The sequence below is a fragment of the Streptomyces sp. NPDC028368 genome, from assembly GCF_055565615.1.
Map to the genome: position 1 here is coordinate 457,917 of NZ_JBVHTY010000004.1, position 56,592 is coordinate 514,508.

The 56,592-nt window shown below is 68.7% G+C and carries 46 protein-coding genes and 7 pseudogenes; 29 read left to right on the forward strand and 24 right to left on the reverse strand.

The genetic code is table 11. From position 1 onward, the window contains the following. Nucleotides 1-662: 662 nt before the first annotated feature. From ACZ4S3_RS12100 to ACZ4S3_RS12115, 4 genes and pseudogenes are all read right to left on the reverse strand, one after another. Complete coding sequence (locus ACZ4S3_RS12100; RefSeq protein WP_467931026.1) at nucleotides 663-2,912, reverse strand: protein kinase domain-containing protein; 2,250 nt, start codon at nucleotides 2,910-2,912, stop codon at nucleotides 663-665. Nucleotides 2,913-2,948: 36 nt separating this feature from the next. Further along, complete coding sequence (locus ACZ4S3_RS12105; protein WP_467931632.1) at nucleotides 2,949-3,197, reverse strand: hypothetical protein; 249 nt, start codon at nucleotides 3,195-3,197, stop codon at nucleotides 2,949-2,951. Between the two features lie 139 nt (nucleotides 3,198-3,336). Continuing rightward, a pseudogene (locus ACZ4S3_RS12110) lies at nucleotides 3,337-3,606 on the reverse strand (IS481 family transposase); the annotation flags it as partial. Nucleotides 3,607-3,780: 174 nt separating this feature from the next. Further along, complete coding sequence (locus ACZ4S3_RS12115; protein WP_467931028.1) at nucleotides 3,781-4,140, reverse strand: DUF1003 domain-containing protein; 360 nt, start codon at nucleotides 4,138-4,140, stop codon at nucleotides 3,781-3,783. A gap of 1,043 nt (nucleotides 4,141-5,183) precedes the next feature. On the opposite strand from ACZ4S3_RS12115, the gene ACZ4S3_RS12120 reads away from it, so the two are divergent. Together ACZ4S3_RS12120 and ACZ4S3_RS12125 are read left to right on the forward strand one after the other, a co-directional pair. After that, nucleotides 5,184-6,218 carry a chitinase gene (locus ACZ4S3_RS12120; RefSeq protein ID WP_467931033.1) on the forward strand — a complete coding sequence of 345 codons (1,035 nt, stop codon included), beginning with the start codon at nucleotides 5,184-5,186 and terminating at the stop codon, nucleotides 6,216-6,218. 23 nt (nucleotides 6,219-6,241) lie between these two features. After that, nucleotides 6,242-8,056, forward strand: a complete 1,815-nt coding sequence (locus tag ACZ4S3_RS12125) for a coagulation factor 5/8 type domain-containing protein (protein WP_467931574.1) — start codon at nucleotides 6,242-6,244, stop codon at nucleotides 8,054-8,056. Between the two features lie 403 nt (nucleotides 8,057-8,459). Here ACZ4S3_RS12125 and ACZ4S3_RS12130 read toward each other — a convergent pair whose 3' ends face one another. Then, complete coding sequence (locus ACZ4S3_RS12130; RefSeq protein ID WP_467931037.1) at nucleotides 8,460-9,293, reverse strand: PIG-L family deacetylase; 834 nt, start codon at nucleotides 9,291-9,293, stop codon at nucleotides 8,460-8,462. 537 nt (nucleotides 9,294-9,830) lie between these two features. Between ACZ4S3_RS12130 and ACZ4S3_RS12135 the strand changes: the two are divergent. Then, a pseudogene (locus ACZ4S3_RS12135) lies at nucleotides 9,831-10,700 on the forward strand (SulP family inorganic anion transporter); the annotation flags it as partial. Here ACZ4S3_RS12135 and ACZ4S3_RS12140 read toward each other — a convergent pair. The 4 genes and pseudogenes from ACZ4S3_RS12140 to putP form a co-directional block, all read right to left on the reverse strand. Then, nucleotides 10,657-11,112 carry a recombinase family protein gene (locus tag ACZ4S3_RS12140; protein ID WP_467931579.1) on the reverse strand — a complete coding sequence of 152 codons (456 nt, stop codon included), beginning with the start codon at nucleotides 11,110-11,112 and terminating at the stop codon, nucleotides 10,657-10,659. The pseudogene ACZ4S3_RS12135 and the gene ACZ4S3_RS12140 sit on opposite strands and share 44 nt — an antisense overlap. Before the next feature lie 141 nt (nucleotides 11,113-11,253). After that, a complete protein-coding gene (locus ACZ4S3_RS12145) occupies nucleotides 11,254-11,727 on the reverse strand; it encodes a flavodoxin family protein (protein ID WP_467931041.1) in 474 nt (157 codons plus the stop codon). A 313-nt stretch (nucleotides 11,728-12,040) separates the two neighbouring features. Next, a pseudogene (locus ACZ4S3_RS12150) lies at nucleotides 12,041-12,442 on the reverse strand (helix-turn-helix domain-containing protein); the annotation flags it as partial. Nucleotides 12,443-12,465: 23 nt separating this feature from the next. Continuing rightward, the gene (gene putP, locus ACZ4S3_RS12155) at nucleotides 12,466-16,035 is read right to left on the reverse strand and encodes a sodium/proline symporter PutP (protein ID WP_467931045.1); all 3,570 of its coding nucleotides are present in this window, start codon (nucleotides 16,033-16,035) and stop codon (nucleotides 12,466-12,468) included. Between the two features lie 589 nt (nucleotides 16,036-16,624). Between putP and ACZ4S3_RS12160 the strand changes: the two are divergent. Beyond that, nucleotides 16,625-16,816, forward strand: a pseudogene (locus ACZ4S3_RS12160) (transposase); the annotation flags it as partial. 40 nt (nucleotides 16,817-16,856) lie between these two features. Here ACZ4S3_RS12160 and ACZ4S3_RS12165 read toward each other — a convergent pair. Next, the gene (locus ACZ4S3_RS12165) at nucleotides 16,857-17,525 is read right to left on the reverse strand and encodes a DUF5655 domain-containing protein (RefSeq protein ID WP_467931049.1); all 669 of its coding nucleotides are present in this window, start codon (nucleotides 17,523-17,525) and stop codon (nucleotides 16,857-16,859) included. 88 nt (nucleotides 17,526-17,613) lie between these two features. On the opposite strand from ACZ4S3_RS12165, the pseudogene ACZ4S3_RS12170 reads away from it, so the two are divergent. Further along, nucleotides 17,614-18,216 (forward strand): annotated as a pseudogene (locus ACZ4S3_RS12170) (IS701 family transposase); the annotation flags it as partial. Nucleotides 18,217-18,371: 155 nt separating this feature from the next. Here the strand turns inward: ACZ4S3_RS12170 and ACZ4S3_RS12175 are convergent. After that, nucleotides 18,372-18,992 carry a TetR/AcrR family transcriptional regulator gene (locus ACZ4S3_RS12175; protein ID WP_467931054.1) on the reverse strand — a complete coding sequence of 207 codons (621 nt, stop codon included), beginning with the start codon at nucleotides 18,990-18,992 and terminating at the stop codon, nucleotides 18,372-18,374. Nucleotides 18,993-19,059: 67 nt separating this feature from the next. On the opposite strand from ACZ4S3_RS12175, the gene ACZ4S3_RS12180 reads away from it, so the two are divergent. The 3 genes from ACZ4S3_RS12180 to ACZ4S3_RS12190 all read left to right on the forward strand — a co-directional run bounded on the left by ACZ4S3_RS12180 (nucleotide 19,060) and on the right by ACZ4S3_RS12190 (nucleotide 21,363). Further along, nucleotides 19,060-20,280, forward strand: coding sequence for a metal-dependent hydrolase family protein (locus ACZ4S3_RS12180; protein WP_467931059.1), 1,221 nt, complete (start codon nucleotides 19,060-19,062; stop codon nucleotides 20,278-20,280). 447 nt (nucleotides 20,281-20,727) lie between these two features. Next, nucleotides 20,728-20,856, forward strand: coding sequence for a hypothetical protein (locus ACZ4S3_RS12185; protein ID WP_467931063.1), 129 nt, complete (start codon nucleotides 20,728-20,730; stop codon nucleotides 20,854-20,856). Between the two features lie 3 nt (nucleotides 20,857-20,859). Then, a complete protein-coding gene (locus ACZ4S3_RS12190) occupies nucleotides 20,860-21,363 on the forward strand; it encodes a transposase (protein WP_467931067.1) in 504 nt (167 codons plus the stop codon). On the opposite strand, the gene ACZ4S3_RS12195 is transcribed toward ACZ4S3_RS12190, so the two are convergent. From ACZ4S3_RS12195 to ACZ4S3_RS12205, 3 genes are read right to left on the reverse strand one after another with little or no spacing between them, the layout of a single operon-like run. After that, nucleotides 21,335-21,898: a hypothetical protein gene (locus ACZ4S3_RS12195; RefSeq protein ID WP_467931583.1), complete on the reverse strand. Its 564-nt coding sequence runs from the start codon at nucleotides 21,896-21,898 to the stop codon at nucleotides 21,335-21,337. The genes ACZ4S3_RS12190 and ACZ4S3_RS12195 overlap by 29 nt on opposite strands. Before the next feature lie 34 nt (nucleotides 21,899-21,932). Further along, nucleotides 21,933-22,373: an FMN-binding protein gene (locus ACZ4S3_RS12200; protein ID WP_467931071.1), complete on the reverse strand. Its 441-nt coding sequence runs from the start codon at nucleotides 22,371-22,373 to the stop codon at nucleotides 21,933-21,935. Nucleotides 22,374-22,383: 10 nt separating this feature from the next. Continuing rightward, nucleotides 22,384-23,745: a ferredoxin reductase family protein gene (locus ACZ4S3_RS12205; RefSeq protein WP_467931075.1), complete on the reverse strand. Its 1,362-nt coding sequence runs from the start codon at nucleotides 23,743-23,745 to the stop codon at nucleotides 22,384-22,386. A 145-nt stretch (nucleotides 23,746-23,890) separates the two neighbouring features. Here ACZ4S3_RS12205 and ACZ4S3_RS12210 point away from each other — a divergent pair, with 145 nt between their 5' ends. Beyond that, the gene (locus ACZ4S3_RS12210; protein ID WP_467931080.1) at nucleotides 23,891-24,625 is read left to right on the forward strand and encodes a response regulator transcription factor; all 735 of its coding nucleotides are present in this window, start codon (nucleotides 23,891-23,893) and stop codon (nucleotides 24,623-24,625) included. Further along, a complete protein-coding gene (locus ACZ4S3_RS12215) occupies nucleotides 24,622-26,070 on the forward strand; it encodes a sensor histidine kinase (protein WP_467931082.1) in 1,449 nt (482 codons plus the stop codon). The genes ACZ4S3_RS12210 and ACZ4S3_RS12215 overlap by 4 nt, the downstream gene beginning before the upstream one ends. Nucleotides 26,071-26,159: 89 nt before the next feature. Here the strand turns inward: ACZ4S3_RS12215 and ACZ4S3_RS12220 are convergent, their stop codons facing one another. Next, the gene (locus ACZ4S3_RS12220; RefSeq protein WP_467931085.1) at nucleotides 26,160-26,633 is read right to left on the reverse strand and encodes an ArsI/CadI family heavy metal resistance metalloenzyme; all 474 of its coding nucleotides are present in this window, start codon (nucleotides 26,631-26,633) and stop codon (nucleotides 26,160-26,162) included. A gap of 78 nt (nucleotides 26,634-26,711) precedes the next feature. On the opposite strand from ACZ4S3_RS12220, the gene ACZ4S3_RS12225 reads away from it, so the two are divergent. The 11 genes and pseudogenes from ACZ4S3_RS12225 to ACZ4S3_RS12275 form a co-directional block, all read left to right on the forward strand. Further along, nucleotides 26,712-27,119 (forward strand): ArsR/SmtB family transcription factor, encoded by a 408-nt coding sequence (locus tag ACZ4S3_RS12225; RefSeq protein ID WP_467931089.1) that lies wholly within the window; start codon nucleotides 26,712-26,714, stop codon nucleotides 27,117-27,119. Next, nucleotides 27,116-28,207, forward strand: a complete 1,092-nt coding sequence (gene arsB / locus ACZ4S3_RS12230; protein WP_467931093.1) for an ACR3 family arsenite efflux transporter — start codon at nucleotides 27,116-27,118, stop codon at nucleotides 28,205-28,207. The genes ACZ4S3_RS12225 and arsB overlap by 4 nt, the downstream gene beginning before the upstream one ends. Then, on the forward strand, nucleotides 28,200-28,619 hold the full coding sequence (locus ACZ4S3_RS12235; RefSeq protein WP_467931097.1) for an arsenate reductase ArsC: 420 nt from the start codon (nucleotides 28,200-28,202) through the stop codon (nucleotides 28,617-28,619). Before arsB ends, ACZ4S3_RS12235 begins: the two co-directional genes overlap by 8 nt. Before the next feature lie 524 nt (nucleotides 28,620-29,143). Then, nucleotides 29,144-29,740: a hypothetical protein gene (locus ACZ4S3_RS12240; RefSeq protein WP_467931102.1), complete on the forward strand. Its 597-nt coding sequence runs from the start codon at nucleotides 29,144-29,146 to the stop codon at nucleotides 29,738-29,740. Then, entirely contained in the window at nucleotides 29,725-30,822 is a 1,098-nt protein-coding gene (locus ACZ4S3_RS12245; RefSeq protein WP_467931106.1) for an AIPR family protein, read from the forward strand. Before ACZ4S3_RS12240 ends, ACZ4S3_RS12245 begins: the two co-directional genes overlap by 16 nt. A gap of 11 nt (nucleotides 30,823-30,833) precedes the next feature. Then, on the forward strand, nucleotides 30,834-30,989 hold the full coding sequence (locus ACZ4S3_RS12250) for a hypothetical protein (RefSeq protein ID WP_467931110.1): 156 nt from the start codon (nucleotides 30,834-30,836) through the stop codon (nucleotides 30,987-30,989). A 431-nt stretch (nucleotides 30,990-31,420) separates the two neighbouring features. Continuing rightward, on the forward strand, nucleotides 31,421-31,792 hold the full coding sequence (locus ACZ4S3_RS12255) for a hypothetical protein (protein WP_467931114.1): 372 nt from the start codon (nucleotides 31,421-31,423) through the stop codon (nucleotides 31,790-31,792). Beyond that, entirely contained in the window at nucleotides 31,789-32,772 is a 984-nt protein-coding gene (locus ACZ4S3_RS12260) for a 1-phosphofructokinase family hexose kinase (protein ID WP_467931118.1), read from the forward strand. Before ACZ4S3_RS12255 ends, ACZ4S3_RS12260 begins: the two co-directional genes overlap by 4 nt. 906 nt (nucleotides 32,773-33,678) lie before the next feature. After that, entirely contained in the window at nucleotides 33,679-34,746 is a 1,068-nt protein-coding gene (locus ACZ4S3_RS12265) for a lysylphosphatidylglycerol synthase transmembrane domain-containing protein (protein ID WP_467931121.1), read from the forward strand. A 251-nt stretch (nucleotides 34,747-34,997) separates the two neighbouring features. Further along, on the forward strand, nucleotides 34,998-35,705 hold the full coding sequence (locus ACZ4S3_RS12270; protein ID WP_467931587.1) for a SpoIIAA family protein: 708 nt from the start codon (nucleotides 34,998-35,000) through the stop codon (nucleotides 35,703-35,705). A 96-nt stretch (nucleotides 35,706-35,801) separates the two neighbouring features. Further along, nucleotides 35,802-35,931, forward strand: a pseudogene (locus tag ACZ4S3_RS12275) (IS256 family transposase); the annotation flags it as partial. Here the strand turns inward: ACZ4S3_RS12275 and ACZ4S3_RS12280 are convergent. The 3 genes and pseudogenes from ACZ4S3_RS12280 to ACZ4S3_RS12290 form a co-directional block, all read right to left on the reverse strand. Then, nucleotides 35,919-36,722 carry a hypothetical protein gene (locus tag ACZ4S3_RS12280; RefSeq protein WP_467931126.1) on the reverse strand — a complete coding sequence of 268 codons (804 nt, stop codon included), beginning with the start codon at nucleotides 36,720-36,722 and terminating at the stop codon, nucleotides 35,919-35,921. The pseudogene ACZ4S3_RS12275 and the gene ACZ4S3_RS12280 overlap by 13 nt on opposite strands. Nucleotides 36,723-36,825: 103 nt before the next feature. Next, a pseudogene (locus ACZ4S3_RS12285) lies at nucleotides 36,826-37,073 on the reverse strand (thiolase C-terminal domain-containing protein); the annotation flags it as partial. A 100-nt stretch (nucleotides 37,074-37,173) separates the two neighbouring features. Beyond that, nucleotides 37,174-37,593 carry a CBS domain-containing protein gene (locus tag ACZ4S3_RS12290; RefSeq protein WP_467931131.1) on the reverse strand — a complete coding sequence of 140 codons (420 nt, stop codon included), beginning with the start codon at nucleotides 37,591-37,593 and terminating at the stop codon, nucleotides 37,174-37,176. 508 nt (nucleotides 37,594-38,101) lie between these two features. Here ACZ4S3_RS12290 and ACZ4S3_RS12295 point away from each other — a divergent pair. Beyond that, the gene (locus ACZ4S3_RS12295; protein WP_467931136.1) at nucleotides 38,102-38,575 is read left to right on the forward strand and encodes an Hsp20/alpha crystallin family protein; all 474 of its coding nucleotides are present in this window, start codon (nucleotides 38,102-38,104) and stop codon (nucleotides 38,573-38,575) included. A gap of 164 nt (nucleotides 38,576-38,739) precedes the next feature. On the opposite strand, the gene ACZ4S3_RS12300 is transcribed toward ACZ4S3_RS12295, so the two are convergent. Beyond that, complete coding sequence (locus ACZ4S3_RS12300) at nucleotides 38,740-39,177, reverse strand: CBS domain-containing protein (RefSeq protein ID WP_467931140.1); 438 nt, start codon at nucleotides 39,175-39,177, stop codon at nucleotides 38,740-38,742. A 343-nt stretch (nucleotides 39,178-39,520) separates the two neighbouring features. Here ACZ4S3_RS12300 and ftsH point away from each other — a divergent pair, with 343 nt between their 5' ends. The 3 genes from ftsH (at nucleotide 39,521) to ACZ4S3_RS12315 (ending at nucleotide 43,458) form a co-directional block, all read left to right on the forward strand. Beyond that, entirely contained in the window at nucleotides 39,521-41,497 is a 1,977-nt protein-coding gene (gene ftsH / locus ACZ4S3_RS12305) for an ATP-dependent zinc metalloprotease FtsH (protein WP_467931144.1), read from the forward strand. Between the two features lie 325 nt (nucleotides 41,498-41,822). Continuing rightward, a complete protein-coding gene (locus ACZ4S3_RS12310; RefSeq protein ID WP_467931148.1) occupies nucleotides 41,823-42,509 on the forward strand; it encodes a CBS domain-containing protein in 687 nt (228 codons plus the stop codon). Nucleotides 42,510-42,582: 73 nt separating this feature from the next. After that, a complete protein-coding gene (locus ACZ4S3_RS12315; RefSeq protein WP_467931591.1) occupies nucleotides 42,583-43,458 on the forward strand; it encodes a universal stress protein in 876 nt (291 codons plus the stop codon). Nucleotides 43,459-43,470: 12 nt separating this feature from the next. On the opposite strand, the gene ppk2 is transcribed toward ACZ4S3_RS12315, so the two are convergent. From ppk2 to ACZ4S3_RS12330, 3 genes are all read right to left on the reverse strand, one after another. Further along, nucleotides 43,471-44,289, reverse strand: coding sequence for a polyphosphate kinase 2 (gene ppk2, locus ACZ4S3_RS12320; protein WP_467931152.1), 819 nt, complete (start codon nucleotides 44,287-44,289; stop codon nucleotides 43,471-43,473). Between the two features lie 120 nt (nucleotides 44,290-44,409). Further along, nucleotides 44,410-47,046 (reverse strand): pyruvate, phosphate dikinase, encoded by a 2,637-nt coding sequence (gene ppdK, locus ACZ4S3_RS12325; protein ID WP_467931154.1) that lies wholly within the window; start codon nucleotides 47,044-47,046, stop codon nucleotides 44,410-44,412. A gap of 43 nt (nucleotides 47,047-47,089) precedes the next feature. Further along, entirely contained in the window at nucleotides 47,090-47,983 is an 894-nt protein-coding gene (locus ACZ4S3_RS12330) for a universal stress protein (RefSeq protein ID WP_467931158.1), read from the reverse strand. Nucleotides 47,984-48,261: 278 nt separating this feature from the next. On the opposite strand from ACZ4S3_RS12330, the gene ACZ4S3_RS12335 reads away from it, so the two are divergent. The 3 genes from ACZ4S3_RS12335 to ACZ4S3_RS12345 all read left to right on the forward strand — a co-directional run bounded on the left by ACZ4S3_RS12335 (nucleotide 48,262) and on the right by ACZ4S3_RS12345 (nucleotide 52,534). After that, nucleotides 48,262-48,948: a CBS domain-containing protein gene (locus ACZ4S3_RS12335; RefSeq protein WP_467931163.1), complete on the forward strand. Its 687-nt coding sequence runs from the start codon at nucleotides 48,262-48,264 to the stop codon at nucleotides 48,946-48,948. 237 nt (nucleotides 48,949-49,185) lie between these two features. Continuing rightward, complete coding sequence (locus tag ACZ4S3_RS12340) at nucleotides 49,186-51,885, forward strand: bifunctional acetate--CoA ligase family protein/GNAT family N-acetyltransferase (protein WP_467931594.1); 2,700 nt, start codon at nucleotides 49,186-49,188, stop codon at nucleotides 51,883-51,885. A 58-nt stretch (nucleotides 51,886-51,943) separates the two neighbouring features. After that, entirely contained in the window at nucleotides 51,944-52,534 is a 591-nt protein-coding gene (locus ACZ4S3_RS12345; protein WP_467931167.1) for a CBS domain-containing protein, read from the forward strand. Between the two features lie 13 nt (nucleotides 52,535-52,547). On the opposite strand, the gene ACZ4S3_RS12350 is transcribed toward ACZ4S3_RS12345, so the two are convergent. After that, nucleotides 52,548-53,123, reverse strand: coding sequence for an Rv1733c family protein (locus ACZ4S3_RS12350; RefSeq protein ID WP_467931172.1), 576 nt, complete (start codon nucleotides 53,121-53,123; stop codon nucleotides 52,548-52,550). A 196-nt stretch (nucleotides 53,124-53,319) separates the two neighbouring features. Between ACZ4S3_RS12350 and ACZ4S3_RS12355 the strand changes: the two genes are divergently transcribed. Beyond that, complete coding sequence (locus ACZ4S3_RS12355; protein ID WP_467931176.1) at nucleotides 53,320-54,027, forward strand: response regulator; 708 nt, start codon at nucleotides 53,320-53,322, stop codon at nucleotides 54,025-54,027. A gap of 21 nt (nucleotides 54,028-54,048) precedes the next feature. Here the strand turns inward: ACZ4S3_RS12355 and ACZ4S3_RS12360 are convergent, their stop codons facing one another. Further along, on the reverse strand, nucleotides 54,049-55,725 hold the full coding sequence (locus tag ACZ4S3_RS12360) for a sensor histidine kinase (RefSeq protein WP_467931181.1): 1,677 nt from the start codon (nucleotides 55,723-55,725) through the stop codon (nucleotides 54,049-54,051). Nucleotides 55,726-56,592 lie beyond the last annotated feature (867 nt).

The following is a 56,592-nucleotide window of genomic DNA, read 5'->3' on the forward strand; positions in this document are numbered from 1 at the left end:
TACATATGACGGCCCTTTGGGCTCGAGCCTGCGGTTCCTTGCCTCCGTACCGTTGCGACGGGGCGAGCCGCTGCTGCCAGAACACCCGATCCGGTGCCCACCCGGCACGTGGAGCGTCCCCGGGTGACCAGCCTGCTTTGCGCCCGGGGACGTTCGACGCTGAGCCTGTGCGGTTCGGCTGCGTGCGCGGCCCAGGGCAGCAGGCGGATGGATGGCACCGGCACCGGTGATGATGCCGCAGCCGAGCGGCGCGAGGGTGGTCAGGGGACGGTCGTCGTCGACCTTGACCAGGCCGCGCGGGGTGGGCCGGGCCGAGGCTGGCGAAGGACGACTGGCCGAAGGAGTGGTCGTGGACGGGGCGGCCCCTGGTCATCCGTCATACCGCCTGCCCGCTGGGCTGTGGAGTTCAGCGGAACGTGCTGGTCGCAGTAGGCGGGCTGGCCTGACCGGGCAGATCGTGCAGACCGCAGGGAAGCTCCTCGGCAAGGACCTCGTACCCGACCGATCGGAGTAATTCCCCAAAACCTGCAGCAACGGGTGGAAATGCCCGATGCGAAGCCGAGTTGGTCCGCACCTGGCCCGGATCTTGGTCTGTGGTGCCGGCGGCGGAGCTTCCCGCGGTACTCCATGACAATGTTGCAGCCGCCGTCCGGCCACCCGGGTCAGCCCGACTTCGGCGGCTTCTGCGCGTCGAAAGCGAAGAGAGTGTTCGTGGCCGCGGCCACGATCACCGCACGCCCCGCAAGAGTCACCCGCGGGCTTGCGCCCCGCTCGCCCGTCAACCCATCGGCCTGCGGATCTGTTGTCCACAGGGGTCTGCCATCGTACGGCGACAGCGCGACCACCCGGCCGGTGGCCGAGCTGAAATACAGTGCGTCGGCTCCCGCAACAGGACCCGACGCGCCCTCCACGCCAGTCTGCCGCGACCACTTCTTCCGGCCGGTCGCGGGGTCGAGTGCTGTGACGAGACCGGTCTGCCCGCTCACGTAGATGGTGCTGTCCGCCATGCCGGGCGTCCCCACGTATGTCTTGGCCAGTCGGGAGTACGTGACCTTCCGCGAGGCCGGGTCGACCCGTGCCACCCCGTTGTAACGGTCCAGCTCCGTTCCCCCCATGTGGATTTGCAGGAGTACGAGCCTGCCGTTGGCGACGCCCATCGGCACGGCGGGGCCGTTGACCGCGATGGGCCTGCCCAGTGTCCCCGAGGCGCGGTCGACCGGGTACAGGGTGGGGTGGCGCACCGCCAAGGCATCCACCTCCGCATCCGTCGCGCACATCGCGAGGAGCTGTGGGCCCACCGGGACGGGAGCGCACTGCGTACCCGCAGGGAATGACGATGTCCATGTGACCTGACCGCTGTGCGCGTTGCGGGCCTCGAAGCGGGAGTTGGAAGCGTCGACCGTCACGACGTCGGAGCCGACCACAATGGCGTCCTGAGTCCGACCCGTGACGGCAGTCGACTGGGCGCCGGACGGCACGGACCACAGCTCCCGTCCGGTGTTCGCGTCGATGGCCACCACCTCGCTGGGAGGGTCCTGCGGGGCGTCCTGGGCGGCGAAGCGATAACCAAGCACCGTGTCGTCGGTGGCGCCCACCAGGTGCATGCCGTTGGCGGGGACGCCGGGGCTCTTCGCCGTCCACACCCGCGAGCCGTCCCTGGCCCTGATACGGGTCGCGACAACACTGCCGCCCCCGCAGAACAGCGCGTCGCCGCGCGCGACGCAACGCAGCTCGTCGGGTATGTCCGCACGACCGCCCGGCACGGTCTTGTGCCACGACTTGAAGCCGTCCGGAAGTGCGGCACCCGGCGCCGCAAGGCTGTTGCCCTTGTCGCCGCCGCTGTTCCCCCCAAAGCCGCCCGCCATCAGTGCGGCGACGCCTCCACCGATCGCTGCCACCGTGACCGCGACCGCGGCCGCGAGCACGGGACGCCATCGGCGACGCCGTCGGCGGCCGATGGGGGTGTCGGCGCTCCCCGTATCGGGACCGGCCGGGGTGGTGGTCGGGGCAGTCGGCGCCGGGGTGGCCGGCGTCGCGAAGTGATGCTGGGTGATCATGTCGCGGGTGCGGCCCGCGTCAACTCCCCACGCGTCGGTCTGGCCGAGGTCGGCCGGCAGATCCCGTAGCAGCACGAGGAGTTCGTCCGCCGAGGGGCGCCCGTTGGGCTCCTTGGCCAGGCACGACTCGACGACCGTGCGCAAGGCCACCGGCACGTCCTCCACCGACGGCTCCCCGTGCACCACCTGATACGCAACTATGTATGGGCTCTCCGCGTCGAAGGGCCCGTGGCCCGTCGCTGCGTACGCCAGCAGCGTCCCCAGCGAGAAGACATCGGACCGCGGCCCCACATCACGCGGCGCCTGCAACTGCTCCGGCGACATGAAGGGCGGCGTACCGATGACCCGCCCTGTCACCGTCAGCGTCTGCTGGTCCACGGCGCGCGAAATGCCGAAGTCGATGACGCGTGGGCCCTCGGGTGAGAGCACGACGTTCGAGGGCTTCAGGTCACGGTGGATGACCCCCACCCGGTGGATGTCCCGCAGCGCCTCCGCCAGCCCGATGGCGAGCCTCCTCAGCTCCGCTCCGCTCAGCGGGCCCTTCGTGGCGATGCGTTGGGCGAGCGTGTGCCCCTGGATATAGGTCGTCGCCATCCACGGCTGCTCGGCCTCAGGGGCAGCGTCGACCACGGCGGCGGTGAACGCGCCGCTCACCCGCCTCGCCGCCGCCACCTCCTGCCGGAAGCGGCTGCGGAACTCGTCGTCCGCCGCGAACTGCGGGTGGATCAGTTTGATCGCGACAGGTCGCCCTGAACTCGTACGGGCCAGAAAGACCGTGCCCATGCCACCCGAGCCGAGCCGGGCCTCAAGTGGATAACCGCCGATCTCGGCTGGATCACCTTCGCGCAGCGACACTCTTCCTGACCTCCCGTCCCCCGTGCACCTCTGCCATCACGGGCCTGCGTACCAGTCCTGCACACAAACTAGCCGCTCCAGGGCCCGTGCCTGACATTCCTCCCGCTCCGTCAGTTTCTGCAGCGCCTCCTCGAAGTGCTGCGTCTTCTTCGCGGCGATCTGCGCGCGGCGGAGGTGCGGGCGATATCGCCGCCTCCGGGGTCCGGCCGGTTTGTTCCGCTGGATGCAGGCGACGTCGATGAGTTTCTGACGGACGACGTACTTGGTCCGCTTGCGGGTCGCCACAGACACATTGCCTGATGCGGCACTGATGTGCCGACCGGAGAGGTTGGTGACGCGGCTGGCTGGGGTGTGGCCGCTGATTCCGGTGTGGGGTCGGCGGTGGTTGTACCAGTCCAGCCAGTCGGGGAGCGCTGCCTGTTGTTGCGGTATGCAGGTAGGCGATTCCGACGCCGGTGCGGTTCTTGCGTCCGGCCGCGCGGCCGAGGGCTTTGTGGCCGCCGCCGTCGGGGATGCGGCCGAGTTTCTTGACGTCGATGTGGACCAGTTCGCCGGTGGAGCGGTCCAGTGTGGCCAGGGGCGGCAGGCCGTGGCGGGTGAGGATCCGGTGGGCGGTGGAGGCGGCGACGCCGGCACGGGCGGCCAGTCGCAGCGGGCCGATGCGGTGTTCTCGTCGCATGCGGACGACCCGGCGCGTGAGCGCCGCGAACGACGCCTCCTCGCTCGGCGGCCCGTCGTGACTCGTGTGGCTCCGTCTCAGGGTGCGGCGCCAGCCCATCCCGTGCATTTCGGAGCCGCCGACTGGCTGTTTCCCTGCACGGCCATCGGCCCCGGCCGGCATCGCGAGGGCCATCCACCCGCGGGTGCGTTACTGGCTGGACTCCTCGATCAAGCGCCGGTGCAGTTCGGTGGTGAGTGCATGAATTTCCCGCGTGAGCTGTGTGTTGGTCTTGAGCTCCAGCTCCTGCTCGTTGAAATCGTGGTCGGCCTTGGCCTGCTGGAATGTGGCCTGGCGATTCTGTCCGATCATGATGAAGGTGGACAGGAAGATCGCCTCGAGAGACACGACCAGGGTGAGCGTGGGCCAGGGATCGGACTCGATGAAGAGCATCCAGACCGCGAACACCGCGGCATGCACATAGACGAACCGCATCGAGCCGGCATACCTGGTGATCGCATCCGCGAACCGCAACTGAAAGTCGGCCATCCGCTGCGCACGGTGTGCCACGACAACAGGGTGGTGCGGACGACCCTCCGTAGGCTCGGGCTGCACGGGATCTCCAAGGCGGATCTACGGAGCCGGAATGGCTGCCGCGGGCTCGACTTGACTACCACCACACTCCCGGGCGGGTTCGGTGGCAAGCCATGGAAGCAACTGGAGTAGGCCGGTGCCACCACCGGGGTGGACATCCTTTCGCGCCGGTCGGTCCTCGTGAGGCCGCGAAGCGCACCGACGTCGCGTCCGGCGGTTGGTCCTCTCGTGTATTCACGAGAGGCCGCGTGCGGCTTCTCCGGGACGGGACGGTCCGATTCAGATCAGGTGGACCCACCCAGTTGAGGGCTCCGGCTGTGGAGCCTGGTCGAGCCGGGTGCACGGCTCCTATCTGCGGTTTCCTGCTGATCTGCCCAGTGCGGGACGGCGCGTCGTGCCGTGTCTGCACGTCCGACGGTTCGCCTGCGCGGATCCCTCGTGCGAACGCCGGACGTTCGCCGAGCAGGTCCCGGGGCTTACTCGTCGATACAGCCGGTGGACCGAACGGCTGCGGTCGGCACTGGCCGAGGTCGGCCTCGCGCTCGCCGGTCGGGCCGGCACGCGCATCGCAGATGTCTTCGGGATCGCGGTCATCCGCAGCACTCTGCTGCGGATGGTCGACGCCCTCCCAGAGCCGCAGCCACGGACTCCGCGGGTAGTTAGCTGAGGTCACTCAATTGCCGTGCGATGACTTGGTAGTTGGCTTCTCCGGTGCAGGGGAGCAGTTGGCCAGTGTGTTCACTTTTTGAAGTGGTGTCGGCAGTCTTGACGCCCATCCTTACGCCGAGTTAACTCAGGCCGTGCAACAGGTCTGGACCAGCCTGAACTGCTCTGGTCCCGGCGTCGTTCCCGGTCGGCCGATCCGACTGTGCACTGGTTCCCGGAGGGCAGCCAGCCATGCCTTGAGCGTCCAGGTCTTCAACGCCTCTTCAGCGCTCCGGTGTACACGCACTTCTGACGGCAGTGCGGTCGTCTCCGGGCCGACGCCCGCTCCCTCCCCCCACCGCTCAGGAGCCCTTATGAGTTCACCAGCACGGCACGGAAGCAGGTCGCGGTCGCGGCACATACGCGGCGCCCACCGGAGCGCGATCGGCGTGGTCGCCGCTGTGCTCATCGGCGGCACCACGACCGCGGCGGCCGGCGCCGTACCGTCCGACGGGCCCAAGGCGGCCGACGTGCCGCAGGCCGTGGCCCCGTACCTGTACAACGGGTGGGGCAACCCGCCCGATCCCGCCACGGTGATGGACGCCACCGGCGTCAAGTGGTTCACCCTGGCCTTCGTCCTCAGCAACGGTACGTGCGATCCGCAGTGGGACGGCAGCCGTCCCCTCACCGGCGGCGTCGATGCGCGGACCGTGGACGCGATCCGCGCCAAGGGCGGCGACGTCGTCCCCTCCTTCGGCGGGGCCAGCGGCAGCAAGCTGGAACAGACCTGCCCGGACGCCTCGGCCCTGGCCGGCGCGTACCAGAAGGTGATCGACGCCTACGGCCTGAAGGCGATCGACATCGATATCGAGGGCGATTCCTACGACGACCCTCAGGTGCAGCAGAAGACGATCAACGCGCTGAAGCAGGTGAAGGCCCACAACTCCGGCCTGACGACGTACGTCACCTTCCCCAGCGCCCAGGACGGCCCGGACGACAGCATGATCAAGCGGGCCGCGGGCGCCGGTCTGGAGGTGGACGGCTGGACGATCATGCCGTTCGACTTCGGCGACGCGGGCGGTCAGGACATGGGTGAGCTGACGAAGAAGGCCGCCGAGGGTCTGAAGAACACGGTCAAGAACGCATACGACTACAGCGACGACGCGGCCTACCGGCACAGCGGCATCTCGTCGATGAACGGCATCACCGACGCCAACGAGCGGGTCACACCGCAGAACTTCGAGGCCATCCGCAGCTACGCCCAGGAACATCACCTCGCCCGCCTCACCTACTGGTCGGCCAACCGCGACCGCCCGTGCCCCGGCGCCTATCCCAACGACGACACCTGCTCCGGCGTGGACCAGCAACCCTGGCAGTTCACCAAGATCTTCGCTGGATACACGGGATGAGCGGGGGCGTCGTGAAGTTGAACATGACCCGCGACGGGTCGGGCCGGCCGCGCCATCGCAGGCGCCGCGTTCTGCCCGCCGCTGCCGCCGCCGTCGCCGTCGTGCTCGCGGCCGGCACCGTGGCCCTCCTTTCCCCCCAGAGCGCGAGCGCAGGGCCCGAACACAGCACACCGCAGAAGCACATCACCGCGGCCAACGCTCCGGACCTCGGCCCCAACGTCGACATCTTCGACCCGTCGATGCCCAAGGACCAGATCCAGTCCCGGCTCGACGCGGTCTTCAAGGAGCAGGAGAAGAACCAGTTCGGCGAGGAACGGCATGCGCTGCTGTTCAAGCCAGGGAAGTACGACGTGGACGCCAACATCGGCTTCTACACGCAGGTCGCCGGGCTCGGCCGGTTGCCCGACGACACCGACATCAACGGCGATGTGCACGCCGAGGCCGACTGGTTCGGCGACAATGCGACGCAGAACTTCTGGCGCGACGCCGAGAACATGGCTGTGACCCCGGCGAACGGCACCGACCGGTGGGCCGTCTCGCAGGCCGCGCCGTTCCGCCGGATGCATGTGAAGGGCAATCTGCAGTTGGATCCGCGGAATCACGGCTGGTCCAGCGGCGGCCTGCTCGCCGACACCAAGGTGGACGGTTCGGTTTCCTCCGGGTCGCAGCAGCAGTACCTCTCCCGCAACACCGAGTGGAGCAGCTGGAACGGCTCCAACTGGAACATGGTGTTCGTCGGAGCGACCAACCCGCCGGCCGGCACCTTCCCCCAGCCGCCGTACACCACGGTGGACAAGACCCCCAAGTCCCGGGAGAAGCCGTTCCTCTACGTCGACGACGCGGCCGCGTACAAGGTTTTCGTCCCCGACGTCGCCGCGGACACCCGGGGCACCTCCTGGTCCGGCGGTGCCCCGAAAGGCACGTCCCTGCCGCTGAGTGACTTCTTCATCGCCCAGCCCGGCATGACGGCGTCCCAGATCAACGGCGCGCTGAACCAGGGCAAGCACCTGCTGTTCACGCCCGGTGTCTACCACCTGGACGACACGATCAAGGTGACGAAGCCCGATACCGTGGTGCTCGGCCTCGGCCTGGCCACGCTCGTCCCGGACGGCGGGGTCACCGCCCTCTCGGTGGCCGACGTCGACGGAGCGAACATCGCGGGTCTGCTGATCGACGCCGGCCGGGAGACCTCGGACACGCTGATGGAGATGGGCCCGAAGGGCGCTTCGGCGGACCACTCCGGCAATCCGTCCTCGCTGCACGACGTCTACTTCCGGGTCGGCGGCGCGGGCGTCGGCAAAGCGACCAAGAGCCTCGTCGTCAACAGCTCGGACGTCATCGGCGACCACACCTGGATCTGGCGGGCCGACCACGGCGACGGGGTCGGCTGGACACAGAACACCGCGGACAACGGACTGACCGTCAACGGCGACGACGTCACGATGTATGGCCTGTTCGTCGAGCACTACCAGAAGGACCAGGTGATCTGGAACGGCAACCACGGCCGGACGTACTTCTTCCAGAACGAGATGCCCTACGACCCGCCGGACCAGGCGGCCTGGATGGACGGCGGCACCAAGGGCTACGCCGCGTACAAGGTGGCCGACAATGTCACCGACCACCAGGCGTACGGGCTGGGCAGCTACTGCTACTTCAACGTCAACAAGTTCGTCGCCGCCGACCGCGCCTTCCAGGTACCCCGTGCGGACGGCGTGAAGTTCCACCACATGGTGGCGGTCTCGCTCGGCGGCACGGGCACGATCAACCATGTCATCAATGACCAGGGCGGCCCGGCGAACACGGACCACCAGCAGGCCTACGTGGTGGACTACCCGTAGCCCACGCGCCCGCCCGCTCCTTCCACCCCTCCCCACACAGAACGGCCGCCGGCTCCAACGGCGGCCGTTCGCGTGTTCCTCCGCCCGGGATCCAGCCGTCGACCGCGGGCTGCCGCGCTTCCGTATTTCTCGATGAAGAGATCGAGCCGGGAAGCTCCAGCGCGGGCACAGCCGCTGCGACCTCCCGACAGGGCACCCCGAGGACGGAGAGCCCTCGGGGCGCCTGACCTTGGTTGTCGCGTCCCTTCGGAGTCGGCAGCCCGCAGGTCTCCCACCTGTACGGTTGCCAGGTGGCCGCGGGCTGCCGTAGCGGAACCCGCGTGGGCAAGCCTCCGGGTGTGTGACGCGCTCGATGGTGCTGTGCGGCCGATGCCCTTTCCCGGGCCTCGGTCGGACGGTCGGATCAGCGCAGTCCGGCGAAGAGATCGTTCTCGGGTACGGCCGCGCCGGTGGCGTCCTTGACACGTACGAAGGTCTCCATGCCCATCAACTCGGCGAACCTCTCCTTGCCCATCTTGAGAAAGAATATGTTCTCGCCCTGACTGGCGTGCGCGGCCAGCGCGTCGAACTTCTGACCGCTGAATGCGGTGGTGTCCACCCACGTGGTGATCTCATCGTCGGGGAGGCCGATTTCGGCCAGCGCGGCGGCCTCGGCAGGATCCGGCTCCGGCATGTCCTCTCGGAACTCGCGCACGATCTCCCCGAACCGCTGCATCATCGAGCGGGGCATCGTCGTCCAGTACACCTTCGGTGTCAGCGCGGTCATCTCCAGCGCCGCCATCGTGATGCGGTGGGCCTGGATGTGGTCGGGGTGGCCGTAGAAGCCGTTCTCGTCATAGGTGACGACCACATCGGGTCGGTAGTGCCGCATGAGTTCCGCGAGTCGGGCGGCGCCTTCCTCCACGGGGGTCTGCCAGAAGGATCCAGGGGCGTCGTTGCTCGGCCAGCCCATCATCCCGGAGTCGGCATAGTCCAGCATTTCCAGATCGCTGATCTTCAGGGCTTCACAGCTCGCCTCCAGTTCTTGACGGCGCATCAAGGCCACGGCTGCCGGATCGTGCCCGGGGTCGCCCGGCTTGACACCCCCCGGTCCGTCACCGCAACCGCCGTCGGTACACGTCACGAGAACCGTGCGAATGCCCTCCGCCGCGTACCGCGCGAGGACCCCTCCGGTTCCTGTGGCCTCGTCATCGGGGTGGGCGTGCACTGCCATGAGCGTCAAGGGCCGGTCAGTCATGAACAAATCCTCCTGCGGAGATACGTCTTGGTCTGCGTGCGCGGCGGGCCCACCGCGATCGCGGGGCCCGGATCCTGTCGGGCGGATGACCTCGTTCCCGCCGCGCGCCGCCGGTCCCTCGGTCGATGCAACAGTGCCGGCCGGACCGGATGTTCCCGGCGAGGCCGCTCGGCCTTCCCAGGTGTCGGCGTGAGAACTCGAACGCGTGGCTCCGTACGCGACGTGCGGCTCTGGCTCAACTTCCGTGCAGTGCACACGTACTGACTCCCAATAGACACTTCAGCGCTGTGTACCGGGCCCTGGGAGCAGGGTAAAGAGCTGCTCCGATTGCGTTCAGGAAGGGGCATCGTCATGGCGGAGGCCGGTACGCCGTGATGCTTCGCCCCTGACCCAGCACCGCGCTGCTTCACCGGCAGCAGCGGCACCGACTTCCGGTCCGCCGACAGCGGGCCCCGTGGACGGCTGCCTCGCCCTTCACGCCTTCCGCGCGCCCCTGATGCCGCCAGGTGTGCCCGAGCACGACAGGGTTTTCCTCTCTTGTCTTCTTCCGTACTGTCCCCCGTCGCGCGGCTGCGCGGCTCCCGTCCCCCGTGGCTGTCCCCGAAGGTCCTCCGCACCGAGGTCCTCGCCGGACTGGTGGTCGGCCTGGCACTGATCCCCGAGGCGATCTCCTTCTCCGTAATCACCGGGGTCGATCCCAAGGCGGGGTTGTTCGCGGCCTGCACCATGGTCATGGTGATCGCCTTCGTCGGCGGCCGACCCGCGATGATCTCCGCCTCCACCGGCGCCGTGGCGCTGGTCGTCGCCCTCGTCGCCCGCGACCACGGCCTGGGCTATCTGATCGCGACCGTCACCCTGGCCGGTGTCTTCCAGATCGTCCTCGGCGCGCTGGGTGTGGCCAGGCTGATGCGGTTCGTGCCGCGCTCGGTGATGGTCGGCTTCGTCAACGCCCTGGGCATCCTGCTGTTCACGGCCCAGATACCCAACCTGCTCGATGTGCCGTGGGCGGTATATCCGCTGGTCGCCGCAGGGCTCGCCCTCATGGTGTTCTTCCCCCGGCTCACCAAGGCCGTGCCCGCGCCGCTGGTCTCCATCGTCATCCTCACGGTCATCACCGTCGCGGCCGGCATCGCCGTCCCCACCGTCGGAGACAAGGGCAAGCTGCCCTCCTCGCTGCCCGTGCCCGGCTTGCCGGACGTGCCGTTCAGCCTCCACACTCTGGCCGTCATCGCGCCCTACGCGCTGGCGATGGCCCTGGTCGGACTGATGGAGTCGTTGATGACCGCCAAGCTGGTGGACGAGATGACCGACACCCGCTCCAACAAGACGCGCGAGTCGATCGGTCAGGGCATCGCCAACATCGTCACCGGCTTCTTCGGCGGACGCACATCATGCGGGCCATGTGGCGATCGCTGTCGTTGATGAGGTTCGTGCGGCCGCCGGTGGCGCCTGTGACCGGGCGCTTGACGTATTCGACGATGTCGATGAGGTCTTCGAGATCCCGGGGCTGTCGGACGAGCCGGTCGAGGTCGTAGAAGATGACGCCGTCGATGACGCCGTTGGCCAGGTCGGCGAGGAGCTGGCGGAATTCGGGGCGCAGGACGATCCAGCCGATGGAGCCGTCGGGCTTGACGACCTTGCGCTTTTTGAAGGCCGAGGTGTCGTTTTCCCGGTAGATCTTGGCGAACGATCCCCAGCGCAGTCGGGCGCGGGTGTCTTCTGCGTCTTCGAGCTGGCGGTCGACACCGGCTTCGAGGCCGAAGCGGTCGGAAGAGATGCGCAGATAGGCGCCGGGGCGCTTGGGGGCGTATGCCGCCAGGTGGTCGTGGAGGTTGAGGGTGACTTTACTCGCTGCCCGCCGGACCTATGACCGGCGGGCGGCGGCCGAGGTAGAGCCGGTGCGACCGGCCGGCGACTCGTGATCTGTGAATCGGAGTACGCGGAGGTCCTGCCGGACCGCTCAGGACTCCGCACCGATCCGAGCTCGTAGCCCTTCGGCAAACGCGCGCGCCGCCTCCAGATCGGTGGCGTTGGGCCGTTCCTTGTTGATTCCGCCGACGAGCTTGAACGGAAGCCAGGTGTCGAACCCGCGACACGAGAAGGTGTCGCCCACCTCGAAGCCCTTCTGCTCAAGAAGCCGCACAAGGGGGCGGGTGAAGGGCCGGAAACGCGGTTCGGGCAGTCCGCTGGTGGCGAACACAAACGCCTTGCGTCGTTCCCCCTTCGGAAGCGACCGGACGAACTGACGCAGCCGTGGATGGAACTTCCCAGAGAAGATCCCCGAGCCGAACCCCACGAGGTCGCAGGTGGAGAGCTCCGCCATATCGACCTGTTCGGGGTTGACGACAGTGGCTTCCAGGGCCCTGCCCAAAACTTCGGCGATCCTCTTCGTGTTCCCATGAGACACGGAGGCGCACACGATGACGGCCTTCACGATGAGGCTCCTTTCGCTTCCACGATTTCACCCTGAGGACACCGCCCGAGCGGCGATTGTGACAGCAGGGGAGTGTGGTGGTGATCACAAGGGGATGTCGACGCAAGTCACTCCGGGGGCCTTCGCTCGTACCCGGCCCCCCGATAGGGCCGTCGGTGGACGCGCCGCTATGGTGGCGGGCCATGACCCCAAACAGCTTCCGGACCTCGCCGCCCGACCGCATGGCGCGGGTCGAGCAGCCGCAGGACGGCGCGGCGGGAGCCAGCGGGGCCGTGGAGACAGTCGTGGATGCCGGAGGCCAGGGCGCCCATCCGGGTTGCGATGAACTCGCGGGCCATGCGGGCTGGAACCGGCCGAGGGGCTGGATCTGCGACTTCTCGTCCACGCCTTCTCCGGCGGATCGGTGTAGAGGCCCACGACGTCGCGGACTTTGTCGATGAACAGGGGGTCCGTGGACAGCTTGAACGTCTGCGACCGGTGAGGCGCCAGCGCGAACGCCCGCCAGATCCGCGAGATCGCCGACTGCGACATCCCCCTGGCCGCTGCCATCGGCCTGGTCGACCAGTGCGTCGCGTTCTTCGGCCTTTCCTCCAGCGTTGACGATGACCCGCTCGACGTCCGCGTCGGTGATCTTCCGTGGGACACCCGGCCGCGGCTCGTCGGACAGTCCGTCCAGGCCACGTTCGAGGAAACACCGCCGCCAAATGCGGACCGTGTTCCGGCCGATGGGGGACCGGCTCACCACCGGGCGACCATGTCGGCGGGAATATCCTGCTCCGTCCAGATGATCTTGCCGGTCGTCGTGTAACGGGTGCCCCATCGCCCGGCGAGTTGGGCCACGATCAGTAGGCCCCGTCCTCCCTCGTCGGTGGTCCGGGCATGGCGCAGGCGTGGCGAAGTGCTGCTGGCGTCGGAGACCTCGCAGATCAGGCCGCGGTCCCGGATCAGGCGCAGACTTACCGGTCCGGTCGCATGGCGGATGGCGTTGGTGACCAGCTCGCTGACGATGAGCTCCGTGGTGAACGTCAGGTCGTCCATGCCCCACTCCGCCAACTGCCGGCCGGTGAGGGCGCGGGCGTTCGCCACGGCCGCCGGGTCGCTGGGTAGGTTCCATGACACGACCCGGTCCGGAGCCAGGACGCGGGTCCGGGCGAGGAGCAGGGCCGCGTCGTCGGACGGCGGACCCGTCAGCAGGGCGTCGACCGCACCCAGGCCGATCTCCTCCAGCGTCGGCCTGGGCACCACGAGGGCGTCGCCAAGTCGGGAGATCCCGACGTCGAGATCCCGGTCGAAGGTCTCGATGAGGCCGTCGGTGTAGAGGGCGACGAGGCTGCCTTCGGCCAGCTCCAGTTCGACGGACTCGAAGGGGAGGTACCCGAGGCCGAGTGGAGGTCCGGCGGGCAGGTCGAGGACGACGGCGGTGCCGTCGGGGCCGACGATCACGGGTGGGAGGTGACCGGCCCGGGCCAGCGTGAACCGTCTGCTGACCGGGTCGTACACGGCGTACAGACAGGTGGCACCCATGAATGCGGCACCCGCGGTCTCGTCCTCGGCCTCCGCCGGTCCCATGAGGCCGATGACCAGGTCGTCCAGATGAGCTAGCAGTTCGTCCGGGGGGAGGTCCAGATTGGCGAGCGTGCGTACCGCGGTGCGCAGACGTCCCATGGTCGCCGCCGCGTTCATGCCGTGTCCGACAACGTCCCCGACGACCAGTGCAACCCGGGTTCCGGAGAGCGGAATCACGTCGAACCAGTCACCGCCCACACCGCTGGGGGCATCCGCCGGGAGATACCACGACGCCACCTCCAGAGCGGACCCTCCCGTGAGCTCCTGCGGCAGCAGGTAGCGCTGCATGGAGCGGGCCGCTGTGCGCTCGCGGGTGAAGCGGCGCGCGTTGTCGACGCACACCGCCGCGCGGGAGACGAGTTCCTCGGCGAGACGCACGTCGTCGTCCTCGAAGGGACCTTGACGCCGGGAGCGGGCGAACGTCGCCACGCCAAGGGTGACGCCGCGCGCCCGCACCGGAATCACCATCAGCGAGCGGAAGCCGAACTTGCGGATGGAGGCGCCCAGTGACTGGTCTTCGGTCACCCAGGCGCTGGTGGAGCGGTCGAGGGTCCGTTCCACGAGAGTCCTGCTTTCCAGCAGGCAGCGGGTCACGGGCGACGAGGGAGCACGCCGGACCGTTTCGCCCACGACCAGAGTGGCCTCCGGGCAGCCCTTGCGCACCGACTGTTGCCCTGCTCGGCGGATGACGGGCGTCATGCTGACCGGTCCGGGGGCCGGCTCCTCGCCCCTCATGACCGAGTCCAGCAGGTCGACGGCGACGAACTCGGCGACGGCCGGTACGGCCTCGTCGGCCAGTTCCTGCGCGGTTCGCGTCACTTCCAGTGTGCTGCCGATACGGGCACCGGCGTCGTTCAGCAGAGCCAGGCGTTCCTGAGCCCGCCAGCGCTCGGTGACGTCGATGACCATGTACCAGATGCCCACGTACCGGCCCTGGCGGTCCTTCATGGCGAAGAAGGAGGCGGAGGCCGCACGCATGCGGTGGGGATCGGTGTAGCTCGGGCCGCGGAACTCGTAGTCCAGCACCGGGTCCCCGGTCTCAAGAACCCTGCGCATCCGCTCCTCGAACGCTTCCGCCTCCGGCCTCGGCAGCACCTCCCCCACCTGCCGCCCCAGTCGTTGTTCGAGAGGGATCAGGCGGCCCAGTGGCTCGTTCACCCAGACGTAGCGCAGATCCGTGTCCAGGACGGCCATGCCGACCGGTGCGTGGGTGAGGAACGGCGTGAGCATCAGCTGGCTCACCCCGCCTCCCGGCATCCGCCAGAAGGCCCGTTTCGGCGGCCGGCCGACGAACCTGCCGAAGACCAGTGCGGCGACCGTGGCGACCAGTACACCCGGGACCATTGCGTAGACGCCCGACTTGATCGGCCCGAGCAGTGGATTGATCTCCTTCCAGAGAAGCACCGTGGTCGCACCCGACACGATCCCGGCCATGGCCCCCGCCCAGGTCATACGCGGCCAGTACAGGGAGAGGAGGATGACCGGCCCGAAGGCGGCCCCGAACCCCGCCCAGGCGTAGGCGACAATGCCCAGCAGCCCGCCGCCGTTGAGCGCGATCACGAAGGCCACAAGGATCACCGCGACGACGGCGCCGCGGCCGACCCACACCAGCGCCCTGTCCGAGGCACGCCGGTTGAGGAACGCGCGGTAAAAGTCCTCCGTGAGCGCGACGGACGACACGAGAAGCTGGCTGTCCGCGGTCGACATGATCGCGGCCAGTACGGCGATCAGCATCACCCCGGCGATCCAGGGATTGAGCAGGATGCGGCTCAGGGCGATGTACACCGTCTCGGGGTCGTGGAGCGGCGTGCCGAGCCGCGCGATTCCCGCGAGGCCGACGAGTGTGGCGCCGACGAGTACGACAATGACCCACCCCGTTCCGATACGGCGGGCCGCGGGGATGGCCCGGACGCTGCGGATGCCCATGAAGCGGGCCAGGATGTGCGGCTGACCGAAGTAGCCGAGGCCCCAGGCGAGCAGCGAAATGATCGCGACGGCGCCGAGTGACCCGCCTGCCGACCAGTGCCCGTCGGCGTAGTTGACCGCTGCCCCCATGTCCAGCAGGGCCGGCGCCTTCTTGTCGAGGGCATCGACCAGTTCCCGGAAGCCTCCGAGGGCCCCGATGCCGGTCAGGGAGACCACGAGCAGGGCGAGGAACATCAGCGTCGCCTGTATCACGTGCGTGAGGCTCACGGCGAGGAAGCCGCCCAGGCCCGAGTAGATGACTATCACCAGGACCGTCAGGGTCACCCCGAGCCCGAAACGGATGTCGAAGGCATGCTCGAACAGCAACCCGCCGGCGACCAGACCACTGGCGACATAGACGGTGAAGAACACGAGGGTGACCGCCGCCGAGACCATCCTGAGCATCCGGGTGCGGTCCTCGAACCGTTCCTCCAGGTAGGCCGACAGGCTCAAGGCGTTCTCGGCGCGCTCGGTGTAGGTGCGCAGCCTCGGCGCGACGAACCGCCAGTTGAGGTAGGTGCCAACCGCTAGGCCGACGGCGATCCAGCTGGCGCCGATGCCGGCCGCGTACACCGCTCCGGGAAACGCGAGAAACAGCCAGCCGGACATGTCACTGGCCTCTGCGGACAGGGCGGCGACCAACGCGCTGAGCCTGCGGCTCCCCAGGGCGAAGTCGGCGAAGGTGTGAGTGCGGGTGTACGCCCAGACACCTACTCCGATCATGGCGACCGCATACACGAGGAACGTGGCCACGATCGGCGCACTCAAATCGAACATATTCTCCTCGCCCGCGACGTTCATGAGCACAGGGCGCGACCATAGGCGTGCCTGGGATCTCGGTGCCCTGGCGGGTAAATGTACCGATTTGGGCCGCCAGGCGGTGGCCGCCACCTCCGCGCCGGTGCCGAACGGCCGATACGTGCCACCAGCCGCGGGGCGATGGTCAGGGAGAGCTGCTCGGCCGGGTGGAGCTGGCCGGCGTCGTCCTGTTCGGCGCGCCAGACGCGGTAGTCGAGGTTGGGGTAGGCGGGGTTGATCCCGGGGGCGACGACGTCCAGGTTGTCGGAAGCGTCTTGTGCCGTCCAGGTGGTCTAGATCCAATGCCAGTGACTTTGCGGTTGCCGGGGCCGCCGGAGGGCAGTGTTTCCGCAGGTGAGACGGTCGAACTGGCCCCTATGTCACTGGTATGACTCTGTTGGTGATTTTTCGAGGGGTGCTGACGGCGGGGCTGGCTGGTGCTTCGCTGGAGGAGTGCGGGGTGGCCTCGGGTTCCGGGGGGGGGGCGCTGCGGCCGAGGAGTTTCCAGCGGATCCCGGCCAGGACGGTGCGTACAGCCTGGGCGGCGTGTCCGAAGGGGACGCCGGCGATGCTCGTGCGGGACCGGTTGGACGTGCTCTTCGAGGACGAGGATCTTGCGGATCTCTATCCGCCCGATGGCTGGTCGGGCTTCTCGCCGGGGCAGTTGGCGCTGGTGTCGGTGCTGCAGTTCGCGGAAAACCTGTCGGACCGCGCGGCGGCGGACGCGGTGCGGACGAGGATCGACTTCACATACGCGCTCGGGCTGGAGCCGGAGGATCCGGGCTTCGACTACTCGGTGCTCAGCGAGTTCCGGGACCGGCCGGCCGAGGGCGATGCCGCCGACCGGCTGCTGCGCGTGATGCTGACCTGCCTGGTAGAGGCCGGGCTGCTGAAAGCCGGAGGCCGCCCTCCTCCAGCTCGACCGTGTCCGGATCGACTCTGAGATAGAGCAGGATCACCTCGTGCTTCGGACGGAAGATCACCGAGGCGAGGTTCACCATCCGCCGATAGGCGATGTAGTGCAGCAGCGGCGCCACCTCCACCTCGCCCCACGCGGTGAGGGCGTCGTCCAGCTCGCCGTACAGATCCTGCAGGCAAGCCGGAGCCGCGCCCGGGGTCACCTGGACCGACGGTTTCCCGTCCACGCCGCGGGCACCGGCCGCCAGCTCCCGCTCCCGACGCTGCCGCCGAGCCAGAGCGGGACTGGGAGACCCAGGTGCGGACTCGATCAACAGCAGGCTCAGCAGCCCGCCGTCAAAGATGCGGTAGCGCACCAGGTCGATCCGCTCGCGCAGCCGCTGCACCGCGACCCGGTCGTGGTGGGAGAAGCCGGCCGCGATACAGACCATCCGCGGGTTACGCCAGTCGATCGACTCGACGGCCTCGGCACCCAGCTTCTCCTTGACCAGTGCCTCGAACTCGTGATGCGCCGAATCCAGCCACGACAGGTAGGACACGGCCTGCGACATGACCCCGCTGTCGGAGCCCTTCTTGTACTCGATCAGCGCAGGCGTGCCGTTTTCGTCCAGGCCGAGCGAGTCGATCCGGCCCCGGTGCCTCGTCTATGCGGGACGGCGCGGGCACGCGGCGGTGGACCGGGAGCTGTACGTCCCGCGCTCCTGGACGCGCGACCCAGACCGCTGCCGAGCCGCGGGCCTGGACGAGGACACCGTCGTCGCGACCAAGCCGGAGCTGGCCGCCCGCATGATCGGCCGGTTCCTCGATGCCGGGCACCGCGCCGACTGGGTCGCGGCAGACGAGGTCTACGGCGGCAACCCGAAGCTGCGCACCGCGCTGGAAGAACGCCAGGTCGGCTACGTGCTCGCCCTCGCCTGCTCACATGAACTCACCACCGGCGCGGGGAAGTTCCGCGCGGATGCCCTGGCCGCGAAGGTGCCCAAGCGGGGCTGGCAGAAGCTGTCGGCCGGGGCCGGTGCGAAGGGGCACCGCTTCTACGGCTGGGCCGTCATCGACCTGGCCGACCTCCGGCCCGGCAGTCACCGACTGCTGATCCGCCGCAACCGCACCACCGGAAAACTCGCCTACTACCGCTGCTTCTCGCCCGCCCCGGTACCCCTGGCCACGCTGGTGCGCGTCGCCGGTTCAAGGTGGCGGGTGGAGGGGACCTTCCAGTCCGGAAAGGGCCTGGCGACGATGGAGGTGTGGGCCGGGTCGACGCCGTCTTCCTCATCCGGCTCCTGGCTTTCCCTGAGAAGCCTTCCGCTTACCGGTCAGCGGGGTTGTCTGGTCGAACAGGGTTCTGGATGGGGCGAAGGGGGGCACCCGTACGTGACGGGTGCCCCCCTTCCTCTGTGTCAGCCCAGCAGCCCGGCCAGCACTGCCGTCGTCGCACTCAGCAGCTGCTCGGTGGCCGGGCCGCCCGCGGCCGTACGGGCGAGCAGGCCCTCGCGTGCGGCCAGGATCACCTCGGTGGCCTGCTCGGCGGAGGCCCCGGGCGGTACCAGCTCCGGCAGGACCCGCTCCAGCAGGGCCGCCACCGCCGCTGTCACCGTGCGGTCGTGTGCGGCGACCCGCTCGGCGAGCTCGGGCGTACGCGCGGCCAGCAGACGGAACTCCAGGAAGAGCAGAATCCACCCGGTTTCGGCGGCCTCGACCCGCAGCAGCGCCTCGACCAGCCGCCGCGCCCGTTCCTCGGGCCCCAGCTGTTCGGCCGCGGCGGCCAGCCGCTCCAGCTCGGCCATCCGCCCGGCCGCCTGCTCGTCGAAGAGCGCCAGCAGCAGGTCCTCCTTGGTGGCGAAGTTCGAGTAGAAAGCCCCACGGGTGTAGCCGGCGGCGGTGCAGATGTCCTCGATGCTCGTCCGCGCGTACCCCGCGGACAGGAACAGCTCGCCCGCCGCCGACAGGATGCGGGCTCTGGTGTGGACGCGGCGCCGCGGAGGCCGGGGCGTGGCGGATTCGACCGGGGAGGAATTCACAACATCACGATACATGGTGTATTCAATACAGGTCGTATTGAAACGAGGTCGCGAGAGGACCACCGCCATGAGCCGACTGCTGATCACCGACGCCCACCTGCTCCATCCCGAGACCGGCACCCGTACCGACCCGGCCTGGATCGAGGTCGCCGACGGCCGGATCGCCGCCACCGGCACCTGTCGCCCGCCCAGCACCGGGCAGGACGTGCAGGTGCTCAATGCGGCCGGCGCCACCGTGCTGCCCGGCCTGATCGACGCTCACGTCCACCTCCTGGTCACCTCCCTCGACCTGCCCGCCATAGCCTCCTGGACCCCCGGATACCTGACGGTCCGGGCCCTCGCGGAGGCCGAACGGATGCTGCGCCGCGGCTTCACCACCGTCCGAGACGTCGGCGGCGCCGACCACGGCATGGCCCGAGCCCTGGCCGAAGGGCTGGCGCTCGGCCCGCGGCTCGTCCACGGCGGAAAGGCGCTCTCCCAGACCGGCGGCCACGGCGACCTGCGCCCGCTCGGTGACGACTCGGTGCCCTGCTGCGAGAGCCGTCCCCACTTCGCCCGGATCGCGGACGGCGTCGACGCCGTCCGCGCGGCGGCCCGGGACGAGTTCCGCAAGGGCGCCGCCCATCTGAAGGTGTTGCTCTCCGGCGGGGTAGCTTCGCCGCACGACGAGATCGCCGCCGTCCAGTACAGCGAGGAGGAGATCTCCGCCGCCGTGGAGGAGGCGGAGAACCACAACCGATACGTCACCGTGCACGCCTACCACCCGCGCGCCATCGATCGGGCCCTACGGGCCGGCGTGCGCTGCGTCGAACACGGCAACCTGATCGACGACGCGACCATCGCCCTGCTGGTGGAACAGGACGCCTTCCTGGTGCCTACCCTGGTCGCGTACGAGCGGACGGCGGAGCTCGGCCGGCAGTCCGGCCTGCCGGAGTCGTCCTACCGCAAGCTCACCGAGGTCCGCGACCACGGGCTGGCCGCCCTGGAGAAGGCCCACCGGGCGGGCGTCAACCTGGTCTACGGCAGCGACCTGCTCGGGCCGCTGCACTCGGCCCAACTGGAAGAGTTCACGCTGCGCGCCGAGGTCCAGCCCGCCGCAGACGTGATCCGCTCCGCCACCAGCACGGCGGCCCGCCTGCTGCGGATGGAGGGCGAGATCGGCACCCTCACGCCGGGCGCGCACGCCGACCTGCTCGTCGTGGACGGCGACCCGCTGGCAGACCTGGCTGTCATCACCCGTCCCGAGCGCCACCTCCGGCACGTGGTCAAAGCCGGTGCCGTCCTCTGAGAGGCCATCCCCTTACCGGTCAGCGGAGTTGTCTGATCCAACAGGGTTCCGGATCGGGTGATCGTGCGGAGGCCGGGGCATGACGGCAGGGCCCCTTGGCAGCTCGAGGTTGCGAAGCCAATCGAGCGCCAAGGAGACCCTGTTGCCGAAGTCTCGCGTGAGCGTGCCCGCCGCGTCCAACTCCCGCGTGTCGCTGTGCGATTGTGTCGCGCACAGGGTCGGCAACGCCGCGGACCCCCCCGGACCGTATCCCATGCTACGGCTCCGACATGACGGAAGCGGAGTGGCAGGTCGTCCGGGCGTTGTTGCCGGTTCCGGCCTGGCTGGAGGGGAGGGGGGCCGGCCGGAGGGTACTGCCACCGCGTCATGCTCGACGCTGTCCGCTATGTCGTGGACAACGGAGTCAAGTGAGCCAACCTGCCTGCGGACTTCCCGCCGTATCGGCGCGTGCATGCTTTCGTCCGCCGCTGGCGGGTGACGGGTCTGCTCGCCGAGCTCCACGACCGGCTGCGTGGCAAGGTCCGGGAGAAGGAGGGCCGCTTGCCGGATCAGACGGCCGCGATCGTGGACTCGTAGTCGGTGCGGGCAGCGGCGAACATCCCGCGCTCGACATCCGGGTGGGACGGCGGGAAGAAGGTGGGCGGCCGTAAGCGGCACCTGGTGGTGGACTGCCTCGGCCTGGTCCTGGCCGTCGCGGTGACCGCAGCGAGCGTGCAGGACCGCGACGCTGCCGTCCCGCTGCTTCAGCGGCTACGCAAGCTGTACTTCTCCATCCGCCTGGTGTGGGCGGACGGCGGCTATGCCGGTAGCCTGATCGACTGGGCGGCCGAGAAACTCCACCTCACCCTTCAGATCGCCAAACGCACCGACGACACCACCGGGTTCGTGGTGCTGCCGCGCGGGTGGGTGGTGGAAAGAACGCTGAGCCGGCTGATGCGCTCGCGCCGGATGGTGCGCGACTACGAGACACTGCCCGCCATGCATGAGGCCATGGTGCTGTGGTCGATGACCATGCTCATGAGCGGCCGCCTGGCCGGACGCCACCCCGGTGGTCTCAGCCGGCCGGCCCCGCGAGCGCGGTGAACACCCCCGGCCGCACCTGCAGGGCCCACCCCCGCTCCACCAGACGTTTCGCCTTCGACCGCAGCCCCTCGACCTTCGCCGGGACCGCCTCCAGCCCCACGGCCACGGCCAACTGCTGGCAGCGCATGCCCTCCCGGCCTGCTTCCGACTCCAGCACCGACACAATCCGCTGGTAGTCCGGCGCGAGAACCGACGCCGCCATGCCCTCGGCCCGTTGCGGTACCGGAGCTCTCGCCGCCGCGCTCCGTGCCGGCTCCGCGACTGCGGAGGGCGGTTCGGCCAGTACCTCGGCCACGGTCACCCGGGCATCTACCAGCCGCTGAAGCGCGCGTTCCGCCTCGTCGACCGCGGCCTGCACCCTTTCGGCCTCCTCCCGCAACCGCGCGATCTCTTCCCGGACCCTGACGGGGCTGCCGGGACGGTAGGTCGAGAAGACCTCGTCGACGTGGTGCAGCCAGGCGACGGCGTCGACCAGAGCGGACTCGATGGCCGGGGTGCGGGCGTCGCGGATGTCGAAGGAGAACACCGTGCCCATCGCCTGCTCGACATGGCGCAGTCCGCGCCGGGGCTCAGACACCGGCCCGGTCCAGGGCGCTCTGCAGCGACCGGATGTAGCCGGCGCTGGTGTAGCTGGCGCCGGACACCGCGTCGATGCGGGCGCCGTGTGCGCTCAGCGCCTCCTGCGTCAGGCGCGGGACTGCGTAGGCGGCGATCTCACGGTCGCGACCGTTCTCGGACGGCGCGTGCAGCACCTTGACGGCGGTCAGCCGGCCCGCCTTGACGGTAGCCGCGATCTGCACGGTGCCGTAGCGGGTGCTGATCGGGGCGCCGGTATAGGTGCCGTCGGCCGGATGGCTTCCTCGCTGCGGATGCCCGGTGGGCACCGGGGCACGTTCGGCGCCCGCCTGGGCCGAGTCGCCGGTCAGGCCGGCGGGCTGGTGCGGCTTGAGGGCGAGCAGGAGGATGACCAGCGCGCTGGTCGATGCTGCGGTCAGAACGGCTCGGCGCACGGGGGGCTCCTCAGAACTCGAACGACTCGTGGTGGATGCGGTGCCGGGGTACACCGGCACCGTGCAGTGCGCGTCGGGCGGCGCTGGTCATGCCGGGCGGACCGCACAGATACACGTCGTGGGCGGCCAGGTCCGATATCAGGCTCTTGAGTGCGCGCGCGGTCAACGGCGCGGAATGCGTGGTCGGTTCGTCGACGAAGTAGTGGACTGTCGCGCGACGGGCGGCGGCGATCGCATCGAGTTCGGCGCGCAGGGCGAGGTCCTCCGGGCGCCGTGCCCGGTAGATGAGCGTGACCTCGCCGGGGAGGGTTTCGAAGAGCGCACGTAGTGGGGTGATGCCCACGCCGCCCGCGAGCAGCAGCACCCTGGCCGACCGGCGGCGCGCCTCGGTGAAGGCGCCGTAGGGGCCTTCGGCCCACACTCGGGTACCGGGCCGCAGCCGGGCCAGGGCCGCGCTGTGTCCGCCGGCCTCCTTCACCGTGATACGCAGGTGGTGAGGGAGCGGCGGCGCGGAGAGGGAGTAGGGGTTGGCGGTCCACCACAGGCCCGGTGCGAGGAAGCGCCAGCGGAAGAACTGGCCCGGCCGGGCGCCCAGTTCGTTCAGCCGCTCCCCGGTGAGGTGCACTGACACCACGCCTGGTGCCTCGGGGCGGACCTCGGCGACGCGGAGCCGGTGGCGCAGGGCCCGTCGTACCGGAACCACGAAGCGGTACCAGACGGTCAGCGCCGCCACCGTGGCGTACAGGGCATACCAGCCGAGTTGGGCCGGCCTGCGGCCCACGAAGTCGGCGCCGTTCGAGAGCTGGTGGCCGAAGGCGAGGAAGACGGCCAGATAGGTGGCGAAGTGGAGGTAGTGCCAGGTTTCGTAGCTCATGCGGCGCCGGGCGGCGCGGGCCGAGACGATGCCGGTGCCGATCAGCAGTAGGAAGCCCGCGGTGGCCTTGAGCATGTCCGGGTAGTCGAGGACGAGTGCGGTCGTCTCGTGCAGGACGCTGCCCTGCGAGGTGAGGGTGTAGCCCCAGATGATCAGCAGGGTGTGCGCGAGCACCAGCGAGATGGTGTAGCGCCCTCCCATGGCGTGCCAGCGCGCAAGGCGGTCGGTGCCCAGGCTGTGATCGAGCAGCGGAATGCGGGCCATCAGCGCGACCAGCACCGCGCAGGCGTAGCCGGCCAGCAGTCCGGTGATCCGGCCGGCGCCGGTGAGCCAGCCCGCCAGACCCACCACGGATGCCGTACCGGTCCACCACAAGGCCAGGACGCCCATGGCCCCTGCCCAGATGACGCCCTGCGCCAGCAGGGGACCGGGGAACGGCCGTCGGCGCGGCGGGGCGCTGCCGGGGGCACCGCGGCGGGTGTACGAGATGGTGCTCATGGGGCTTCCCTTCCGTGGTCGGCGCCAGCGTCGCAGCGCAACCTCTGAAGACCTTCTGAGCGGAAACTCTGCCGAGCGATTCACAGGAAACTCAGAGCTGGCTCATACCTGCGCAGACCTGTGAGGGAGGGATGCTGGAGTCACCATGCACACTCACCGCACGCCCGCCCCATTGCACAGCGCTGACGGCTTGCCGGTGCGCGTCCTCGTGATCGACGACGAGCCGGACCTCACCGAGGTGCTCTCCGGCGCCCTGGCGGGCGAGGGCTGGGAGGTCCGCAGCGCGGCCGACGGAGCCTCCGCGCTCGCTGTGGCGCGGACCTTCCGCCCGCACGCCGTCGTCCTGGACTGGATGCTGCCCGACATCGACGGTCTGCAGGTGCTGCACCTGCTGCGCCAAGAACTGGCGACGGTCTGCGTCCTCTTCCTCACTGCACGTGACGCCGTCGAGGACCGGATCGCCGGGATCACAGCCGGCGGCGATGACTACGTGACCAAGCCGTTCAGCCTGGAGGAAGTGCTGGCACGGCTGCGTGGGCTGCTGCGCCGGGCCGGTATGGCGCACGAACCGGACGGCGACCGGCTGGTCGTCGGGGACCTCGTCATGGACGAGGAAGCGCGGGAGGTGCTTCGTGGCGGCGAACTGGTCGAGCTGTCCCGCACGGAGTTCGAGCTGCTCCGTTTCTTGATGCGCAACCCCCGGCGGGTGCTGTCCAAGGCACAGATCCTCGACCGGGTCTGGTCCTACGACTTCGGCGGCCGGTCGCACGTCGTCGAGCTCTACATCAGCTATCTGCGCAAGAAGATCGACGCAGGCCGGCCCCCGATGATCCACACGGTCCGCGGCGTCGGATACGTCCTCAAAGCGGAGCCCTCGTGAAGCGGTTCGTCCCGCGCACCCTGCGCGGCCAGCTCACCGCCGGCCTGGTCGCACTCCTCGCGCTGGCCTGCCTGGCAGTCGGCGTCACCACAGTCGTCGCGCTCGAAGGGTTCCTGGTAAGCCGCTTGGACCAGCAGCTCTCCGCCTCCGCCGGCCGCTTCGCGGTAAGTCTGGAACACGAGTCCAGGCCGGACGCCGACAACCGGCCGGACACCCGCGGCCAGTCCGAGGGCACCTTCGGCGCCCGGCTGCTGCGCCGCACACCGACCCAGGCGGCCGTCGTACGCGACCGGACGGATGCCGCGGTGCCGCTGTCTGCTGACGACCGCCGGGCGCTGGCCGCCCTCCCGACCGACGGCTCCGGACACGGCATCCGGCTGTCCGCGCTGGGGCGGTACCGGGTCAACGCGGTGGTGGGCGACGACCGTGACGTGCTGATCACGGGTCTGCCGCTCCACCCGGTCGAGGAGACGGTGCACCGGTTGGTGGCGGTCGAGGCGGCGGTGTTCGGCGGGGCCCTCCTGGTGACCGGGGTTCTGGGGGCCCTGTGGGTACGGCTTTCGTTGCGTCCGCTGCGCCGCGTCACGACCACGGCCGCGAGCGTGGCCGAACTGCCGCTGGCCAGTGGCGAGGTGGCGATGCCGGCGCCGGTGCCGGTGGCCGACCCGCGCACCGAGGTCGGGCAGGTCGGCACCGCCCTCAACCGGATGCTCGGCCACGTCGGCAATGCCCTGGAGCGTCGCCACGCGAGCGAAGAACGACTGCGGCACTTTGCCGCCGACGCCAGCCATGAGTTGCGGACGCCGGTGGCCAACGTACGCGGCCATGCGGAACTCGCCCTTCGACATCAGGGCCCGGTGCCCAGCGAGGTGCGCCGCTCCCTGGAACGGATCCAGGCGGAGTCGGAGCGGATGAGCCGCCTGGTGGACGATCTGCTGCTGCTGGCCCGCCTCGACGCCGGCCGCGCCCTGGAGCACAAACCAGTGGATCTGACGCGACTCGTGCTCGACGCGGCCGACGATGCGCGGGCGGCCGGGCCACGCCATCGGTGGCTGCTCGACCTCCCCGAGACGGCGGTGACCGTGACGGGAGACGAACACCGCCTGCACCAGGTCCTCGGCAATCTGCTCGCCAACGCCCGGACGCACACCCCGCCGGGAACCACCGTGACGGTGCGGCTGGCGACCGACGGCCAGGGAACCCGGCTGACGGTCGCCGACGACGGCCCCGGCGTGCCGGAAGAGGTCCGACACGAAGTCTTCGGCCGCTTCGTGCGGGTCGACCACAGCCGCTCGCGAGCGGCAGGCGGCACCGGCCTGGGACTGGCGATCGTCGAGGCCGTGGTCACCGCGCACGGCGGTCAGGTCACGATGAACAGCCGCCCTGGACACACCGAATTCACCGTGACCTTTCCCCTGGCCTCGCCCGGTTTCGACGGTCATTGACCCGCCCCCGCCCGGTGTCGACGGTGACGATCTCATCGATCAGAAGCCCGTCTCGAGTGCGGCTGTCCTCGTTCACTACGGAAAGCAGGTCAGCTCCCGCAGGCGCAAGCCGAGGCGGGATCCGCTTCGGTGGTCCTGCTCGGGCAGCAGCCATTGCTGCTGCCTGTGGTCGAATCGATGCTCTTGCCGAGGGTGTCGGCGTCGGCCTTGACGACGTAGACCTCCCACGGCTCCTTGCCGGGACCGTGCACCCACACCTTGTCCTGGAGGGCGTAGCAGCACGAGGTGTCGTTCTCCTCGAAGGTAGCGAGGCCCGCATCCCTGAGTCGGGTCGTCGCTGCCGTCACTTGGTCCGTGGACCCGACTTCCACCCCGAGGTGGTCGAGGCGGTTCTCCTGTCCGGGCCCGCCCTCGATCAACACAAGCTTGAGCGGCGGCTCGGCAATGGCGAAGTTGGCGTAGCCCTCGCGTCGCTTGGCCGGTTCGGTGCCGAAGAGCTTCGAGTAGAAGGTGACCGACGCTTCGAGGTCGCTGACGTGCAGGGCGAGCTGTGCACGGGACATGGCGGTCTCCCATCGGCTTGCATTGATGTTTTTCGATGCAACCTTGCGCCTTGGATCGAAAAACGTCAACATAGAAGTATGTCGAAACAAGAGCTTGTGGTGCTCGGTCAGGCCGATGAGGCAGGCGCGTGCTGCCCGGGGCTGCTGACAGCTCCCCTCGACGAGGGGCAGGCCGAAGAGCTGGCGAAGGTGTTCAAGGCGCTGGGCGACCCGGTGCGGCTGCGCCTGTTGTCGATGATCGCCTCGCGCGCCGGAGGCGAGGTCTGCGTCTGCGACCTGACCCCTGCGTTCGACCTGTCGCAGCCGACGATCTCGCATCACCTCAAGCTGCTCCGGCAGGCCGGCCTCATCGACTGTGAGCGGCGTGGCACGTGGGTCTACTACTGGCTGCTGCCCGAGATGACAGACCGCCTCGCGGGCATCCTGACGCGCCCCGCCGGCGAACCTCTGCCCGCCCCGGCCGAGGCCGCCGGGGCTGCCTTGTGAGCGCCGCGCCCGAGCAGGCCTTCGCCGGCCGTCTGTCGTTCCTCGACCGGTACCTCGCCGTCTGGATCCTCGCTGCGATGGCTCTCGGTCTCGGTCTCGGCCACGTCGTACCCGGCCTTGGGGACGCTCTCGCCAAGGTCACCGTGACCGGCGTATCGCTGCCGATCGCGCTCGGCTTGCTGGTGATGATGTACCCGGTTCTCGCGAAGGTGCGTTACGACCGGCTCGACACCGTCACCCGTGACCGTCGGCTGCTGCTGCCCTCGCTGCTGCTGAACTGGATCGTCGGCCCGGCGCTCATGTTCGCGCTGGCGTGGGTGTTCCTGCCGGACCTGCCCGAGTACCGCACCGGCTTGATCATCGTGGGGCTGGCCCGCTGTATCGCCATGGTCATCATCTGGAACGACCTGGCCTGTGGCGATCGCGAGGCCGCCGCTGTCCTGGTGGCGCTGAACTCGGTGTTCCAGGTGATCGCGTTCTCGGCGCTTGGCTGGTTCTACCTGTCCGTGCTGCCCGGGTGGCTCGGCCTTGAGCGGCCCGGCCTCGATGTGTCCGTGCGGGAGATCGCCCGCAGCGTGCTGATCTTCCTCGGCATCCCGCTCGCGGCCGGGTACCTCACGCGCCGGATCGGCGAGAAGGCCAAGGGGCGCACGTGGTACGAGGGGAAGCTGATCCCACGGATCGGGCCGTTTGCCCTGTACGGGCTGCTGTTCACGATCATCATTCTCTTCGCGCTGCAAGGCGACGCGATCACCTCGCAACCGCTCGACGTCGCCCGGATCGCGCTCCCGCTGCTCGTGTACTTCGCCCTGATGTGGGCCGGCTCCATGGCACTCGGACGATCCGTCGGACTCAACTACTCCCGTGCGACGACCCTCGCGTTCACGGCCGCCGGCAACAACTTCGAGCTGGCCATCGCGGTAGCCATCGCCACGTTCGGCGCCACCTCCGGACAGGCCCTCGCCGGCGTGGTCGGCCCGCTCATCGAGGTACCCGTGCTGATCGGCCTCGTCTACGTCGCGCTGTACGCCCGCCGCTACTTCACCACCCCCGCGCCCCTGACCGAGGAAGACCCCGCGCATGCCTGACACCGCCCTGCCGTCCGTGCTGTTCGTCTGCGTCCACAACGCCGGCCGCTCGCAGATGGCCGCCGCGCTTCTTACGCACCTTGCGGGCGACCGCGTGCAGGTGCGGTCCGCCGGGTCCGCCCCCGCCGACGCCGTGAACCCGGCCGTCGTCGCGGCAATGGCCGAGGTGGGCATCGACGTCTCGGCCGAGGTGCCCAAGGTGCTCACCGTCGAGGCCGTGCAGACATCCGACATCGTCATCACGATGGGCTGCGGCGACACCTGCCCAGTCTTCCCCGGAAAGCGCTACCTCGACTGGCAGTTGCCCGACCCCGCCGGGCAGGGCGTCGAGTCCGTACGGCCCATCCGCGACGACATCGAGCAGCGGATTCGCGGACTCCTCGACGAGATCGCCCCCGAGGGAATGGGGTGAGTCCCTCTGTCGATCGGCAGCGAAAGGGGCCTGGTGGCTCCTGCCCGGCCGGTACGGTGCACTTGAGGCTGGAAGTGCCGTTGACGGTCATGTGACGCCGGTCCGTGTACCGATGAGGCATCATGCTGAACACTCCGCACATCGTCAGAGATGTGATGACGAAGGCCGTGGCCGCGGATCTGGACGGTGCTGGCGGGGGAGCTGATGACCAGCCCCGCTCTGACCGTGGAGCCGGGCCGACCTGCTGAAGGTCTTTCTGCGTTGGGATGAAGACCTCGCGGAGGACGTCCGCCGGGACATCGTGAGCGTGCTCGTTCGCGCCGCCGACCAAGGACCTCCAAGTTACGGTCGCCGACGGGGTCAACTGGTTGGTCGGGAGCTTACGGCGCTTGTCGATCCTGAGCACGAGCTGCCTCCCGCCGGCCAGGCTGAGAACGCACACGGCGCGCCGACTCGATCCGCCGCGTGCCGAATCGGGGCGGGGGTGCTCAACGGGCCCTGCTCCTGGCTGCGAGGTGACAAGCATGCGCAATGTGGTGCCCCATATGACAGAGGTGCTGTCGCGAGGTTTTCAGCGACGCGTGAGCCTGCGAACATTCTGGCCGGGTACGCATACCTGTGGGGGGTGTTGCATGACGTCTGTCCAAAGCAATGATCAGCGACTGCTCGACCGTATCTTGGACGATCAGCGTCGGCGGCTGGCGCCGGACCAGGGAAGGGACGATTTCTTCACCTACTTCGCCGCTGACAAGGCATTGCAGGACTGGGATCTCGACACCGACGAGATCATGGACGGCATCGTGGACGGGGCGCATGACTGCGGCATCGACGGTATCTGGTCGTTCGTCGACGGCCGCTACGTCACTGCCGACGCGCACCAGTACCTGTCGTCGCGGGCCGGCACCATCGAGCTGGTCGTCCTCCAGGCCAAGACTTCTCCGGGCTATCAGGAGACGGTCTTCGAAAAGCTGCACTTCCATCTACCGACACTGCTCGACATGGGCCGCGACGAAGACGACTTGGTGGCGCACACCAATGCCAAGCTTCTGGAGCGTACGCGGCGATTCCTGCGCATCCTGGAAGACCTGGGACTTCGTTCCCCCAGGTGCGCACCAGGGTGATCTACGCGAGCAAGGCCGCGGAGCGTCCGCACCCCAACGTGAAGTCCAAAGGGGACCGACTGAGAAGAGAACTGGAAAAGATCACCTCTGATGCCGAGGCGACTATCCAGTACCTCAACGCCGCGGATCTGCGCGAGCGGACAGCCCGGGGTGCCAAGGCAGTGGCGCAGCTCGTCTTCTCCGAGACCCCAATGAGTACCTCGCTCGGGGAGGGATACGTCTGTCTCGCCCGGCTGGACGAGTACTACCGCTTCATCACCTCCGACAACCAGGCCTTACGGCTGGAGCTGTTCGAGTCGAACGTACGGGACTACGCGGGTTCCACCGCGGTGAACACCGCCATCGGCGAGACCCTGAAGTCGGGTACGCGTGAGGACTTCTGGTGGTTCAACAACGGCGTCACGGTTGTTGCCGACGCTGCCCAGATCGCAGGCAAGAAGATCGTCATCAAGGACCCGCAAATCGTGAACGGGCTACAGGCCAGTCATGAGGTTTACAGCTACTTCCAGGCAGGTGGCCAGCACCGCGACAGATCGCTGTTGGTCAAGATCGTGGTTGCCCCGGAGTCCGGTACCACCCGCGACAGGATCATCCGAGCCACCAACAGCCAGACCCAGCTGCCCGCAGGCGCCCTGCGGGCGACGGAGTCGATCCAGAAGGACATCGAGGAAAGCCTCGCCCACTCCGGCAGCTATTACTACGAGCGCCGGGCCAGTTACTACCGCAACTTGGGTTTTCCCCTTGACCAGGTCGTCAGCATGGCCCGTCTGGCCCGTGAGTTCACCGCCTTCGTATTGCTGGAGCCGCACACGGCGCTTCGGCACTCCGAGGCCCTGCTGCTGGACGACAAGCACTACAGCCAGATCTTCTCCCCTCGGCACGACCTCGACCTCTACCGCCTCTGCCTGGATGTGCACACCCGCCTTCGACGCTTCCTGACCCGGTATGCCGAGGACAGACCGCTGCTCGGCGAGACGGTCGAGAACTGGCTCTACCCTCTGGCCTGCCTTTCGGCTTACACGCTCACCCGGTTGCGGAGCCCTCAGCACGGGACCTGCTCAACATCGACCTCGACCACCTGAACGATGACCTGATGGAGCGCATGGCCGGAGCCCTGGATCAGAACTTCAAGTCGGCGCTGCGCAACAACAAGGCCGGCGGCGTGGGCCGTATCGCCCGCAACGCCGACTTCACCACCAAGTTCCGTCAGTCCGTCATCTCCCAAAGCCGATTTCACATCGACCGCTGATGACTCAGCCCCCTGCCCCCATTGAGGAGGTAGGGCGGCTTGGGTGCCAGGGTGAATGGCCGAGAGCCTCGGCATAAACGCCGACGTCGAATGACGTGACCGGATGACAGTCATGCGGTGTCGCAGCTGTGGAAGATCAATGGGCATGTCAATAGCTCCGGGTCGGACTCGGAGCATTGTCCGGAAAGGCTGCTGGATATGGGGTCGGCAGCATCGCACCGCGCCGTGATCTCCGCTGGCGACCTGCCGGTGACGCGACGAGGTGCGACGGGCTGTCGGAAGGGTTAGCGTCGGAGCTGGGTCGGGACCAGTGACACGCATGATCGGCCGTCCGTTTCGTGGTATATGAGCCGACCGCGAGCGGCTGCGACCGAGACCCCAGGTGTCGGGCCGCTTCGTCGGCAGTTCGGCCAAGAACGTGGGAGCGAACCATGGCCGTCCGGGTTGCCATCCACAGGCTCGGCTGCATCGGCCGCTCGGTCCTGACCGAGCATGCCTTCGACGTGGCTGGCATCGTCTGTGCGACCGCACGGAAGACGACCGACGCCGAGGTCAACGAACTCCTCCGGCAAAAGGCCGCACGTGCCCGCTACCAGGACGGCCTGGGTGCCGTAGACACGCCCCTGGTATCCAGCGGCATCGTGGCGTGTCCACGAGCATCCGCCGTCGAACTCACGCTGACCACCGTTGCCGACTACGGCCTGCCGGTGGTCACAGCCGGGTACGACAACGAGCGGGGCCGTGTTCAGCAGATGGCGCGCCAGGCACTGGCCATACCGGGCGAGGCGATATCTCCGCGATGAGCACAGCAGCACCGGATCCCGCCACGGCCGGGCCAGTTCTCACCCTGACGATGAACCCCACCGTCGACATCTGCTGGGATGTCGACCACCTTGCCGACATCGGCAAGAACCGCGCCCGGGTCAGGTCTGTGGCCGGCGGGGGCGGAGGAATCAACGTCGCCCGCGGTGTGGCGCGACTCGGAGGACGGGCAACCGCCGTCCACACCGCCGGCCGCGAGGTCGGCTGCCGCCTGAACAGGTTGCTGGATGAAGAGGGCATCGACCACATCGCCGTCGGCATCGACGGTGAGACCCGCGAAGCACTCGTCGTGTTCGAGACCGAGTCGCGCCGCAGCCATCACATCGTCCCGCCGGGCCCGCACCTCGACGACCATGAGGGACGACGCTGCCTGGACGTGCTAGGGCAGGCGATCGGCACCAGCAGGTACGTGGTAGCCAGCGGAAGCCTGCCCGGCGGCCTGCCGGACGACTTCTACACGGCTGTCGCCCGCCGGGTCAAAGCGGCCGGATCCCTGCTGGTGCTGGACACGTCTGGCCCGGCGCTGCGGCATGCCCTGGCGGAAGGCGTCTTCCTGCTCAGGTGCAACCGCACAGAGGCCGCCGATCTCCTCGGCCGGACCGTCCGCAGCTTCGACGACGCCCTGGCCGTCAACGAGCAACTGCTCACCACTGGGGCCGCCGAGATCGCCATCACCACGATCGGTGACCTGGGCGCGCTCTGCTCGACCCGTCACGGTCACACCGAACTGCGTGCACCGCCGCTGCCCGGGGAACTGCTCAGTGACGCCGGGGCCGGAGACAACATGGTGGCCGCGCTCACCGTACGGCTGGCCGCAGGGGACGATCCGGTCAGTGCCTGCGCGCTGGGGGTGGCCGTGGCCGCGGCGTCGGTGCTCACCCCCGGCACCGAGCCCTTCGACCGTGGGATGGGCGAGTCTCTCTGCCCCGACGTGGGGATCACGTTCCGAACCAGCTCATGATCGGGAGCGTTGACCACCGCGTCGTGCCCCTGACGTCCGTATCGCTGTCCCCTCTGGGGCACCGCCCACGTATCCGCCGGCGGGCACCGCAACTCCGACTCGTCCGGGCCCACGTACGCGACCCGCCCCCTGCCCACCGACGGAACACCCTCATCCCTTTCGATCACGCCCGCCAGACCTATAGCGCTCGAGCACCTCCAAGCTTTTCGCCGCCATTTATCCCGAAGCCGTCACTTTGGCCCCGCCTGTTCGCCTCGGCCTCCTGGCGGCACATGGTCTCGGGTACCGCCCCTCATGAAGCACGAGGTCGCGCGACGGCGCAAAGAACTTCAGGGCGAAGCAACACGACTGCGGCTCCAGCGGACGAAAGTACACGTCCCATGAACCTCCGCCGAAGCAGCTGTCGGTGTCCGCCGGAAAGGTTCCTCACGCGGCCCGGCCAGCCTCTCGACAACGGGCCGAATGGATCCACCCGACGCCGAAACAGCCTGGGGCACCCGCTTGGCGGGCCTAGCGGAGTTGGGCGACCGCGGGCGTCCGGCCGGGTTGTGCCGGGAGGCCGCTTCCCGAATGGTCATTCCGGTTTCCGGTCTGACCAGCGCATATCGAGGTCCCATCGCTGATCCCACCTCCCGGTTGGGTCCGGTTGACGCAAACCTCATCACGGCCGCCTGCGGCCTGCCTTCAGCTCAACCCTGATGAGACACCAGCGCCACTCGGACGAGTAGCGCTGGCCCGCAACCTGGCCCTGTCGGTGCTACACCTGCCTTTGTGGGCTCGGAATGGAACGGCTCTGGCCGTGCGTGGAAGTTGGCGAATCTGCCGTCCGACGTGTGCGCATGCGAGGCCACCCCAGTCGGCAGCTGCCTTTGGTGCTGTACCTGCCGCCGGTGGTGGTGACGGACGATGTCTGAGCGGTCGTACACCACAGCGGAGAGCCGTGCGGACCGTCTCGTCCGGCCGGGCTGGCTGACCTGGTGCGGAGCCGGCCTGCTGCTGGCGGCCGCGGTATGGGTGGGTGTCTGGCGGCGGCGCGAGCTGGCGCAGGCGTTCGACCTCATCTCCCGGGTGCATGTCCCTCAGCTGATGGTTGCTGTGGGAGTCGAGGCACTGTCGGTGGTGTGCTTCGCGGCCGTGCCGCGCTGGCTGCTGCGGGAGGGCGGGGTGCGGTGGAGCCTGCGGCAGATGGCTGCGATCGTCGTAGCGGCCAATGCTGTGGCGGGCGCACTGCCCGGTGGGGCGGCCCTCGCCAGCGCCTGGACGTTTCGCCAGCTGAACCGCCGGAGGGTCGAACCGGCTCTTGCGGCCGCCGTACTGGCCTCTGCCGGGGCGCTTGCGGCGCTCGGCCTGGGCATCCTGATCGTGGTCGGCATGTTCACCGTCGGTGCAACCGGGGCCGCCGTCGTTCTGCGCCCGGCTGCCGGCCTCCTGGGTCTGGCGTTGCTGTCCGGCCTGGCGGTCTTCGTCATGTCCCGTCTCGCAGGCTTCCGTGCGGTGCTGCGACGGTGCTGGGCCCGGGCGGGGCAGCGGTCCGCGCATGTGCGCAGGGGCCAGCAGGCACTGGTGCAGGTGGTGGAGCAGATCCGAATTCTGCAGCCCGGCTTCCGCACCTGGCTGCGACCAGCCGTGCTCGCGCTGTTGAACTGGACGTTCGATGCCGCGTGCCTGGCTGCGTGCCTGTGGGCACTCGGCGTCGGCGTGCCCTGGCGCGGACTGCTGCTGGCGTACGGGCTCACGCAGATCCCCGGCAGCCTGCGCCTGACGCCCGGCAGCCTGGGGGTGATCGAGGCAAGCCTGTCCGCGCTGCTCGTACTGTATGGCCTGCCGCCAGGGCCGGCGATCGGCGCAACTCTGCTGTACCGGGCCATCAGCTACTGGGCGCTGCAGCCGATCGGCTGGGCCTGCTGGATAGGCGTGACGTTCCACACCGATCAGTCTGAGGCTTCCGATCACCCTCCGTCGCCTCACGGGTAGGGCCTTATCGGCCCCGTCCGACCGGGTCACCACTCAGACGGAACATCGCAATGACCAAAAACTTACCTATTGCCTCATAGATTCAGTAATGCCACAAAAGGTATTTCTGTGAAAATTGCATCAGTGTCGCACAGGGGCGCGTGTTGGCCTCCGCTCGGACCGCACGTCGACCGGGCACGGAGAGAGGAAGAACATGCTGGAGAGAGCCAAGGACGCACCTGCCGGCGTCGGCGTGGTGAAGGCGATCGGGACTGTGTCGAAGAACGACTACCAGACGGTGGTCGAGCCACTCATCGAGGACGCTCGCAGGGAAGGCCGCCGCATTCGGATCCTGTGCGAGATCGGCCCCCGAGTTCACGTCCTTCACCCCCGGAGCTGCCTGGGAGGACCTCAAGGTCGGTATGGGTGCCATGAGACTGTTCGAGGGGTGTGCGATCGTCAGTGACGTGGGCTGGATCCGTGAGCCGACCCGGTTGACGAGCTTTCTGATGGCCTGTCCGGTGCGCGTCTTCGGAAGCCAGGAGCGTGACGAGGCCCTGCGCTGGCTGACGTCGCTGCCCGAGGGCCCCGGCATTTCCCACCGCCTGACCGAGTCCGAAGTGCTCGTGGTCGAAGTCGAACAACCCCTGCGCGCACCGGACTTCGACGCCCTCGCATCGACCGTGGACAGCTGGCTCAGGACACACGCCGAATTGGCCGGCGTCGTGATCCATGCGCGTGAGTTCCCCGGATGGGAGAACATCGGCGGCTTGATCCGTCATGTGCGGTTCATTCGCGACCATCACCGGAAGGTCAGGAAGATCGCGCTGGCAGCTGACAGCAAGATCACCACCCTGGTACCCCAGCTTGCGAATCACTTCGTCCAGGCCGAAGTGCGGCGGTTCGAATACGACGAACTCGACGACGCCCTCGCGTGGGCAGCCAGCCCTCCGGTGCGTGAGTCGAGTGATGGGGACTGAGCGTCTGCACGGCACTGACGTCCCTCAACATGACCGACAGGGTCCGCGCCGACGGACCACGCGTTGAAGGGCACCACTCAACGTCTTCCAGATCCGATGCAGCAGTTCCTGGGCAGCACGGCCGGTCTCTCCGCAGCCACCGTCACCCGGATCACGCAGCAGTGGCAGGCCGCCCATCAAGCGTTCGGCGAGCGGCGACCTGTCCGGCTACGACTACGTGTACGTATGAGCCGACGGCATCCACCTGCGCATCCCTGACAGGCGTGGCTTGGTGGGCCAGGTTCGGCGTGCGGCTTCAGGGTGCTGTGTCAGGTGCGTGGGACGCGGAGGGCGAGGATGGCCATGTCGTCGTGGCCGTCGCTGGGGTGGTGGCCGCCCCGGTTGACGAGGCGCTGCTCGAACTCGGTGACGACACAATCTCCCTCGCCGCGATCCGCCTCTGGATCCGTCCATGACCTGCCGAAAGGCCCTGGGGTTTCGCGGTCGGACCTTGATCGCCTGCCAGACGTACTGGCTCGCCTGGTGGCTCTTGTCCATCCAGGTCAGCGCCAGACTGATCAACGGGTTGTCGCCCTGCTGGTCCATGAGATATCTGCCCGAGGAGTGCACGAGCAGGTAGGTGTCGGAGCCCCGGTCGCGCTTGGCGACGAACAGGTGGGACTTGTCGGAGGGGGTCGAACCGGAGAACTTGAGCTGGGATTCCGTGCCGGGGTAGGCCATCAGGATGCTCTTGTCGGATGCCTGGTTCCTGAGGGAAAAGCTCGCCCCGTCCGCGCCGACGGCCCACTGGGCGCACCTGAGGCGGTTCTCATCGTTGGTGGTGGGATACCAATCCGGCGATCCCTCCGAGCTGTATCCGTGCGACGCCTCCGGCACCGCGTTCAGGTACTTGCCGGTGCCGACGTTCTTGAGGAAGACGGTCCCGGTGAACGCGGGCTTCCCGTCGGTCTGCCCGAGGAAGCCCTTGATCGCGCCTTCGACGCCACCCTTGGCGGCACAGGTGATCGAGCTGGCCACGCTGATCTCCCGAATGTCAGCCGAATGGTTGCCCGAGCCCGGTCCCAGGAGCCGGGATTGCCACCCGATCGGTGGCGAGTCTTTGGATCCCGATGCGGGCAGCCGCGCCGGGAATCAGCCCCGACGTAGGCGCCCCCGTACCCGCCGTGTCCAGCACATGGGAAGCCCCCGGCACCTGGTTGACGGATGTGCCGCGCCGCCGCCGTACCGCCTCCGCGATCCCGTTCATCCCGTGCAGATATGCCTCGCCGAGCTGCCCGCCGTGGGTGTTGAGCGGCAGCGCGTCCACGGCCACGAAGCCGGCGCCCTGGCCAGGCCGCAGAAGCCGAATTCCTCAAGCTGCATCAGGACGGGGGAACGGCGCACCCATCGGACAGGCCCTGATCTCCTGTCCTGCTGCTCAGCCTGAACGCGCCGTGCTCCGTTGGACGGTTCGACGCAGTGGAGGCCGTCAAGCGGTCGCACAGATGGTTTCGACGAAGTGCCCCACCTTCTCTTCCGGGAGGTGCCGGGCGAGGTCGGCTTCGCTGATCATGCCGACCAGTCGGTGGTCGTCGATAACCGGCAGTCGCCGGATCCGGTGTTCCTCCATGGCATGCAGGACCTGCTCCGTTCCCGCGTCGGCGCTGATGGTGACAGGCTTGCCCTGGGAGAGCTCGCCGGCGGTCATGACCTTGGGGTCCTTGCCCCTGGCAAGGCATTTCAGGACGATGTCGCGGTCGGTGATGATCCCATGGAGCCGGTCGTCGGGACCGCAGATGGGCAGTGCGCCGACATCGAGGTCGTGCATCCGGCGGGCCGCGTCCACTAGGGTCTCGGTCTCCTGCACACAGGTAGCGCCACTGTGCATGATGTCGCGTGCGGTAGTCATTGCGCTGACGTCCTCAAGTTCGTATGGGATGGGCGTGCCGCCTGAGCCCTCACGTGCCGCCCTGTAGGGCCTGGAACCAGTGTCTGGTTTGTGGACTGCGGGTTGAAATAGGTCGAATGGCCCTGCCTTCCGCGGGTGAGCAGCAGGACTGTGGGCCGAGTGGCCTCGAAGTGGGTTGACGACTCCCGTGGACTCATCTTCTGCGCCGTTCCCGGGGCAGCGAGCCGGAGATCCTGCCTGATGAGACCGAGCCCGTCTACGCCGTCGCGCTGCTGACGGGCTTGAGCGGCCGTTCGAAATACCCGGGTCCCGATCCGGTGCATGCCCGCCGTCGTACCGCGCCCGTCGCATGGACCTGAAGCAGCTGGGTCTCGTCGCCCGAACTGCGACGGCACCATGCCGAGGCTCTCACCTCGGCCAAGTGGGGGCCAAGGTGCCGGTCGTGCCGAGGACGGCCAGCATGGAAGAAGCAGAATCAACTGCCGCCCATTCGCGGAGGTGAACCGCGATGACTCTGCCCATACGACACCGCCATGGCAGCTTGATGGAGCGGGGATTTCCCTGGCACGAGCCGATGACGGCCGATTTTGAGGACCTGTTCGAGAGGATGAACCGGTTTCTGCAGTCGGCTTCCCTCACACCGTCGTTGACCGAAACGATGAACTGGGCTCCGCTCGCAGACATGCACGAGACCGACGATGCGTACACGGTCGAATGCGAACTGCCCGGCATGAAGCGTGAGGACATCGACGTCGAGATCACCGAGCGCGAGCTGTGCATCTCGGGAGAGCTGAAGGAACGTGAGCGGGCGGGCGTGATGAGGCGCCGGGGACGCCCCACCGGGCGTTTCGAGTACCGGGCCTTGCTGCCCACCGACGTGAAGGCCGAGGACGTCCAGGCAACCCTTTCCGACGGGGTCCTTACGGTGACCATTCCCAAGGCCAAGGCGGCCAAGCCACGCCATATCGAGATCCAGGGCTGAGTCTCGGGCCGCTCAAGAGCTGAGCGTCCCTCGCGCAACCGGGGCGGCCGGTACGTCGCTGCCTGTAGCTGCCTCACCCAGGACATGCCCCCTCGCGGTGCACAGCAGCCCGGCGCGGAGGACGGCCACCGTCACGCTGGCTGCGGGACCGGGCACGTATGTCGTCACCTCGCCGCGGTCCGGTTCTGGCGCCGGTGGAACGGGTCAGGGACCTTTCGGGTGGCGTTGACCACGGCGGCCAACTCACCCAACTGCCCGGTGACGAACCAGAACAGGTCGTCGAAGGAGACCACTCCGACGAGCCGCCCTTTGTCCACCACGGGCAGATGGCGGGCTTCGATCGAGCGCATGGCATGCATCGCGGCCGGGACCGGGGTGTCCGCCTCGACGGTGATCGGGTCCGTCGACATCAGAGCCTCGACCCGCACCGTCGGCGAGAGCCCGCGGGCCATCGCCCGTACGACCAGATCCCGGTCGGTGATCATGCCCACCACCTGATCGTCTTCGACCACGGGCAGGGCCCCGACGCAGGCGTCGGCCATGTGCCGGGCCGCCTCCTGCAGTGACGCGTCAAGGGGAACGCTGGCCGGGGGAGTGGTCATGAGGTGTTTGATCTGCATCTTCTTCGTTGCCTTCCTGGGCGGTTTCGGTGCCCGCCCGCGCCCTGGCCATGGGAGTGGGCACGCCCGCGTGCCCAGCGCACGCAGACAGCCGGCCGATTCACCACGACGTGAACCGCAGCACTTCCCAGACTGATCCCCGATCGACGGTGAGTGGAGGGCCGAAGGTCCCTCCAGCCGGGCAACTGGCCCCCAAACCGGGACGACGCATGTGAGGTCGTGGGCTGCCGCGTTCCGTTCTGCAGGACGGGGGGAAAACGTCGACCGTGGAAGGGAGACGGCGGCTGCGACCTCCACCGTCCGTATCGGGGGAATGTCTCGTCGAATGGCCTGCCCCGTGTCAAGGGAGCCGTCAGTGATCACAGCAGTCCGCCTGTCAGGCCGGCATCCGACACGGTCGGCCAAACCGGGGCCACCACGTGAGCCGCCCAAACCGCCGGCCCCGTCGCCGGCCCGTGCCTGGCGGCCGTGGCTGCTGCCCATCGTGCTGATGGTTATGTTCCTGGCTCTTCTGATGCGCTCCCAGTCCTCGCCGGGGACCGCGCTTTCCTACAGCCACTTCCTCGGCAAGGTGGACACGGGTCAGGTCAAAACGGTGGACATCAACGACAAGGGAGCCGTTGACGGAACCCTCAAGGACGGGCGGAAATTCACCACCCGGATCCCCACAGCGCTGGCCAACAGCAGCCTTGAGCAACGATTGCGGTCCGAGAAGGTCGACATCACCGCCTCCGCCAGCGGCGGCAGCGGGTTGGGGACGCTGCTGGCATTCCTCCTGCCGCTGGTGCTGCTCGGTGCGGTGTTCATGTGGGCCGGGCGGCGGGCGGCGCGCACGCTGTCCGGAGGGCTGAGCGGCATCGGACGGTCCCGCGCGAAGATCATCGAGGCCGAGCGGCCGACCACCCGTTTTGCTGATGTCGCCGGGTACGAGGGTGTCAAGCAGGAGATCAGTGAAGTCGTGGACTTTTTGCGCCACCCCGAGCGGTACGCGGTGGCCGGCGCCAAGGGCCCACGCGGTGTGCTCATGGTCGGGCCGCCGGGCACTGGCAAGACCCTGATCGCACGCGCCGTGGCCGGCGAGGCGGAAGTGCCCTTCCTGTCGGTGACCGGATCGGCGTTCGTGGAGATGTTCGTCGGGGTCGGCGCCTCCCGGGTACGCGACCTCTTCGCCGACGCACGCAAACGCGCCCCCTCGATCATCTTCATCGACGAGATCGACGCCGTCGGCAGCCGACGTGGCGGTGTGCGCCTGGGCGGTAATGACGAACGCGAGCAGACCCTCAACCAGCTCCTGGCCGAGATGGACGGCTTCGACCAGAGCAGCGGCATCGTGGTGCTCGCCGCCACCAACCGCCCCGAAGCCCTCGACACCGCGCTGCTGCGGCCCGGCCGCTTCGACCGGCATGTGACCGTCCCGCTGCCCAACCAGGCCGAGCGGGCAGCGATCCTTGCCGTACACGCACGCGGCAAGACACTCGCACCCGACGTCGACTGGAACGTCATCGCCCGAGCTACCCCGGGCTTCTCCGGCGCCGACCTCGCCAACCTCGTCAACGAGGCCGCCATCAACGCGGTCCGCGCGGGCGGCGCCGTCATTTCCGCCCAGGACCTGGACACTGCCCGCGACCGGGTCCTGCTCGGACGGCGCGAAACCTCCAACGCCCTGCTCCCCGAGGAACGCCATGCCGTCGCCGTCCACGAGTCCGGCCACGCCCTCGTCGCGGCCCTGTGCGAGCATGCCGACCCGGTCGCGAAGGTGACCATCCTGCCCTCCGGACCGACCCTGGGCGCCACCGAGCAGCTCCCCGAAGCCGAGCGGCACCTCTACAGCGAGGCATACCTGACCGACCTGCTGACGGTCCGCCTCGGAGGGCGGGCCGCCGAACTCGTCGCTTTCGGTGAAGGCTCGACCGGCGCCGCCGACGACCTGGCTGGCGCCACACAGATCGCCGGCCGCATGGTCCGCGATTTCGGCCTGTCCCCTGCGCTCGGCCCGGTCGGCTATGCCGCGGGGACCCCTCAGCGCATCGGCGGCGATACCCCCGAAGAATCCCTGCAGCGGCCCTACTCCGAGCAGACCCAGCGCATCATCGACGAGGAGACCGCCCGCCTGGTACGGCAAGCCGAGAAACGCGCAATGGCCCTGCTGCGCGAACACCGGACGGCGCTGGAGACCCTCGCAGGGCTGCTCACCACCCGCGAAACCGTCGATGGCTCCGTCGTCATCGGCGTACTACGAGAACACCAGCCAACAGGTGATCATGAGGCCAACGCGGCGGACAACCCCACGACGTCGTCTTGATCGCGATGATCGGCAGCCAAGGCGCATCCGCAGGGCGCGGAGGTCGAAGGGGCCCGCCCAACTCCCCGGTCATGCTCGGCTACGCCCTGCCGCTGAGCGCCGTCAACCAGGACCCTCGGCCCAGGAGTCCGCACCCTGCATTCTGCGCACGTCGTCGACCCTGGCTGGCTCGCCCGGGTGCTCCTGCCATGTCAGTTTCGTCGGGCTCCTCGTCCGGCCGGCCGCGGAAGGGACCGGACGGCCCCTGTCCGGCAGGCCCGGGGCATTCCAGGCTGGAGGTGTCACAACGGCCGTGTGGCGCCGGTCCGGGTATCCAGGAGGCATCATGCTGAACACCCCGCACATCGTCCGTGACGTGATGACCAAGACGGTAGCTGCGGTCGACCGGGAGGCGCGGTTCAAGGAGATCGTCGAGACCATGGAGCAGCGGAAGGTCAGCGCGCTGCCGGTCCTGGCGGGGGATGGCCGCGTGGTTGGAGTGGTGTCCGAGGCCGATCTGCTGCCGAAGGAAGGGTTCCGCGAGGCGGATCCCGGTCGTCTGGAGCAGCTGCGGCGGGTCGACGACGTGCGGAGAGCGGAAGCGGTGACGGCAGGGGAGCTGATGACCAGTCCCGCTCTGACTGTGCGAGCCGACGCCACGCTCTCCCAGGCCGCGCGGATCATGGCACGCGAGTCCGTCAAACGGCTGCCGGTGGTGGAGGGGCATGGCCTACTCCAGGGGATCGTCAGCCGTGCCGATCTGCTGAAGGTCTTTCTGCGCTCGGACGAAGACCTCGCGGAGGATGTCCGCCGGAACGTTCTGGGTGAATTGTTTGCGGCGCCTGCCAAGGATTTGCACGTCACGGTCGTGGATGGGGTCGCCACGCTCAGTGGACGGGTCCGGGACACCTCCCTCATCCCGGTGGCGGCACGTCTGGTGCGGGCCGTCGAAGGGGTGGTGGACGTGGAGTTCGACGTGACCGGCCCCGACCCCGCACGGACGACGCTGCCGACGGAGGACCGGCCACTTTGACCGAGAGGCCCGGGCCCCCTGAGCGGCCTCCACCATGAAGCGGTTGCTGACGAGCAAGAGGCGGGTGACGGCGATGGAGCACCCCTTGGTCGTGGGGATCGACGGATCGGATTCTGCTTTCCGGGCGCTGGAGTGGGCGGCGGACGAAGCAGCGCGCCGCGGCCTTCCCCTGCGGGTCGTCTACGCCTCCCAGTGGGAGCGTTATGAGGGCACGGTGTTGGCGCAAGGCATGGAACGCCCTGATGAGCAGGTGCTCGCGGAGAGCATCGTCGGATCCGCTGCCGACCGCGCCCGCCGTCGTCACGGGGACGTCGAGGTATCGGCGGAGGTCCTGGCCGACGACCCCGTCACGGGCCTTCTTCACGAGGGCCATTACGCGTCGATGCTGGTCCTGGGCTCAACAGGCCGCGGTGAGGTGGCCGGCCTGCTGCTGGGGTCGGTCGGTCTGGCGGTAGCGGGGCGGGCCCGGTGCCCGGTGATCGTGGTACGTGGTGAGGCGGCCGGCATCGCGGGTTCGTACGGGCGCGTCCTCGTGGGTGTCGATGCCCCGGACGTGTCGTCGGAGGCGGTCCGCTTCGCCTTCCGTGAGGCGGAGATTCGCCGCTGCCCGCTGGAAGCCGTCCGTGCCTGGCGCTGCCCGGCGCACGAGACGAGCGATTCTGTCCTAGTCGCGCTGGACGCGGCGCGCTACCACGAGAAGGAGGCATCGGCGCTGCTCGACGATGCGCTGGGCGAGGTAGCTGGTGACCATCCGCAGGTGCAGGTGCGCCACGTCACCGTCGAGGGGCCGGCACACAAGGTGCTGCGGCACCGCAGTGCCGCCGCGGATCTGCTCGTCGTCGGAGCACGCCGTCGGCACGCCCGGTTCGGGCTACAGCTCGGGCGGGTGGCGCACTCCGCGCTCTGCCACGCCGAGTGTCCTGTGGCTGTCGTACCGCAGCACGGGTGAGGGGCGCCGGTGTCACTCCAGCCCGGCCGCGTGGTCGGGCACGTATGTCTGCAGGTCCCGGGGCGGCCGCTGGTAGCCGGTGGACGGCGGCCGGGGCGGCAGTTCGAGTGCCGGTAGAGCGATGTCGCGGTAGGGCACCGTGGAGAGCAGGTGGGCGATCATGTTCAGCCGGGCCCGGCGTTTGTCGTCGCTTTCCACGACGTACCACGGTGACCCCGAGATGTCCGTGTGCACCAACATCTCGTCCTTGGCGCGCGAGTAGTCCTCCCATCTGGTCAGCGACTCGAGGTCGATGGGGGAGAGCTTCCAGCGGCGGGTCGGGTCTTCGAGCCGGCGCCGGAACCGCTGCTCCTGCGCCTCGTCGCTCACTGAGAACCAGTATTTGCGCAGCAGGATCCCGTCCTCCACCAGCATCCGCTCGAAAGCCGGGCACTGCCGCAGAAACAGCTGGTACTCGGAGGGGGTGCAGAAGCCCATGACCCGCTCGACGCCGGCCCGGTTGTACCAGCTGCGGTCGAACAGCACGATCTCGCCCGCCGCGGGCAGGTGCTCCGTATAGCGCTGGAAGTACCACTGTGTCCGCTCACGCTCGGTGGGGCGGGGCAGCGCCACGATGCGCGCCACCCGGGGATTGAGATACTGGGTGACGCGTTTGATCGCGCTTCCCTTGCCGGCCGCGTCGCGCCCCTCGAAGACCACCACGAGCCGGGCCCCCTCGGTACGCACCCACTCCTGCAGCTTCACCAGCTCCGTCTGTAGCCGGTACAGCTCCCGCTCGTACACCGACCGCGACAACCTTGCACGACTCCCGCTGCCCGGTGACTCCGCCATGCGACGACCGTACGAAGAATTGCCGCCCTCAGCTAAGGCAGGAGAGCCGAATGGGCCCGCTCGGTGCGCGGCCGCGCCGCATCAGCCGGAAATTCGCGGAGCTGCTGCCCGCCAGGCACATCAACGCTGGAAGTAGCGGGCTCGTCCCGCTTCCAAACGGGCGACGGGCACCCGGTAGGGGGAGCACGAGACGTAGTCCAGCCCGGCCGTATCGAAGAAACGGATGGAGTCGGGGTCGCCGCCGTGTTCGCCGCATACGCCGACGGAGAGGCCGGGGTGGGCGGCGCGGCCCTCTTCGAGTGCGATGGCGACCAGGCGGCCGACTCCGTCGAGGTCGAGGGCTTCGAAGGGGGAGATGTCGCAGATTCCTTGCGCGAGGTAGGCGGGCAGGAAGGACGCCTCGGCATCGTCCCGGGAGAGGCCCCAGGTGGTCTGGGTGAGGTCGTTGGTGCCGAGGGAGAAGAAGTCGGCGTGCCGGGCGATCGGACCCGCTGTCAGGGCGGCTCGGGGAAGCTCGATCATGGTGCCGATCGGGCAGTGCACGTCGATGCCGGTGGCCGTGGAGACTTCGGTGAGCACGGCGGCCACTTCGTCGCGGGCCCGGGAGAGTTCCCTTGCCGTGGCGACGAGCGGGATCATGATCTCGGCGTGCGGCTCGCCGCCGTCGCGTCGGCGTTGGGCGACGGCCTCGCCGACAGCTCGCGCCTGCATGGCGTACAGGCCGGGTGTCACCAGTCCGAGGCGGACGCCGCGCAGTCCCAGCATGGGGTTGTGTTCGTCGAGGCGGGTGACGGCGGCGAGCAGGCGTACGTCGTGCGGGTCGGGCGTGGTACCGGTCGCGCGCTGGGTTGCGATGCGCTCGGCCAACTCGGTGCGGTCCGGGAGGAATTCGTGCAGTGGCGGATCGAGCAGGCGGATGGTCACCGGCAGTCCGTCCATGGCGGCGAGGATGCCGATGAAGTCTTCGCGTTGCAGGGGGAGTAGGTCGTCCAGGGCCTGTTGGCGGTCTGCTTCGGTTGACGCCAGGATCATTGCCTCTATGAGGTGCCGGCGCTCGCCGAGGAACATGTGCTCGGTGCGGCACAGGCCGATGCCACTCGCCCCGAAGCGCCGGGCGCGGGCCGCGTCTTCCGGTGTATCGGCGTTCGCCCGGACGTCCATGCGGCGCGCGTGATCGGCACGCTCCAGTGCGTGCGCGACCGCGGCGCTGAGGGCGGTGGCTTCCTCGCCGTGCTCGAAGTAGCGCATCACGTCGGACTCCATCGTCGGTAGCGCCCCCAGGTGCACGGTGCCTGTGGTGCCGTCGACGGAGATCACCGTGCCTTCGCTCACCCGGGTGCCGTCGGCGGTGGTGAAGGCGCGGCCCGCCGGGTCGATGGTCAGCGTTTCGGTGCCACAGACGCAGACCCGTCCCATGCCGCGTGCCACCACGGCCGCGTGGCTCGTCTTGCCACCGCGGCCGGTGAGCACCGCGCGTGCCGCGATCATTCCGGGTAGGTCGTCCGGACTGGTCTCACGCCGGACGAGGATGACGTCTTCGCCGAGGCCCGCCCGGCTCACTGCCTCATGCGAGTCGAATACCGCGGCACCGACCGCCGCGCCGGGAGACGCGGGTATGCCGACCGCGAGTGGCGGCTCGGCGTGAGCCGTGTCGAACCTGGGGAACATCAACTGCCCGAGCTGCTCGCCGGTCACTCGGCCGAGTACCTCGTCCGGGGTGATCACGTCCTCGTCGATGAAGTGGGCGGCGATGCGGAAGGCAGCCTCTGCGGTGCGTTTGCCGATCCGGGTTTGGAGCATCCACAGTTTTCCGCGTTCGATGGTGAATTCGGTATCGCACAGATCCCGGTAATGCTTCGTCAGGGTCAGTAGGCAGTCCTGCAATTGATGGAATGACGGCGAGTCGATGCGCTCCAGCTCCTTGAGCGGAATGGCGTTGCGGGTACCGGAGACCACGTCCTCGCCCTGGGCGTTGGGCAGGTAGTCGCCGTAGATGCCCTCGTGGCCGGTGGCGGGATCGTGGGTGAAGGCGACACCGGTTCCGGAGTCGGAGCCGAGGTTGCCGTAGACCATGGCCTGAACGGTCACCGCTGTGCCCAGGTCTTCGGCAATGTGCTCACGGCGCCGGTAGACCTTTGCGCGTTCGCCGTTCCAGGAGTGGAACACGGCACGCACGGCACGGCGCAATTGTGCAGCCGGGTCCTGTGGGAATTCCTTGCCCGTCGTCGACCTGATGATTTTCTTGAATTCCTCGACAACGAGGGGGAGCTCGTGCGGATCTGGGTGGGCGGCCAGTTCAGTGGCGAAGAGGTTCAGGTCCACTCCCAGCACGGTGGCGCCGTACATCTGAAGCAGCCGACGGTAGGAGTCCCAGGCGAAGTCGGCGTTGCCCGATACCTCGGCCAGGCCGCGCACGGTCGTGTCGTTGAGCCCGACGTCAAGGATCGTCTCCATCATGCCCGGCATGGAGCGCTGGGCGCCGGACCGTACGGAGAGCAGCAGCGGGTCGTTCGGGTCTCCGAGGCGGCGGCCCATGGACTCCTCCAGGGCAGCGAGGTGCTCGGCCAGCTCGTCGGTGAGCTGTTCCGGCTCGCGGCCGGTGGAGAGGAAGGAGCGGCACGCCTGGGTGGTGATGGTGAACCCAGGAGGCACCGGCAGGCCCATGCGCGTCATCTCGGCGAGGTGAGCCCCCTTGCCGCCCAGGAGGTTGGCCATGGCTTGGCCGCCGTCGGTGAAGTCGTACACATAGCGAATCATGAGCATGACCCTTCTCGGGCGGCCTGTGGTGGATTTCGTGCCGTCAGTTATGGGGGACCACGGCGACCGGGGCCGGGCAGTGGTGCAGGACGGCGTGGGCGATGTGCCCGATGCGGGGCGGCATGACCCTTGAAGAGGGGGTGCGGCGACCGATGACGACGAGGCTGGCGTCGGCCGCGGCGTCCAGCAGGTGGTGGGCGGGCTGTCCGACGACGGCTTGCTCCGTCACGTCCACGGCTGGGTACTTGTCGCGCCACGGCAGGAGCGCTTTACGCAGGGCTTCCGTCTCCTCGGCTTCGATATCGGCTGCCCAGCTCGGATCCGCGCCGACGCCGTGCACGTCGTAGTACGCCGGGGGGTTCCAGCCGTGCACCACCAGCAGGGGAGCCGCTCGTAGTGCCGCTGCGTCGAAGGCGAAGTGGATCACTTCGTCGCACGGGTGGCTGAGGTCCAGACCGACGACGACTGGTCGTGGAGGGACGGCCGTAGGCTCCTGGCCGGGATGCTTGTCCTGGTCCGTCCGCGGGGCACGGATCAGTACGACGGGCCGCTCGGCGTGTGCGACGGTGGCCATGGCGACGGAGCCGAGCACGAATCCGGCAAGTCCGCCGACGCCGACGGTGCCGAGCACCAGGAGCTCGGCTTCTTTGGCCGCTTCACACAGCACTTCCGGGGGCGGACCGGTGAGGAGGTCTGCCGTGATGTCGAGGTCCGGATAGTGGTGGCGCAGCTGGCGGGTGACCTGACGCGGAACCTCCTCGGACCAGCGGCGGGCGTCCTCCGGTCCCGCGGGGGGTGCGTGTGCGTAGGGCTGCCACTCCCACGCATGGACTAGCCGTAGTGGCGCGTCTCTGAGCTGCGCCTCGCGGCCGCCCCAGTCCGCGGCGGCGAGACCCGCAGGCGATCCGTCCACACCGACAGTCACGGGGCGCGTCATGGCGTACCTCCAGCGAGCGCGAAAGCATCGTCCGCTTCACAGGCTGCTCGGCTTGGACGGCTCGGAGGAGGGGCCGCAAAGCCTTTTCGGGGGCCGACCGGCCCAACAAACGGTGTGTGTCATAGCGGGTACAGAAGTGCGGGGACCCATGTGTCGTGTCCCCGGGCCGGCCGACCCGAGAGGTTGGGGCCGGACGGCCCCTGCCGTGCGTGTGCGGGTGGAAGCAGGCTGGAGGTGTCACTACGGCCGTGCGACAGGGACCCTACCGAGGAGGCGTCATGGAGCACTCTCCGCACACCGTCAGCGATGTGATGACTCAGACCGTGGTCGCGATCGGTGAGGAAGCACGCTTCAAGGAGATCGTCGAGACCATGGAGCAGTGGAAGGTCAGCGCTCTGCCCGTGCTTGCGGGGGAGGGGCGGGTGATCGGCGTGGTGTCCGAAGCCGATCTGTTGCCGAAGGAAGAGTTCCGGGAGTCGGATCCCAGCCGTATGGAGCAGCTGGACCGGCTGGACGATGTCCGCAAGGCCGGTGCTCTGACGGCGGGGGAGCTGATGAGCGCGCCCGCCTTGACGGTGCACGCCGGTGACACCATTGCCCAGGCGGCGCGGACCATGGCATACAAGTCCGTGAAACGGCTTCCCGTGGTCGACAGCACGGGGTTGCTGCAGGGCATCGTCAGTCGCTCCGACCTGCTGAAGGTCTTCCTGCGCTCCGACGAGGACCTGGCGGAGGAAGTGCGTACGGAGATCATTGGGCGGCTGCTCGCCGACTCCTCGACGGATTTGGAGGTCACGGTCACCGACGGGGTGGTCACCCTCCGCGGCACGGTCGGCAACACCTCGCTCATCCCCGTCGTGTCACGCCTGGTGCGCGCGGTCGAGGGTGTCGTGGACGTGGCGTTGGAGATGAAGGGCTCGGCTTCCGCCCCCATGGGACCGCGGGTGGTCCGTCCGCAGTTCTGAGCACTGATGCGGGGTCGTGTGCGCCGGTCAGGCCAACCCACCAGGCATGAATGCGAAGCCGCCGCAGCGCAATTGGACTGCGAGGCGATCGGACTCGACTACGGCGACTGCTACTTGCTCCGTGCCCCCTAAGCACAGCAGGGCCGGTCGGCCCTGCGAACGACACCGTGCGGCCCTCGTGCGGGAGGGCCCCAACCGCAGACCATGAGAGCCGGATCCCTGAAGAAGGGCATCGCGATGGCACACACCGCCTCCCGTACGCGCGAGGTCTGCGCACTGCTGGCCGATGGAAGCACGGTTCGGCTGCGCCCCGCGTGCCCGGAGGACCGAGCACAGGTACTCCGGCTCTACGACGAGATGTCCGCCGACAACCTGCGCAACAGGTTCTTCGCGATGAGCCGACGCTCCGGCGAGCAGGCCGCGGAGAGGCTCTGCGCGCCCCCCGGCCCCGGACACCGCACGCTGGTGGCCGTGCAGGGCGACCGGCTGGTCGGCGTCGCCGAGTACGAGACCGTCGACGACCCCGCCTCCGGCGAGATCGCCCTGGCGGTCGCCGACGACTTCCACCATCGGGGTGTGGGCACCCTGCTGCTGGAACATCTCGTCCACATCGCCCGCGAGAACGGCATCGCGGTCTTCACCGCCGATGTACTCGCCGACAACCATCCCGTACACAGGGTCTTTGCAGACCTCGGCTTGACCGTCACCCGGCAGTACAACGGCACCACGGTGCGCGGCATCATCCGCCTCAATCCGGATGAGCGCTATCTCTCGGCGGTGGACATCCGGGGCCGTACGGCTGACATTGCGAGCATGCAGCCACTGCTGCGGCCCCGCTCGATCGCTGTCATCGGAGCCGGAACCCGGCCGGGGTCGGTCGGGCGGGCCATCCTGCACAACCTGCGTGAGGCCCACTTCTCCGGCCTTCTCGACGCGGTCAACCCGCATGCGGAGGCCGTGTTGCGCATCCCGGCTCACGCGGCCGTCGCGGACCTCCCTCACCCGCCCGATCTCGCCGTCGTCGCCGTACCGGCAGCCGCGGTTCCCGAGATCGCGCTCCAGTGCGGCAGAGTGGGCGTGAAGGCGTTGGTGGTCGTGGCATCCGGTCTCGACGCGAGGCAGACCGCGGAGCTGACAGCCGCCTGCCGCCATTGGGGAATGCGGCTGGTGGGTCCCAACTGCCTGGGCATAGCCAATACGGAAGAGCCGGTCCGGATGAATGCGACGTTCGCCGTCAGCAGGGCGCTGCCGGGCACCGCGGGGGTCGCCGTGCAGTCCGGCGGGGTCGGCATCGCGCTCCTCGATGGACTCTCCCGCCTGGGCATCGGCGTTTCCAGCTTCGTCTCGCTCGGCGACAAGCGCGATGTGAGCAGCAACGACCTCCTGCAATGGTGGGAGTGTGACGGCCGAACCGATCTCGCGCTGCTGCACCTGGAGTCGTTCGGCAATCCTCGCGCCTTCTCGCGTACGGCCCGGCGCGTTGCCCGCCGGATGCCGCTGCTGACGGTCGACGCCGGGCGTTCGGGCGCAGGCCGTCGCGCCGCCGCCTCGCACACCGCGGCCGCGGCGACCCCGACCATGACCCGCCGGGCACTGTTCAGCCAGGCCGGTATCACCGCCACCCGCACCCTCGGCGAGCTGCTGGACACCGCAGCGCTACTGCACTCCCAGCCACTGCCCGCAGGCGGCAGGGTCGCCGTGGTCTCCAACGCCGGCGGGGCCGGAGTGCTCGCCGCGGACGCCTGCGTGGACGCGGGACTGACCGTCCCCGAGCTCCCACCGGACCTCGTGGACGAGCTGCTGGCCATGCTTCCCGGAGGCGCCGGCGCCGGAAACCCCGTCGACACCACGCCGGCGGTGAGCGTGCAGACATTGAGCGACTGTGTGGACCGGGTCATGCGATCCGGAGCGGTTGATGCCGTCCTGGTTGCCCTGGTACCGACCGCACTCACCTCGGCGGTCGGCGCTGAACTGGTCACCGCACTGACGGCCCCGGTGCCGAAGGCCTGCACCGGCCGGCCTGTCGTCGCGGTGCTGCTCGACCAGGCGGAGCGCATCCGGCTGCTCCGGACCGATGACGGGACGAGGGTGCCCGCCTACGGCGAGCCGCATTCGGCAGCCCAGGCTCTTCTTCATGCCGCTGAACGCGCCCATTGGCTGGCCAGACCAGAGGGCGGCATCGTGGAGCCGGCCGACGTCGACACTCCGGAGGCACGCGCGCTCGTGGACACATTTCTTGCCCGGGATGCGGCCGGCGGTTGGTTGGATACGCGAGAGACCGAGCAGCTCTTCGCCTGCTACGGCATTCCCCGGCTGCGGCAGGCATACGCCGCCACCGAGCAGGAAGCGGTGGATGCCGCCGCGCGACTCGCGGGCCCCGATGGTGGCGTGGCGCTCAAGGCGCAGGGGCCCGAACTCGTGCACAAGAGCGACCGGGGCGCCGTTCTCCTCGATCTGCACGGCGAGCGGCAGGTACGGGCCGCTCACCGCGACCTGACGGCTCGTCTCGGTGCAGCCATGACCGGCGTCCTGGTCCAGCCGATGGCAGCACGCGGCACTGAACTGCTGGCCGGCGTCGTCCAGGACGAAGTCTTCGGCGCCCTGGTCCTGTTCGGACTGGGAGGCACCACCAGCGAGCTGCTCGCCGACCACGCGGCGCGTCTTGCGCCGCTCACCGACACCGACGTCCACGAACTGATCGCCGCACCGCGCTGTGCGCCGCTGCTGTTCGGCTACCGGGGCGGGGCCCCGGCCGATGTCGGTGCCCTGGAAGATCTGCTGGCGCGTCTCTCCCGGATGGCCGATGACCTTCCCGAGCTTGCCGAGGCCGAGTGCAATCCGGTCATCGCCAGGCCGGACGGAATCACCGTCGTGGACGCCCGGGTTCGCCTCCTGCCACGCCGCGCGACAGATCCCTACCTGCGCCGGCTTCCCTGAGGCAGGGACACGAGCGGAGAGCGAGGCCGAGGTGAAGCGTCGACGGGTCGGAAGTGTGATGACCGGTGATGTCGTCAGCGCGCGGAGCGGGACACCGACTGACGAGGTTGCGCGGTGGCTGGCGGAGTACGACATCAATGGCCTGCCTGTCGTGGATGCCGACGAGAGGGTCATCGGGGTCGTCTCCGCTACGGACCTGAGGCGCATGGGGCGCACGACGGCGGCGGACGGCATGCCCACCGCCGGCGCTGTGATGTCCGCTCCGGCTCGTACGGTCCGTGCCGACGACTCCGTAGTTCGTGCGGCCCGCCTCATGAGCACAAGCGGCGTCGAGCGGCTCCCTGTGGTGGACGAGGAGGCACGTCTCGTCGGCATGGTCACGCGGCGCGATGTGCTGCAGATCTTTGCCCGTCCGGACGCGGACATCGGCGACGAGGTGACCGATGAGATCGTGGTGCGGGCGCTGTGGCTGAGCCCGCAGAACGTGGACGTCGCTGTCCACGACGGTGTGGTGACCCTGAGCGGAGCTCTTGAGAGCAGTGGCGAGGTAGCCATCGCGGTATGGATGACGCGGCAGGTCGATGGCGTGACAGCGGTGGCCAACCGCCTCACCTATCGGCGTGAGGCTCCGTACCGACAGTCGGTGTAGCTGGCGCCGCGATTCAGAGCCGGCGGTGTCGCCATTTGGTGTCTGTCTGCTCCCAGTCCTTCTCCCACTGGGCGTAGCGTCGGCGGTTCAGGAGGATGACTCCGGCTCTGTCCGCGCCGAGAAGCAGCAGACCGGTGGCGGACGCGGCGACAACACCGAGCGCGATGCTCTGGGCGACGGCGTCTGTGGGAGTGACGGGGTCCCGCAACAGGGATCCGTGCCGGTCGAGCCGGGCGGTGGTGCGTTCGCCCGCCCGCAGGCCCGGTGTCACGGCCGTCTCTCCGGTGCGGACGGTGCCGTCCGCGGCTGTCCACCGCACTGTGGCGTGGACCCGGCCACCGGGGCGGTCCGCGGAGCCGGCACCGATGCGAGCGGGGGAATCTTCCGTGAGCACGGCGGACACGGTCGTCGACTCGTGGCTCTGGCGTTGGGAGGCGGAGCCCACTGCGCCTGCGGCCGCCACACCGGCGGCAGGCGCCGCCACGGCGATCAGGGCCGCAGTGACCAGGAGCATCCCGGCCTCTGCCGCGTCCGTGCCGCGCTTGAGCGGGTTGTGCTGCCACCGCCAACGGATCTGCTCGAGAGGCATCACGACCCCCTTCCGCCTGTCCTCCGACATTGGCACGCGCGTCCCTGACAGGTGAGGGGCCGAACGGCCCCAGCGGGAGACGGGGCGGCACCCGTCGGCGAGGCCGGCGGGGACCGTTCGGCACTGGCGCGGCTGAGCGGCGCGATTCACGATGGGGTAGACGGGGGTCGACGCCGGCCCCGGCCCGGAGGGCACCATGAGCGATGCAGGCGCATTCTCACCGGAGCGGCCGATCCGTGTGTTCTTGCTCGATGATCATGAGGTCGTCCGCCGCGGTGTGCAGGATCTCCTCGATGCCGAGCCGGACATCGAGGTGGTGGGCGACGCCGGAACGGCCGAACATGCGCTCGCCCGGGGGCCGGCGCTGCGGCCGGATGTCGCGGTGCTCGACGTGCGTTTGCCTGACGGCGACGGGGTCTCCGTGTGCCGGGAGCTGCGTTCGCGCATGCCGGGGCTGGGCTGTCTGATGCTCACCTCGTTCGACGATGACGAGGCGCTGCTCGATGCGATCATGGCTGGTGCGGCGGGTTATGTGCTGAAGGAGATCAAGGGCGCAGATCTTGTCGCTGCGGTGCGTACGATCGCCTCCGGTCGTTCGATGCTCGACCCGGCGACGACATCGCGGCTGATGAGGACTCTGCGGGGGGAGGATTCCGACGAGGAGCCCGAGGCGGACGCCCTGTCGAGCCTCTCGCCACGGGAGAGGGAGATCCTCGGTCTGATCGGCGAGGGGCTGACGAACCGGCAGATCGGCAAGCGGCTCTATCTTTCCGAGAAGACCGTCAAGAACCACATCTCCCGCCTGCTGGCCAAACTCGGCGTGGAGCGGCGCATCCAGGCGGCCGTCCTCGCCACTCAGGCGGCGCCGGTCACGGACGCGACGGCCGGCCGGCATCACGGCTGAGGCGTATGGCGCAGGGGCGCGCTACTCCGAGGGCAGCGGTACGCACCACACCAGGCGGGTGTCGCCTTCCCCCGGTGTCTCGACGGTCATCTGTCCGCCCAGGCTCTCCGCCCGTTTGGCCAGGTTGTTCAATCCGCTGCGCCGACCGTCTCTCGGGATGCCCACACCGTTGTCCTTGACCGTCAGTGTCAGCCTTCGGTCGCGGAGGACCAGGGATACGTCGGCCGCGCTGGCGTGGGCGTGCCGTGCGGTGTTGGAGAGCGCTTCGCTGATCACGGCCAGCGCATGCTCGCCGGTCTCCGCTGGCACATCCGTGTCGAGGAGTCCCTCCATGCGGAGGGACGGCGTGAACCCCAGTGCGCGGGCCGCCTGTTCCACCGTGGTGACCACGCGAGCCCGCAGGCCGTGGGCGGCCCGGCCGGAGCCGTGGGCGCGCAGCCCGAAGATGGTGGACCGGATGATCTTGATGGTCTCGTCGAGATCGTCCACCGCGCGCAGCAGCCGTTCACTGGCCTCCGGGTGATCGACGAAACGCAGGGCGCTCTGCAGCGTCATGCCGGTGGCGAAGAGCCGTTGGATGGCCAGGTCATGCAGGTCACGCGCGATGCGTTCATGGTCCTTGAGCAGTGCCAGCTGCTCGGCGCCATGGCGTTGGTCGGCCATCTCCATCGCGAGGGCCCCCTGGCCCGCGAACGTCAGCAGCGGCGCGGTCTCCTGCTCGGTGAACGGGTCGCGGCCCTGAAGCCGGGCCAGCAACAGCACACCGCGCACCTGCTCGCCGGTGATCATCGGAACGGCGACCGCGGGTCCCAGCCCCGTCCAGCGGGGTGGGCCGATGGTAATTCTGGGGTCGTGCGCGACGTCGAGGCTGATCAAGGGACTTCGGGCGGTGAGTGTCTCGCCGGCGAAGGAGCCGTGACGGGGGAGGACCAGGCCGCGGTGTGCGTCGGCATCCACGCCCACGGCGAGCGCGACGCTCAAGTTGTCGTCGTCGAGGGGCCGCGCCAGTACTCCGAGATCGGCGGAGAGAATACGCACGGCGTGGTCGACGATCATCTCAAGGACGTCGGTCTCGCCCACTCCGGGCAGCAGACCGGCGACGATCTCGCCGTTGGCCTCCAGCCACCGCTGACGATAGCGGGCTTCCTCGTACAGATGGGCATTCTCGATGGCCACGCCGGCTGCCACCGCCAGTGCCGACAGCACGATCTCGTCCTCAGCGCCGAATTCCCCGCCACCGCGCTTCTCGGTGAGATAGAGATTGCCGAAGACCTCGTCGCGGACGCGGATCGGCACCCCGAGAAACGAGTGCATCGGCGGGTGATGCGGCGGCAGTCCGTACGACGAGGGGTGCTCGCTCAGTTCGGCCAGGCGTAGCGGCGTGGGATGGCGGACCAGCTCACCCAGAATTCCGTGGCCGGCCGGAAGATGACCAATGGCATTGGCCTCCTCCTTGGAGATCCCGACAGTCAGGAATTGGGAGAGCTGGGTGTCGTCGCCGATCACGCCGAGTGCCCCGTATTCGGCGTCCACGAGCACGGCCGCGGCCTCGACGATGTGGTGCAGCACCTGCGACAGCTCCAGCCCCCTGCCCACGGACATGACCGCTTCGAGCAGCAGATGAGGCGACCCGCCCGTACTACGTTCCACCGCCTGGAGTCGTTCGTGCAGATCGTCCGGCAGTGCGTCCAGGCTCAAGCGCGCATCGTCGACTCGGCCAGCTCTCTCGTCACCCACGGCTTCCTCCGCGGCGGCCGCTCACACGGCCCCACCTTCAACGGTAGTGACCGTGGGCGGACGAGCATCTCGAGGCGCGGCGGGATTCGCCGGCCGAGCTGGGGGGAGAGACGTGGATTTACACGCGTTGCCTGCCGTGATGCCCGTCCGGGAATCCGACGCGGAGACAGCGGTCGGCGCGGACGTCGATGGCCGGGACCTTTTCCGCTGCGCCACATGCCGACTCCCAGTAAATCCACACACGGTCTCCCCGGTGAAATTCCCGGATTGCTTAGAAGGACAACAAATTCACCTTTATTACGCCCTGTCGACATCCGTGCAGTATGTGCTCGGGGTGCTCTGTTCCGGGTGTTGCTGCGCAGAGATCTGCGGGTGGAATACAGGGACTGTCCGCCGCCGAGAGCCAGAGAGGCGTGGGCCATTCGGCCCCCTGGCAGAGCCCATCGGCTCATTGATCGCAGGGTGGAGCGTCCAGCAGGCTCGATACGTGGGGCGGGCGCCGCTCTGCCCCGGGCAGGGAACGCTGACGAGCGGCAGTATCGACGAATAGATCGACGGTGAAGCTTTCGCGCCGAGCGCCCAACGAACGGAAATCGAAGAGAATGCCGAATTCCGCCGCGGTTCTCGACAAGGTGGCCACGGGGTACACCGACGGCATGCCGACCGTCGGATACCGCGGGAAGGGGAGATGGCGACTCCACCACGATCACCGCCAAGTGGGGCACGCGGGAGGAGTGAATCCGTTTCAGGAGAGGTAAGCCTCCTTTGCCGGCATATGTTCCCCGGGCAGCTCTCTCGTCGGCCGGTCAGATCTGTTTCCCTGTCTCC

Bases quoted from the DNA above. Each gene is read 5' to 3' on its own strand.
- ACZ4S3_RS12120 (WP_467931033.1), top strand. From the start codon at position 5,184: ATGAGTTCACCAGCACGGCACGGAAGCAGGTCGCGGTCGCGGCACATA.
- ACZ4S3_RS12125 (WP_467931574.1), top strand. From the start codon at position 6,242: ATGACCCGCGACGGGTCGGGCCGGCCGCGCCATCGCAGGCGCCGCGTT.
- ACZ4S3_RS12130 (WP_467931037.1), bottom strand. From the start codon at position 9,293: ATGACTGACCGGCCCTTGACGCTCATGGCAGTGCACGCCCACCCCGAT.
- putP (WP_467931045.1), bottom strand. From the start codon at position 16,035: ATGTTCGATTTGAGTGCGCCGATCGTGGCCACGTTCCTCGTGTATGCG.
- ACZ4S3_RS12165 (WP_467931049.1), bottom strand. From the start codon at position 17,525: ATGTCGCAGGCCGTGTCCTACCTGTCGTGGCTGGATTCGGCGCATCAC.
- ACZ4S3_RS12180 (WP_467931059.1), top strand. From the start codon at position 19,060: ATGAGCCGACTGCTGATCACCGACGCCCACCTGCTCCATCCCGAGACC.
- ACZ4S3_RS12195 (WP_467931583.1), bottom strand. From the start codon at position 21,898: ATGGGCACGGTGTTCTCCTTCGACATCCGCGACGCCCGCACCCCGGCC.
- ACZ4S3_RS12205 (WP_467931075.1), bottom strand. From the start codon at position 23,745: ATGAGCACCATCTCGTACACCCGCCGCGGTGCCCCCGGCAGCGCCCCG.
- ACZ4S3_RS12210 (WP_467931080.1), top strand. From the start codon at position 23,891: ATGCACACTCACCGCACGCCCGCCCCATTGCACAGCGCTGACGGCTTG.
- ACZ4S3_RS12220 (WP_467931085.1), bottom strand. From the start codon at position 26,633: ATGTCCCGTGCACAGCTCGCCCTGCACGTCAGCGACCTCGAAGCGTCG.
- ACZ4S3_RS12225 (WP_467931089.1), top strand. From the start codon at position 26,712: ATGTCGAAACAAGAGCTTGTGGTGCTCGGTCAGGCCGATGAGGCAGGC.
- ACZ4S3_RS12235 (WP_467931097.1), top strand. From the start codon at position 28,200: ATGCCTGACACCGCCCTGCCGTCCGTGCTGTTCGTCTGCGTCCACAAC.
- ACZ4S3_RS12240 (WP_467931102.1), top strand. From the start codon at position 29,144: ATGCGCAATGTGGTGCCCCATATGACAGAGGTGCTGTCGCGAGGTTTT.
- ACZ4S3_RS12250 (WP_467931110.1), top strand. From the start codon at position 30,834: ATGGAGCGCATGGCCGGAGCCCTGGATCAGAACTTCAAGTCGGCGCTG.
- ACZ4S3_RS12255 (WP_467931114.1), top strand. From the start codon at position 31,421: ATGGCCGTCCGGGTTGCCATCCACAGGCTCGGCTGCATCGGCCGCTCG.
- ACZ4S3_RS12260 (WP_467931118.1), top strand. From the start codon at position 31,789: ATGAGCACAGCAGCACCGGATCCCGCCACGGCCGGGCCAGTTCTCACC.
- ACZ4S3_RS12265 (WP_467931121.1), top strand. From the start codon at position 33,679: ATGTCTGAGCGGTCGTACACCACAGCGGAGAGCCGTGCGGACCGTCTC.
- ACZ4S3_RS12290 (WP_467931131.1), bottom strand. From the start codon at position 37,593: ATGACTACCGCACGCGACATCATGCACAGTGGCGCTACCTGTGTGCAG.
- ACZ4S3_RS12295 (WP_467931136.1), top strand. From the start codon at position 38,102: ATGACTCTGCCCATACGACACCGCCATGGCAGCTTGATGGAGCGGGGA.
- ACZ4S3_RS12300 (WP_467931140.1), bottom strand. From the start codon at position 39,177: ATGACCACTCCCCCGGCCAGCGTTCCCCTTGACGCGTCACTGCAGGAG.
- ftsH (WP_467931144.1), top strand. From the start codon at position 39,521: ATGGCCTGCCCCGTGTCAAGGGAGCCGTCAGTGATCACAGCAGTCCGC.
- ACZ4S3_RS12310 (WP_467931148.1), top strand. From the start codon at position 41,823: ATGCTGAACACCCCGCACATCGTCCGTGACGTGATGACCAAGACGGTA.
- ACZ4S3_RS12315 (WP_467931591.1), top strand. From the start codon at position 42,583: ATGGAGCACCCCTTGGTCGTGGGGATCGACGGATCGGATTCTGCTTTC.
- ppk2 (WP_467931152.1), bottom strand. From the start codon at position 44,289: ATGGCGGAGTCACCGGGCAGCGGGAGTCGTGCAAGGTTGTCGCGGTCG.
- ppdK (WP_467931154.1), bottom strand. From the start codon at position 47,046: ATGATTCGCTATGTGTACGACTTCACCGACGGCGGCCAAGCCATGGCC.
- ACZ4S3_RS12330 (WP_467931158.1), bottom strand. From the start codon at position 47,983: ATGACGCGCCCCGTGACTGTCGGTGTGGACGGATCGCCTGCGGGTCTC.
- ACZ4S3_RS12335 (WP_467931163.1), top strand. From the start codon at position 48,262: ATGGAGCACTCTCCGCACACCGTCAGCGATGTGATGACTCAGACCGTG.
- ACZ4S3_RS12340 (WP_467931594.1), top strand. From the start codon at position 49,186: ATGGCACACACCGCCTCCCGTACGCGCGAGGTCTGCGCACTGCTGGCC.
- ACZ4S3_RS12345 (WP_467931167.1), top strand. From the start codon at position 51,944: ATGACCGGTGATGTCGTCAGCGCGCGGAGCGGGACACCGACTGACGAG.
- ACZ4S3_RS12350 (WP_467931172.1), bottom strand. From the start codon at position 53,123: ATGCCTCTCGAGCAGATCCGTTGGCGGTGGCAGCACAACCCGCTCAAG.
- ACZ4S3_RS12355 (WP_467931176.1), top strand. From the start codon at position 53,320: ATGAGCGATGCAGGCGCATTCTCACCGGAGCGGCCGATCCGTGTGTTC.